At 67.3% G+C, this 54,690-nt stretch carries 57 protein-coding genes, 4 tRNA genes and 1 pseudogene (1 of these 62 only partly in view); 29 read left to right on the plus strand and 33 right to left on the minus strand.

All coding sequences use genetic code 11. The annotated features are described in order from the left end of the window. The 4 genes and pseudogenes from DXK32_RS33695 to DXK32_RS17280 all read right to left on the minus strand — a co-directional run. A pseudogene (locus DXK32_RS33695) lies at positions 1-116 on the minus strand (DUF2497 domain-containing protein); the annotation flags it as partial. A gap of 141 nt (positions 117-257) precedes the next feature. Next, positions 258-1,616 (minus strand): TolC family outer membrane protein, encoded by a 1,359-nt coding sequence (locus tag DXK32_RS17270; RefSeq protein WP_247877210.1) that lies wholly within the window; start codon positions 1,614-1,616, stop codon positions 258-260. Positions 1,617-1,651: 35 nt separating this feature from the next. After that, complete coding sequence (locus tag DXK32_RS17275; protein ID WP_114859657.1) at positions 1,652-1,978, minus strand: rhodanese-like domain-containing protein; 327 nt, start codon at positions 1,976-1,978, stop codon at positions 1,652-1,654. A 110-nt stretch (positions 1,979-2,088) separates the two neighbouring features. Beyond that, on the minus strand, positions 2,089-2,745 hold the full coding sequence (locus DXK32_RS17280; protein ID WP_114859658.1) for a protein-L-isoaspartate O-methyltransferase family protein: 657 nt from the start codon (positions 2,743-2,745) through the stop codon (positions 2,089-2,091). A 218-nt stretch (positions 2,746-2,963) separates the two neighbouring features. On the opposite strand from DXK32_RS17280, the gene DXK32_RS17285 reads away from it, so the two are divergent. The 4 genes from DXK32_RS17285 to DXK32_RS17295 all read left to right on the plus strand — a co-directional run bounded on the left by DXK32_RS17285 (position 2,964) and on the right by DXK32_RS17295 (position 4,829). Further along, positions 2,964-3,037 (plus strand) — tRNA-Cys (locus DXK32_RS17285). Between the two features lie 419 nt (positions 3,038-3,456). After that, a complete protein-coding gene (locus DXK32_RS32225) occupies positions 3,457-4,026 on the plus strand; it encodes a hypothetical protein (RefSeq protein ID WP_162801220.1) in 570 nt (189 codons plus the stop codon). 278 nt (positions 4,027-4,304) lie between these two features. Continuing rightward, positions 4,305-4,380 (plus strand) — tRNA-Asn (locus DXK32_RS17290). A 209-nt stretch (positions 4,381-4,589) separates the two neighbouring features. Continuing rightward, entirely contained in the window at positions 4,590-4,829 is a 240-nt protein-coding gene (locus DXK32_RS17295) for a hypothetical protein (protein ID WP_114859659.1), read from the plus strand. Positions 4,830-4,869: 40 nt separating this feature from the next. Here the strand turns inward: DXK32_RS17295 and DXK32_RS17300 are convergent, their stop codons facing one another. Continuing rightward, positions 4,870-5,109, minus strand: a complete 240-nt coding sequence (locus DXK32_RS17300) for a hypothetical protein (RefSeq protein ID WP_114859660.1) — start codon at positions 5,107-5,109, stop codon at positions 4,870-4,872. A 131-nt stretch (positions 5,110-5,240) separates the two neighbouring features. Then, positions 5,241-5,417, minus strand: coding sequence for a hypothetical protein (locus DXK32_RS32720; RefSeq protein WP_205215752.1), 177 nt, complete (start codon positions 5,415-5,417; stop codon positions 5,241-5,243). 190 nt (positions 5,418-5,607) lie between these two features. Between DXK32_RS32720 and DXK32_RS17305 the strand changes: the two genes are divergently transcribed. The 8 genes from DXK32_RS17305 (at position 5,608) to DXK32_RS17340 (ending at position 12,135) form a co-directional block, all read left to right on the plus strand. Then, on the plus strand, positions 5,608-6,630 hold the full coding sequence (locus DXK32_RS17305) for a S1C family serine protease (protein ID WP_114859661.1): 1,023 nt from the start codon (positions 5,608-5,610) through the stop codon (positions 6,628-6,630). An 86-nt stretch (positions 6,631-6,716) separates the two neighbouring features. Further along, on the plus strand, positions 6,717-7,325 hold the full coding sequence (locus tag DXK32_RS17310; protein WP_114859662.1) for an NUDIX domain-containing protein: 609 nt from the start codon (positions 6,717-6,719) through the stop codon (positions 7,323-7,325). Positions 7,326-7,436: 111 nt separating this feature from the next. Then, positions 7,437-8,441: a cysteine synthase A gene (locus tag DXK32_RS17315; protein WP_114859663.1), complete on the plus strand. Its 1,005-nt coding sequence runs from the start codon at positions 7,437-7,439 to the stop codon at positions 8,439-8,441. 16 nt (positions 8,442-8,457) lie between these two features. Next, the gene (locus tag DXK32_RS17320; RefSeq protein WP_114859664.1) at positions 8,458-9,165 is read left to right on the plus strand and encodes an alanyl-tRNA editing protein; all 708 of its coding nucleotides are present in this window, start codon (positions 8,458-8,460) and stop codon (positions 9,163-9,165) included. A 15-nt stretch (positions 9,166-9,180) separates the two neighbouring features. Beyond that, positions 9,181-10,068: a 3-mercaptopyruvate sulfurtransferase gene (gene sseA, locus DXK32_RS17325; protein WP_114859665.1), complete on the plus strand. Its 888-nt coding sequence runs from the start codon at positions 9,181-9,183 to the stop codon at positions 10,066-10,068. Then, the gene (locus DXK32_RS17330; RefSeq protein ID WP_114859666.1) at positions 10,065-10,499 is read left to right on the plus strand and encodes a GNAT family acetyltransferase; all 435 of its coding nucleotides are present in this window, start codon (positions 10,065-10,067) and stop codon (positions 10,497-10,499) included. The genes sseA and DXK32_RS17330 overlap by 4 nt, the downstream gene beginning before the upstream one ends. After that, positions 10,475-11,116 carry a GNAT family N-acetyltransferase gene (locus DXK32_RS17335; RefSeq protein ID WP_114859667.1) on the plus strand — a complete coding sequence of 214 codons (642 nt, stop codon included), beginning with the start codon at positions 10,475-10,477 and terminating at the stop codon, positions 11,114-11,116. The genes DXK32_RS17330 and DXK32_RS17335 overlap by 25 nt, the downstream gene beginning before the upstream one ends. A gap of 65 nt (positions 11,117-11,181) precedes the next feature. Further along, positions 11,182-12,135, plus strand: coding sequence for an EamA family transporter (locus DXK32_RS17340; protein ID WP_114859668.1), 954 nt, complete (start codon positions 11,182-11,184; stop codon positions 12,133-12,135). Here the strand turns inward: DXK32_RS17340 and DXK32_RS17345 are convergent. The 5 genes from DXK32_RS17345 to DXK32_RS17365 all read right to left on the minus strand — a co-directional run bounded on the left by DXK32_RS17345 (position 12,071) and on the right by DXK32_RS17365 (position 17,642). Continuing rightward, complete coding sequence (locus DXK32_RS17345) at positions 12,071-13,156, minus strand: pyridoxal phosphate-dependent aminotransferase (protein ID WP_114859711.1); 1,086 nt, start codon at positions 13,154-13,156, stop codon at positions 12,071-12,073. The two genes, DXK32_RS17340 and DXK32_RS17345, sit on opposite strands and share 65 nt — an antisense overlap. A 141-nt stretch (positions 13,157-13,297) precedes the next feature. After that, positions 13,298-14,074 carry an amino acid ABC transporter ATP-binding protein gene (locus DXK32_RS17350; protein ID WP_114859712.1) on the minus strand — a complete coding sequence of 259 codons (777 nt, stop codon included), beginning with the start codon at positions 14,072-14,074 and terminating at the stop codon, positions 13,298-13,300. A 22-nt stretch (positions 14,075-14,096) separates the two neighbouring features. Further along, complete coding sequence (locus DXK32_RS17355; protein WP_114859669.1) at positions 14,097-15,215, minus strand: amino acid ABC transporter permease; 1,119 nt, start codon at positions 15,213-15,215, stop codon at positions 14,097-14,099. A gap of 5 nt (positions 15,216-15,220) precedes the next feature. Next, positions 15,221-16,420: an amino acid ABC transporter permease gene (locus DXK32_RS17360; RefSeq protein ID WP_114859670.1), complete on the minus strand. Its 1,200-nt coding sequence runs from the start codon at positions 16,418-16,420 to the stop codon at positions 15,221-15,223. Positions 16,421-16,619: 199 nt separating this feature from the next. Next, positions 16,620-17,642, minus strand: a complete 1,023-nt coding sequence (locus tag DXK32_RS17365; RefSeq protein WP_114859671.1) for an amino acid ABC transporter substrate-binding protein — start codon at positions 17,640-17,642, stop codon at positions 16,620-16,622. A gap of 241 nt (positions 17,643-17,883) precedes the next feature. Here DXK32_RS17365 and metC point away from each other — a divergent pair, with 241 nt between their 5' ends. Together metC and hisI are read left to right on the plus strand one after the other, a co-directional pair. Further along, positions 17,884-19,062: a cystathionine beta-lyase gene (gene metC, locus DXK32_RS17370; protein ID WP_114859672.1), complete on the plus strand. Its 1,179-nt coding sequence runs from the start codon at positions 17,884-17,886 to the stop codon at positions 19,060-19,062. A 31-nt stretch (positions 19,063-19,093) separates the two neighbouring features. Continuing rightward, on the plus strand, positions 19,094-19,516 hold the full coding sequence (gene hisI / locus DXK32_RS17375; protein ID WP_114859673.1) for a phosphoribosyl-AMP cyclohydrolase: 423 nt from the start codon (positions 19,094-19,096) through the stop codon (positions 19,514-19,516). Between the two features lie 332 nt (positions 19,517-19,848). Here the strand turns inward: hisI and DXK32_RS17380 are convergent, their stop codons facing one another. The 4 genes from DXK32_RS17380 to DXK32_RS17395 all read right to left on the minus strand — a co-directional run bounded on the left by DXK32_RS17380 (position 19,849) and on the right by DXK32_RS17395 (position 21,047). Then, positions 19,849-20,091, minus strand: coding sequence for a DUF6460 domain-containing protein (locus DXK32_RS17380; RefSeq protein WP_247877211.1), 243 nt, complete (start codon positions 20,089-20,091; stop codon positions 19,849-19,851). 445 nt (positions 20,092-20,536) lie between these two features. After that, positions 20,537-20,613 (minus strand) — tRNA-Arg (locus DXK32_RS17385). A gap of 10 nt (positions 20,614-20,623) precedes the next feature. Continuing rightward, positions 20,624-20,920, minus strand: a complete 297-nt coding sequence (locus DXK32_RS17390) for an ETC complex I subunit (RefSeq protein ID WP_014240426.1) — start codon at positions 20,918-20,920, stop codon at positions 20,624-20,626. A gap of 49 nt (positions 20,921-20,969) precedes the next feature. Beyond that, a tRNA-Pro gene (locus tag DXK32_RS17395) sits at positions 20,970-21,047 on the minus strand. A 132-nt stretch (positions 21,048-21,179) separates the two neighbouring features. Between DXK32_RS17395 and DXK32_RS17400 the strand changes: the two genes are divergently transcribed. Beyond that, the gene (locus DXK32_RS17400; protein WP_114859675.1) at positions 21,180-21,668 is read left to right on the plus strand and encodes a hypothetical protein; all 489 of its coding nucleotides are present in this window, start codon (positions 21,180-21,182) and stop codon (positions 21,666-21,668) included. 13 nt (positions 21,669-21,681) lie between these two features. Here the strand turns inward: DXK32_RS17400 and DXK32_RS17405 are convergent, their stop codons facing one another. The 4 genes from DXK32_RS17405 to DXK32_RS17420 all read right to left on the minus strand — a co-directional run bounded on the left by DXK32_RS17405 (position 21,682) and on the right by DXK32_RS17420 (position 24,668). Beyond that, a complete protein-coding gene (locus DXK32_RS17405) occupies positions 21,682-22,164 on the minus strand; it encodes a DUF192 domain-containing protein (protein WP_114859676.1) in 483 nt (160 codons plus the stop codon). A gap of 84 nt (positions 22,165-22,248) precedes the next feature. Further along, positions 22,249-22,803, minus strand: a complete 555-nt coding sequence (locus DXK32_RS17410) for a hypothetical protein (RefSeq protein ID WP_114859677.1) — start codon at positions 22,801-22,803, stop codon at positions 22,249-22,251. Next, positions 22,800-23,357 carry a hypothetical protein gene (locus DXK32_RS17415; protein ID WP_114859678.1) on the minus strand — a complete coding sequence of 186 codons (558 nt, stop codon included), beginning with the start codon at positions 23,355-23,357 and terminating at the stop codon, positions 22,800-22,802. The genes DXK32_RS17410 and DXK32_RS17415 overlap by 4 nt, the downstream gene beginning before the upstream one ends. Before the next feature lie 159 nt (positions 23,358-23,516). Continuing rightward, positions 23,517-24,668: an acetoin utilization protein AcuC gene (locus tag DXK32_RS17420; RefSeq protein ID WP_205215753.1), complete on the minus strand. Its 1,152-nt coding sequence runs from the start codon at positions 24,666-24,668 to the stop codon at positions 23,517-23,519. A gap of 127 nt (positions 24,669-24,795) precedes the next feature. Here DXK32_RS17420 and DXK32_RS17425 point away from each other — a divergent pair, with 127 nt between their 5' ends. Together DXK32_RS17425 and DXK32_RS17430 are read left to right on the plus strand one after the other, a co-directional pair. Beyond that, positions 24,796-25,554 carry a DUF1194 domain-containing protein gene (locus DXK32_RS17425; RefSeq protein ID WP_114859680.1) on the plus strand — a complete coding sequence of 253 codons (759 nt, stop codon included), beginning with the start codon at positions 24,796-24,798 and terminating at the stop codon, positions 25,552-25,554. Between the two features lie 80 nt (positions 25,555-25,634). Then, entirely contained in the window at positions 25,635-26,459 is an 825-nt protein-coding gene (locus tag DXK32_RS17430) for a universal stress protein (protein ID WP_114859681.1), read from the plus strand. 54 nt (positions 26,460-26,513) lie between these two features. Here the strand turns inward: DXK32_RS17430 and DXK32_RS17435 are convergent, their stop codons facing one another. The 4 genes from DXK32_RS17435 to DXK32_RS17450 all read right to left on the minus strand — a co-directional run bounded on the left by DXK32_RS17435 (position 26,514) and on the right by DXK32_RS17450 (position 31,544). Then, positions 26,514-27,986, minus strand: a complete 1,473-nt coding sequence (locus DXK32_RS17435) for a sodium:proton antiporter (protein WP_114859682.1) — start codon at positions 27,984-27,986, stop codon at positions 26,514-26,516. A 114-nt stretch (positions 27,987-28,100) separates the two neighbouring features. Next, positions 28,101-28,481, minus strand: a complete 381-nt coding sequence (locus DXK32_RS17440) for a DUF1850 domain-containing protein (RefSeq protein ID WP_114859683.1) — start codon at positions 28,479-28,481, stop codon at positions 28,101-28,103. Beyond that, a complete protein-coding gene (locus tag DXK32_RS17445) occupies positions 28,478-30,574 on the minus strand; it encodes a TRAP transporter permease (protein ID WP_114859684.1) in 2,097 nt (698 codons plus the stop codon). Before DXK32_RS17445 ends, DXK32_RS17440 begins: the two co-directional genes overlap by 4 nt. A 31-nt stretch (positions 30,575-30,605) precedes the next feature. Beyond that, the gene (locus DXK32_RS17450) at positions 30,606-31,544 is read right to left on the minus strand and encodes a TAXI family TRAP transporter solute-binding subunit (protein ID WP_114859685.1); all 939 of its coding nucleotides are present in this window, start codon (positions 31,542-31,544) and stop codon (positions 30,606-30,608) included. 318 nt (positions 31,545-31,862) lie between these two features. On the opposite strand from DXK32_RS17450, the gene DXK32_RS17455 reads away from it, so the two are divergent. From DXK32_RS17455 to DXK32_RS17490, 8 genes are all read left to right on the plus strand, one after another. Then, entirely contained in the window at positions 31,863-32,360 is a 498-nt protein-coding gene (locus DXK32_RS17455; protein ID WP_114859686.1) for a (2Fe-2S)-binding protein, read from the plus strand. Positions 32,361-32,395: 35 nt separating this feature from the next. Beyond that, positions 32,396-34,786, plus strand: a complete 2,391-nt coding sequence (locus DXK32_RS17460) for a xanthine dehydrogenase family protein molybdopterin-binding subunit (RefSeq protein WP_114859687.1) — start codon at positions 32,396-32,398, stop codon at positions 34,784-34,786. Positions 34,787-34,801: 15 nt separating this feature from the next. Further along, complete coding sequence (locus DXK32_RS17465; protein WP_114859688.1) at positions 34,802-35,596, plus strand: FAD binding domain-containing protein; 795 nt, start codon at positions 34,802-34,804, stop codon at positions 35,594-35,596. Between the two features lie 167 nt (positions 35,597-35,763). After that, positions 35,764-36,687 (plus strand): AAA family ATPase, encoded by a 924-nt coding sequence (locus tag DXK32_RS17470; RefSeq protein ID WP_114859689.1) that lies wholly within the window; start codon positions 35,764-35,766, stop codon positions 36,685-36,687. 8 nt (positions 36,688-36,695) lie between these two features. Beyond that, positions 36,696-37,895 (plus strand): vWA domain-containing protein, encoded by a 1,200-nt coding sequence (locus DXK32_RS17475; protein WP_114859713.1) that lies wholly within the window; start codon positions 36,696-36,698, stop codon positions 37,893-37,895. Continuing rightward, on the plus strand, positions 37,892-38,206 hold the full coding sequence (locus DXK32_RS17480; protein WP_114859690.1) for an XdhC family protein: 315 nt from the start codon (positions 37,892-37,894) through the stop codon (positions 38,204-38,206). Before DXK32_RS17475 ends, DXK32_RS17480 begins: the two co-directional genes overlap by 4 nt. Beyond that, positions 38,203-38,919 (plus strand): XdhC family protein, encoded by a 717-nt coding sequence (locus DXK32_RS17485; protein ID WP_114859691.1) that lies wholly within the window; start codon positions 38,203-38,205, stop codon positions 38,917-38,919. The genes DXK32_RS17480 and DXK32_RS17485 overlap by 4 nt, the downstream gene beginning before the upstream one ends. Positions 38,920-38,934: 15 nt before the next feature. Beyond that, positions 38,935-40,545: an NTP transferase domain-containing protein gene (locus tag DXK32_RS17490; RefSeq protein ID WP_114859692.1), complete on the plus strand. Its 1,611-nt coding sequence runs from the start codon at positions 38,935-38,937 to the stop codon at positions 40,543-40,545. 3 nt (positions 40,546-40,548) lie between these two features. Here DXK32_RS17490 and DXK32_RS17495 read toward each other — a convergent pair whose 3' ends face one another. Next, positions 40,549-41,262 (minus strand): type 1 glutamine amidotransferase, encoded by a 714-nt coding sequence (locus DXK32_RS17495; RefSeq protein WP_114859693.1) that lies wholly within the window; start codon positions 41,260-41,262, stop codon positions 40,549-40,551. A 155-nt stretch (positions 41,263-41,417) separates the two neighbouring features. Here DXK32_RS17495 and DXK32_RS17500 point away from each other — a divergent pair, with 155 nt between their 5' ends. Then, positions 41,418-42,953, plus strand: a complete 1,536-nt coding sequence (locus DXK32_RS17500) for a bifunctional metallophosphatase/5'-nucleotidase (RefSeq protein ID WP_114859694.1) — start codon at positions 41,418-41,420, stop codon at positions 42,951-42,953. A gap of 79 nt (positions 42,954-43,032) precedes the next feature. Here the strand turns inward: DXK32_RS17500 and DXK32_RS17505 are convergent, their stop codons facing one another. Then, positions 43,033-43,611 (minus strand): phasin family protein, encoded by a 579-nt coding sequence (locus tag DXK32_RS17505; RefSeq protein WP_114859695.1) that lies wholly within the window; start codon positions 43,609-43,611, stop codon positions 43,033-43,035. Between the two features lie 366 nt (positions 43,612-43,977). Between DXK32_RS17505 and ald the strand changes: the two genes are divergently transcribed. Continuing rightward, positions 43,978-45,096, plus strand: a complete 1,119-nt coding sequence (gene ald, locus DXK32_RS17510; RefSeq protein WP_114859696.1) for an alanine dehydrogenase — start codon at positions 43,978-43,980, stop codon at positions 45,094-45,096. On the opposite strand, the gene DXK32_RS17515 is transcribed toward ald, so the two are convergent. The 8 genes from DXK32_RS17515 to DXK32_RS17550 form a co-directional block, all read right to left on the minus strand. Further along, positions 45,093-45,785: an L-2-amino-thiazoline-4-carboxylic acid hydrolase gene (locus DXK32_RS17515; RefSeq protein ID WP_162801222.1), complete on the minus strand. Its 693-nt coding sequence runs from the start codon at positions 45,783-45,785 to the stop codon at positions 45,093-45,095. The genes ald and DXK32_RS17515 overlap by 4 nt on opposite strands. 61 nt (positions 45,786-45,846) lie before the next feature. Then, positions 45,847-46,830 (minus strand): branched-chain amino acid ABC transporter permease, encoded by a 984-nt coding sequence (locus DXK32_RS17520; RefSeq protein WP_205215754.1) that lies wholly within the window; start codon positions 46,828-46,830, stop codon positions 45,847-45,849. A 3-nt stretch (positions 46,831-46,833) separates the two neighbouring features. Then, positions 46,834-47,721, minus strand: a complete 888-nt coding sequence (locus DXK32_RS17525; protein ID WP_038527753.1) for a branched-chain amino acid ABC transporter permease — start codon at positions 47,719-47,721, stop codon at positions 46,834-46,836. Between the two features lie 94 nt (positions 47,722-47,815). Then, the gene (locus DXK32_RS17530) at positions 47,816-49,030 is read right to left on the minus strand and encodes an ABC transporter substrate-binding protein (RefSeq protein WP_114859698.1); all 1,215 of its coding nucleotides are present in this window, start codon (positions 49,028-49,030) and stop codon (positions 47,816-47,818) included. A gap of 43 nt (positions 49,031-49,073) precedes the next feature. Next, positions 49,074-49,796 carry an ABC transporter ATP-binding protein gene (locus DXK32_RS17535; RefSeq protein ID WP_114859699.1) on the minus strand — a complete coding sequence of 241 codons (723 nt, stop codon included), beginning with the start codon at positions 49,794-49,796 and terminating at the stop codon, positions 49,074-49,076. Next, complete coding sequence (locus DXK32_RS17540) at positions 49,789-50,544, minus strand: ABC transporter ATP-binding protein (protein ID WP_114859700.1); 756 nt, start codon at positions 50,542-50,544, stop codon at positions 49,789-49,791. Before DXK32_RS17540 ends, DXK32_RS17535 begins: the two co-directional genes overlap by 8 nt. A 333-nt stretch (positions 50,545-50,877) precedes the next feature. Beyond that, entirely contained in the window at positions 50,878-51,351 is a 474-nt protein-coding gene (locus DXK32_RS17545; RefSeq protein WP_014240398.1) for a MarR family winged helix-turn-helix transcriptional regulator, read from the minus strand. 392 nt (positions 51,352-51,743) lie between these two features. Then, positions 51,744-52,835, minus strand: coding sequence for an enoyl-CoA hydratase/isomerase family protein (locus DXK32_RS17550; RefSeq protein WP_114859715.1), 1,092 nt, complete (start codon positions 52,833-52,835; stop codon positions 51,744-51,746). A gap of 167 nt (positions 52,836-53,002) precedes the next feature. Here DXK32_RS17550 and DXK32_RS17555 point away from each other — a divergent pair, with 167 nt between their 5' ends. Together DXK32_RS17555 and DXK32_RS17560 are read left to right on the plus strand one after the other, a co-directional pair. Beyond that, positions 53,003-53,971 carry a diacylglycerol/lipid kinase family protein gene (locus DXK32_RS17555; RefSeq protein WP_114859701.1) on the plus strand — a complete coding sequence of 323 codons (969 nt, stop codon included), beginning with the start codon at positions 53,003-53,005 and terminating at the stop codon, positions 53,969-53,971. A gap of 25 nt (positions 53,972-53,996) precedes the next feature. After that, a protein-coding gene (locus tag DXK32_RS17560; RefSeq protein ID WP_114859702.1) for a metallophosphoesterase family protein crosses the window boundary here: on the plus strand, positions 53,997-54,690 show its 5' portion. The gene runs 155 nt beyond the window's last position; 694 of the gene's 849 nt are visible here — the first part of the coding sequence; the start codon lies at positions 53,997-53,999; the stop codon falls past the right edge of the window.

Below are 54,690 nucleotides of genomic sequence, written 5' to 3' on the forward strand. Positions count from 1 at the left end.
GGCGGTGGAGGGGGCGCCGCTTCCGCCTTCGCGGGTTCGCCATCCTCCGAGATGATGCGGCGGATGGAGGCGAGGATCTCCTCCATCGACGGTTCTTGCTGGCCTTTATCGCTCATCGTGGCAAACCCGGAGACGTCATCCTGACGCGGACACTAGGGCAGGACTGGGTAAAAAGCCACCAGACAAAAACGGCCCGCCGAGGCGGGCCGTTTCGATCATCCGGGGACGATCACCCTGGAAGGGGCATTCAAGTGCGGTCACTCCGGCACGCCGGTTCCGATCCACTTGTTCCGCACCTGCTTGTAGTGCGTGTCGGCATCGTAATACTGGACCGGCAGGTTGAGCTGCCGCGCCGTCAACTGGCCGATGGCGCCGAGGACCGTGAAGGCCTGGACCATCTCCGTCCGCTGAGCGCGGACGAGGTTGACGCGGGCGTTCAGCAGCTCCTGCTCCTGGTTCAACACGTCGAGCACGGTGCGCGACCCGACCTGGGCCTCCTGGCGCACGCCTTCCAGCGCGATTTCAGCGGCCCGGATCTGGGAGTTGTAGGACTCGATGCTCGCCCGGGCGGCCTGCAGCCCCTGCCACGCGCTGATCGCCGCCTCGACCGCCTGACGGCGGGTGTCGTCGATCTGCAGGCGGGCCTGATTCGCCGTGTGCTTCGCCTCGCGGGTCAGCGCTTCCGGCAGGCCGGCCTGATAGAGCGGGATGGTGATCTGCGCGGTGAACTGCGCGCCGTCCTGCCGCTTGATGTCGATGCCCGACGAACGGCCGGCGTCGATGGTGCGGTTGGCCTGCGCCGACAGGTTGGCCGACGGGAGCAGACGGCCGAACTGCTGGTCCACCGCCTCGCGCTGCGCCGCCTCGGTGTAAGTGGCCGACAGCACCGAAGGGTTGTTGGAACGGGCCATTTCGACGACCTCGTCGAGCGTCCCCGGCAGCTTGAACTTCGGCTTCGGCGCCTTCAGCTTGCCCGGCATCGAGCCGACGACGCGCTCGTAAGTCGCGCGCGAGGCCTGGAGCGTGCCTTCGGCGGAGATGCGGGCGGCGATGGAGGCGGCCAGACGCGATTCGGACTGGCTGACGTCGGTGCGGGTGTACTCGCCGACGCGGAAGCGGTCGCGGGCAGCGTCGAGCTGGCGGCGCAGGACCTGCTCGTTGTTGGCCTGGAGTTCCAGCACCGCCTGGTTCTGCACGACATCCAGATAGGCGGCCGCGGCGTTCAGCAGGATCTGCTGCTCGTTGGCGAGCACGGTGGCGCGCTGCGCCTCGACGGTGCGCTCGGCGCGGCGGACGGCCGGACCTACGGTCGCGTCGTAGAGCGGTTGGGTGGCGGTGACGCCGACGCTCTTGGCGTTGTTCTCGGACCCGGTCTCGCCGCCCTGAAACTTGCTGTCGGAGGCGTTGCGGGTGATGCCCGCGGTCGCCCGCACCGTCGGACGGTAGCCGGACAGGGCCTGCGGAACGCTCTCGTCCACGGCGCGCTGGCGGGCGCGCTGGGCGGCGAGCGCCGGGTTGTTGGAATAGGCCTGCGCTAGCGCGTCTTCGAGGGATTGGGCCGACGCGGTGTCGATGCCCCCGACGAAGGCAACCCCCAGCGTGAGGGCGGTCGCCATCAAATGGCGCGCGAAACGGCTTCGCACAGTCATGTTCAATAGACCTTCATGTTCGGGTCGATTCGGCGCGCCCAGGCATCCACCCCGCCATTCAGGTTGGTGGCGCGGGAAAATCCCTGGGAACGCAACCACATGGTCACCTGCGCGCTGCGTCCGCCGTGATGGCAGACGACCACGATGTCGCGGTCCCGCGGCAACTCCCCGACGCGGGCGGGCAACGCCCCCATCGGAATGTGGAGGCTGTCGGGAAGGGCGCAGATGGCCACCTCCCCCGGTTCCCGTACATCGAGGACCAGCGGATCGTCACCCGATGTCCGGATGCGGTCCAGATCCTCGACTTCCATCTCAAACGGCGCCGGCATGCCTTGATTCTCCGCTGCGGGCCGCAAGACCGCGGCCGGTGAAAGGCAAGGTGACAGGCTGGGGGAAAGGTCGACGGGGGCCGAAGCCCCCGGGATCACTCATTCTACGATCAGAATACGAATTTCGGCTTGGCTTCGAAACCGGGCAGCGGGTGCGTGTGCGCTTCGAACAGCGTGCGGGCCGAGGTGACCCCGCCGCTGCGCTGATAAAGCTTCACCTCGCCCACCCCACGGTCGCCCATGACGGCGGTGACCAGGCGTCCGCCTTCGCCCAGCTGGGCCAGGATGCCGTCCGGCACCTCCGACACCAGGCCTTCGATCACGATAACATCGTACGGGGCCTGCTGCGGATAGCCCTCGGCCAGGGGCGCCGAGATGATGACGGCATTGTCGGCGCCAACGGCGGTCAGCGCCTCCGTGGCCTGCCCGGCCAGTTCAGCGTCGGACTCGATGCCGACGACGGTCGCGGCAAGGCGGGCCAGCACGGCGGTCGAATAGCCGGACCCGCTGCCGATGTCGAGCACGACGTCCGTCGCCTCGATGCCCACTTCCTGGAGCATGCGGGCGAAGACCATCGGCTCCATCAGATAGCGGCCTTTGCCGATCGCGAGGTCCTCGTCCACATAGGCGATGCCGCGCGCCGCCTTCGGTACGAACTGTTCGCGGGGAATGTCGAGCATGGCATCGACCAGACGCTGGTCGGTCACCTTGTTCGGTCGGATCTGCCCTTCGACCATGTTGAGGCGGGCGGCGGCGTATTCGGACATGGCGGTCGCTTACAATCTGGTGGACGGAGCGCGGCGCCAAGCCGTGATGCGCGGCCTCGCTGCCTCGTCGCGTATATATCTTCAAAGTCTCACGAACACAACGCCGCACCGGATCATCGAAAAAACGCCACGAAGGCGCTTGACCACCCCCATAAACAGCAGTATACGTCCGCTCCCACGCCGCGGCGCTCCCGCTAGGGGGTGTCGGACGCAAGGATGGCGCGGTGGCAGAGTGGTGATGCAGCGGACTGCAAATCCGTGTACGTGGGTTCGATTCCCGCCCGTGCCTCCATCCTTGATCGTTGGAAACCTTAGGGTTTTCAGCCTTTCGCCCTGAGGCCCGAAGGCCTGGGGCACACAGTTTACCCCCCCCCGATTGCTTCCAAGGGTCGTCCAGACTGCGGACAAGGTTCTCGCGGCCTCCGTCGTCCACGACACCGCCCTTTTTCCACAAATTGATTGCCCGCTTGCGCAGGCCCCCCTGATGCGGCGCCCGTTCGGCGCCGTTTGAAGGCGTTGCGCCGGTTTTTATCCGGCGACTCCGTTCTGGCGAAAGCCGCATCAGCTCTTACCAGAAGGACGCCTCTGCCAGAGCGGGCTTCGCGCGTCCAACTCCCGGAGCTTTGACCGGCGGGCGGCCTCACATCTTCCATGCCCTGGGCGTCGACTGCATGCGGATAATCCTTTCCGCGTTGCCAGGGAGTTCGGCAAATGGCTGAGGTTGAATTCATTCTCGGAGCACAAATTCAATTGGACGCAATGCTTCCCGCCAATCCAGGTAACCCAACAGCACTACCTGTGGGGATTCAAGGAAATACCGGCGACGGCGTGTATATAATAATAAATGTTTATCCAAACAACAACGCCATTCCCTTTAATCGATATATGGGCGTCACCACCAATTTCAACAATCGGTTCGCTAGCAGACAGGGCTCTTGCTTTGAACTCGGTTTGGAGCAGCATACTTTGAATGGAGTCGATGCCTACCTTGGTACAGCGCGATACCGGGACAATGGCGGACTCTGGCACAATCATAACAACTACACTCAAAACAACAATGGGCTGGATATTACGCTCGATGGTCAAGATTATGACCTTGAACATATTTTCATAAAAGGATGTCATTATATTTTTGGCGGAACAATCACCAACACCCTCAAAGTCGCCCCCCTTGTGAACAATGGGGCACACAATATCGTTATCAGAGTGTACTGGGATGACATCAACAACGTGCAACAGGTTCTGGACGTGACCATCCCCCCGGGCGGCCAGCTTGCATGAATGCGCCATAAGCGGCTTCGAGGAAGGCAAGCGTTTGCCGCGCCGCACGGGCGCGCGCATCCGTGCTCGGACGGTTGCCCCACAGTTCGCGCAGGAAGTCCGGGACGGTGGGCGTGCAGACCCCCCGCCGTGCAGAGGCGCATAATCCGCGAGGGACCTCCTTTCCCCCTGCCCGGTCCGGTGGATTTTTTGCCATCAAAAGGCTTGGCAAGCGTCGGATGGTCCGCTATATAGCCGCCCACGCCGGACGTTGCACCTCGCAAGGCCGGTCAGACTGATCCCGGTTAGCTCAGTCGGTAGAGCAGCGGACTGTTAATCCGCGTGTCGCTGGTTCGAGTCCAGCACCGGGAGCCACTTCGATGAAAAGGCCGAGTCCTTGCGGACTCGGCCTTTTCTCATGGCGGATGGTCTTAGCGTCCGGTCGTTGCCACCGCTTTCGGTATGATCCGAAGGAATGGGCGGTCCGACCGAAGGTCTGGTGCGTCTGCCGCGCTTCCGGCGCTACACTGTGATCGGAAACCCTTCGAGTCGGGATTTCGCCTGTTCAGCGGTGGAGGCGACCCATGACCATCTTCCCACTTCTCTCTCCTCGGCTCATCACCCCCCAAGACGACTCCCGGCGTCCCGATGGACCGCGTCAGGCGGAGGGATGGGTCGGCGCGGTGGCGGTGCTTGCTCTGTCCATGGCGCTGGCGGTTGTCCTGCTCGGCATCGACTGGCATCGGATGTTGGGGCCTGGGGAGGCGGCTCTCCCGGAGAACCAGCGCTCCCTGATCGTGACACCGATGCCGATGCCGCGGTGACACGACCCTCCGGGATCGCATGGACCGCCGGCGTGGCGGTCTATCGCGGTTGCGGGTCGTCGTAGATCAGGCGGTTGTCCGCCGCCTCGCCGGCGGGGTCGCCGATGTCGCGTCTCCATTCACCGCACCAGTCGGTGGACAGGGTGATCGGAAAGCGTCCTTCCGTGTCGCGCGGCGTCACCTGCGGCGGAAAGCGTCGGCACAGGCCCTTCGGTCCCCTCTGGCGGATGCCCTGCCCTTCCCAGAACAGGCAGGTGTAGCAGTTGTCGATTCGCTTCATCGCAGGGACGCGCTCCTTCCTTCAACGGCGGCGTCCCGGCCCGACGACCCGGTCCGGGAACGGCGGCAGTGTCGGTCAGCCGCCCCCTCCGCGTCGATGAAGAAATGCGCGCCGGTGTCGGCGGCGGCGCGTCACTCGTGCCGTGGCTTGCCCTTGCGCATGTCGTCGGAGTGCTGGGCGTAGAAGGCCTTGATATCCGCATCCAGTTCGAGCTTCCGGCGTTCGCCGGACGACCCGGCGGGCTCGTCGGCCAGACGCTGGAACTCCGCAACCGCCTGTTCGAGTTCGCGTTCGCTGTTGATCGGCATCGGTCCCGTCCTTCGTGGTGTCGCTGCCATGGGTAACGTTGCGCGGCGGACAGAGGTTTCATGGTCCGGACAGGTGTTTTCCCGTCGAATCAGGGAACCCCTTGATGGATGCGCCCTGGCGCTCATGTTTAATCCGGGGATCGAGCACTCCGGCGTCCCGCCCGACTCGACTCCGGCAAGGGAGGGAAGCATGACGGGTCGCTGGCGCCGCATCCCCTGGACGATGCCCCTCTCCATGGCCTGCCTTTCCGCCATCCTTTTGTTGACCCCTCCCCTCGCCACGGCGCGGGCGGAGCAGCTCGACGCGGCGAAGCTGGCGGGAGCCCTGGTCCGCATCTCCGCCACCATCCTGCCCGACAGCCAGAGCGCCCGCTCGCTCGGCACGGAGCGCGAGGGGACCGGCGTCGTCATCGACGGGTCCGGGCTGATCCTGACCATCGGCTACACGATCCTGGAGGCGTCGCAGCTCCAGGTGACCACCGGCGAGGGGCGCGGCTATCCCGCCGAGTTCGTGGCCTACGACCAGGCCAGCGGCTTCGGGCTGCTGCGCGCCGGCATGGGCTTCAGCGCCGCCCCCGTGCGCCTCGGCGATTCCGACGCGATCAAGGAGGGGGAGCGCGCCATGGTGCTCACCCGGCAGGGGTCCACCGGGGTGCAGCCGGTGCTGATCGTCGCGAAACGCGAGTTCGCCGGCTACTGGGAGTATCTGCTCGACGAGGCGATCTTCACGACGCCGCCGATCATGGGCTTCAACGGCGCCGCCCTGATCGACCGCAAGGGCGAATTGGTCGGGATCGGATCGCTGATCGTGCGCGACGCGGTGCCGGCCCATGGCGGCATTCCCGGCAACATGTTCGTTCCGGTCTCCGCGCTGAAGCCGATCCTGGCCGATCTGCTGGCCTTCGGGCGGCGGCAGGAGCCGGCGCGCCCCTGGCTGGGCGTTACCCTGCGCGAGGAGCAGGGCCGCCTGATGGTGGAGCGGGTCACCCCGCAGAGCCCCGCCGCGACCGTGGGAATCCAGCCGGGCGACATGATCGTCGGGGTCGCCGGCCAAAGGCCGAAGGGGCTGGCGGACTTCTACCGCAAGGTCTGGGGTCTCGGGCCGGCCGGAGTCACCGTGCCGCTGGAGTTGCTGCGCGGCCCCAAGCTGGAGCCGGTCGCCGTCCCCTCCGCCGACCGCTACAGCACGCTGAAGCTGAACCCGACCTTTTGAGAGTCCGTTTGGCCGCCTCGCCCAGGCCGGGCGGATGCGCTACATCCTTGGACCATGCCCGCACCGCAAGCCAAGGAGTGCCGCCCGTGGATCATCCGGACATCGAGGTCCAAGAGAAGAAGAGGGCCTACAACGGCTATCTCAAGGTCGACGTTTACCGCCTGCGCCACAAGAAGTTCGACGGGTCCTGGAGCGGCGTCCTGCCGCCGCGCGAGGTCTGTGTGCGCGGCGAGGCCGTGGGCGTCCTGCTCTACGATCCGGATCGCGACTGCGTCGTTCTGATCGAACAGTTCCGGGTCGGATCGGCCTCGGCGGGCGGGCGGGCGTGGCTGACGGAGATCGTCGCCGGCCTGCTGGACGAGGGTGAGACGCCCGAACAGGTGGCGCGACGCGAGGCCATGGAAGAGGCCGGCTGCGCCGTCCAGGAGATCGAGACGATCTGCGACTACTATCCCAGCCCCGGCGCCTACGACGAACATGTCACCGTCTTTTGCGGGCGGGTGGACAGCCGGGGTCTTGCCGCGACGGGCGGCTGCGCCGACGAACACGAGGACATCCGCATCATGGTCGTCCCGGCCGACGAGGCGATCCGGCTGCTCGACGAGAACCGGCTGAACAACTCCATCGCCATCATCGCGCTCGGCTGGTTCGCACGAAACCGCGACCGGCTGCGCGCCAAGTGGATTGGGAAATAAAAAGAACGATCGTGACTCGTTCAATGCTGCATTTCACAAGCCGACCTTGAATTCCCTGGTGCGCAATCCGATAGTGTTGCCCGGCTCATCATTCGATTCGGGAGACAGTTCGTGGACATCCGCACCGGCTTCATCGGCTCCATCGGCAACACGCCGCTGATTCGGCTGGAAGGGCCGTCGAAGGCCACGGGATGCGAGATCCTGGGCAAGGCGGAGTTCCTCAACCCCGGCGGCTCGGTGAAGGACCGCGCGGCCCTGGCCATCGTCCGCGACGCCGAGCGCCGGGGCCTGCTTCGCCCCGGCGGCACCATTGTGGAGGGCACGGCGGGCAACACCGGAATCGGGCTGGCGCTGGTTGGCAACGCGCTCGGCTACCGCACCGTCATCGTGATGCCGGAGACGCAGAGCCAGGAGAAGAAGGACATGCTGCGCCTGATCGGCGCCGACCTTCGTCTGGTGCCGGCGGTGCCCTACTCCAACCCCGACAACTACGTCCGTTATTCCGGCCGTCTGGCCGAGGAGCTGGCGAAGACCGAGCCGAACGGCGCCGTCTGGGCCAACCAGTTCGACAATGTGGCGAACCGCGAGGGCCACCGCCTGACCACCGGTCCGGAAATCTGGACCCAGACCGAGGGGCGGATCGACGCCTTCACCTGCGCGGTGGGCAGCGGCGGCACGCTGGCCGGCGTCGGTCTGGCGCTGAAGGAGCGCGATCCAGGGGTCCGCATCGTTCTGGCCGACCCGATGGGCGCCTCCCTCTACCACCACTACGCCCACGGGACGCTGAAGGCCGAGGGCAGCTCGATCACCGAAGGCATCGGCCAGGGCCGGATCACCGCTAACCTGGAGGGCGCCCCGGTCGATCAGGCCTTGCAGATCCCCGACGAGGAAGCCCTGCCGATCATCTTCGACCTGATCAAGTCGCAGGGCCTGGTGCTGGGCGGCTCGTCGGGCATCAACATCGCGGCGGCCATCCGCATCGCCAGGGAGATGGGTCCGGGCCACACCATCGTGACGATTCTCTGCGACGGAGGGCAGCGCTACCAATCGAAGCTCTTCAATCCGGCCTTCCTGCGTGAGAAGAATCTGCCTGTTCCCGATTGGCTGGATTCGTAAACGCACCCGAGGTTCCATGGAGCTGATTTTCCGCGAGGACGCCTACGCCACCTCCTGCACCGCCACCGTGATCGCCGCGGACGAGCGGGGCATCCGTTTGGACCGCACGGTCTTCTACCCCAACGGCGGCGGCCAGCCCGGCGACACCGGGCTGCTGCGCGTCGCCGGGGCCACGCTGCGCATCGTCGACACGGTGAAGGGCGACGGGCCGGACGACGTCATCCATGTGCCGGAGCCCGGCGCGGCCCTGCCCGCTCCCGGCACCCCGGTGGACGCCGAGATCGACTGGGACCGCCGGCACCGCCACATGCGGATGCACACGGCGCTGCACCTCGTCTGCGCCGTGCTGCCGGGCGCCTCGATCACCGGCGCCCAGGTCGGGGCGGAGCGCAGCCGCGTCGATTTCAACGTCCCGACCGAGGGGCTCGACAAGGAGGCCATCGCGGTGGCCCTGAACCGGCTGGTCGCCGCGGACACGCCGGTCGGCTCGCTGTGGATCACCGACGAAGAACTGGACGCCAACCCCGAGCTGATCCGCACCCTGACGGTCAAGCCGCCGCGTGGCCACGGCCGCGTCCGGCTGGTGGACATCGCCGGGGTCGACCGCCAGCCCTGCGGCGGTACCCATGTGAAGCGGCTGGGCGAGATCGGCGGGCTCGACGTCGTGAAGATCGAGAACAAGGGCAAGCAGAACCGGCGCGTGGTCGTCGCGCTGCGGGATTGAACGGGAGGACATGTCATGACCGATTCGCACACCACGCTCACCCTCCCCGGCCCGATCGTTCCGACGGGCTGGCTGGCCGACCGGCTGGGCCAGCCGGGCCTGCGCGTCCTCGACGCCTCCTGGTTCATGCCCGGCTCCGGCCGTGAGCCGGCTGCCGAGTTCCTGGAGCGGCACATCCCCGGGGCCGTGCGCATCGACATCGACGACGTGGCGCAGCCGGACACCCATCCCCTGCCGCACATGGTGCCGGACGAGGCGACCTTCGCGGCCAAGGTCGGGGCGCTTGGCGTCGGCGGCGGCGACACGGTGATCGTCTATGACAGCGCCGGCATGGCCACCGCCGCCGCCCGCGTCTGGTGGATGTTCCGCCTGTTCGGGCATGGCCGCGTCGCCGTGCTGGACGGCGGCCTGCCGAAATGGATCGCGGAGGGTCGCCCCCTGGAATCCGGTCCGGCCGACCCGGCCCCGGCGGCTTTCACGGCGGCGCTGCGCCCCGGCCTGCTGCGGCGGGCCGACGACCTGCTCGCCAACATCGACTCGCGGGTGGATCAGGTGGTGGATGCCCGGGCCGCCAACCGCTACGAGGGTGCCGTCACCGAGCCCTGGCCGGGTCGCCGCAGCGGGCGCATCCCCGGCAGCCTCAACCTGCCCTTCAACGAGCTGGTCGACGCGGAGAGCAAGACCCTGCTGCCGTCCGAAGCCATCGCGGAGCGGGCGAAGGGCGCCGGTCTCGATCTGGAGCGTCCCATCGTCGCCTCCTGCGGCAGCGGGGTGACCGCCTGCGTGCTGGCGCTCGGGCTGGCCGTGGCCGGCAAGGAGGATGTGGCCGTCTATGACGGGTCCTGGGCGGAATGGGGGCTGCGCGATGACCTCCCGCTGGAAACGGGACCGGTGGCGCGGTGAGCGGCGCCCTGAGCATCCGCCACTACGACGCGGCGGACCGCGACGACGTGGTGGCGTTGTGGACCGCCTGCAACCTCGTTGTGCCATGGAACGACCCGGTGGCCGACATCGCGCTCGCGGTGTCCAAGCCGAACGCCACGATCCTGATCGGCCGCGCGGGCGAGCGGACCTTGGCGTCGGTCATGGTCGGTCACGACGGGCACCGCGGCTGGTTCTACTATCTGGCGGTCGATCCCGCCTGCCGCGGGCACGGGCACGGCCGGGCGATGGTCGAGGCGGCGGAGGGCTGGCTGGTGGAAGCAGGCATGCCCAAGGCGCAGCTCATGGTGCGCGCGACGAACCACGCCGTGGTGGCGTTCTATGAGCGGCTGGGCTATGCCACCGGTCCCGTTACCGTGATGCAGAAATGGCTGAAGACCGATTCTCCCTGACGCCGCCCTCCCGGACGTCCCTGCCGCCCTCCCGGATCGCGGCGCCGGTGCCGCTTGGCTGCCTGTCCGTCATCGTCACCTATCTGGAGATGACGGCCCCGCCAGCCCACGCGCCCCTGCCCCGTCCGGCGGGTGACGTGGCGCTGGTGCGGGCCAACCCGCCCACCGCCTCCTATTACCGCTATCTCTACGACACGGTCGGCGAGCCCTGGCTGTGGCACGAGCGGCGGCGCATGCCGATGCCGGAACTGGGGCGCGTCGTCACCGACCCGCGGGTCGAGATCTGGGTCCTCTACGTGAACGGCACGCCCGCCGGCTACGCCGAGATCGACCGGCGGGAGGAGGACACCGATCTGGCCTATTTCGGGCTGATTCCCGATTTCATCGGCCTGAAGCTCGGCCCCTGGCTGCTCGACACGGCGATCCGGCTGGCCTGGCAGGGCGGGACGAAGCGGCTTCTCGTCAACACCTGCACCTTCGACCATCCAAAGGCGCTGCCGCTCTACCAGTCGATGGGCTTCGTGCCCTACCGGCATGTGACCCGCGAAATCCGCGATCCCCGCCTGCTCGGCTGGCTGCCGCGGACCTCGGCGCCGCACATTCCGATCAACGAGTGACAGGCTGACCGGCCCGCTCGCCCGAGTTCGCTCCACGCCGCTTCGAACGCCAGGGCACCGACGCCATGATGAAGGGCATTCTGTTCGCGTTCCTGGCCTTCGCCTTCTTCGCCTGGGGCGACGCGCTGGTGAAGGCGATCGGCCATGGGCTGGACCCGTTCGAGGTCACCTTCTTCGCCTATATCCTGCCGCTGCTGCTCTCCCCGGTCTTCATGACCAGGGGGGACCGCATCGGCGACCTGCTGCGCTGGAACCGCCCCTGGCTGATGGCGGTGCGGCTGGTCTTCGTCGCGGCCTCCACCCCGCTCAGCGTCATGTCGTTCCGCAGCCTTCCCTTCGCGGAAGCCTTCGCGATGATCTTCCTGATGCCCAGCCTGGTGACGCTGCTGGCGATCGTCGTGTTGAAGCAGCCGGTGCGCTGGCGTCGCCGGCTGGCCATCGGGGCGGCCTTCATCGGTGTGCTGATCGTCGCCCGCCCCGGCTTCCGCGAGCTGCTGCCCGGCCATTTCGCGGCGCTGGGCTGCGCCTTCAGCTCCGCCGTCGTGGTCATCACCGGGCGGATGATCGGGCATTCGGAGAAGCGCTTCACCCTGATCGGGACGGTCTTCCTGTCCACCGCCGTCGCGTCCGGCCTGCTGATGATCCCCGGCTTCGAGTGGCCGACGCAGGAGCAGTGGATTCTGACGGTGGGCTTCGCCACCACGACCTTCGCCGCCCAGGCCCTGTTCACCCTGGCCGCCGCCTTCGCCCCGGCCGACCGGGTGGGGGCAGCCCAGTACAGCCAGATCCTGTGGGCGCTGGCCATCGGGGCGATCTTCTTCGACGAGTGGCCGGACCTGCTGTCTCTGGTCGGCATCGTCATCGTCGTCGGCTCCGGGCTGTTCATCTTCGCCCGCGAGCACGCCCGGCATCCCGACCCTATACCCGAACCGGTTCCCGGCGTGGAGCCGGTGGTCAGCTCAGAATCTCACCCAGAGCAGCCACCAGAGCCCGGTTTTCGTCCTCCCGCCCGACCGTGATGCGCAGGCAGTCGGCCAGACCGTAATCCAGGGTGGGCTTCACCAGGATGCCGCGGCGCGCCAGATGGTCCAGCACCGCCTGGACGCCGAGCGACGGGTCGGTCGGGATGCGCGCCAGGATGAAGTTGCAGACGCTGGGATAGACGCGCACGCCGAGCTGCTCCAGCTCGTGGCTCAACCAGGGCAGCCACGCGCTGTTGTGGGCGAAGGTCGCCTCCTCATGCTCGGTGTCGCCGACGGCGGCCTCCGCCGCGGCCTGGGCGGCGATCCCGACGTTGAAGGGGCCGCGCGTCTGGTTGACCGCCTCGATCACCCCCGCCGGGCCGTAAGCCCAGCCGACGCGCAGCCCGGCCAGCCCATGGAGCTTGGAGAAGGTGCGCACCATCAGCACATTGTCGGAGTTCTCGACGATCTCCGTCCCGTCGCTGTAGTTGTCGCGGCGGCAATAGTCGGCGTAGGCCGAGTCCAGAACCAGCAGAGTGTGCGACGGCAGGCCGGCGCGCAGCCGCAGAACCAGCTCCGCCGGGATGTAGGTGCCGGTAGGGTTGTTCGGGTTGGCGAGGAAGCAGAGCTTCGTCTTCTCGTTCGCCCGGTCGATCATCGCCTCGACATCGACCACCAGATCGCGCTCCGCGGCGATGACCGGAGTCGCCCCGGCGGCGCGGATCGCCTTCATGAAGCCGCGGTAGCCGTGCTCGTGGCACAGCACCTCGTCCCCCGGCCCGGCGAAGGCCTGGGTGACGAGGTGGATCATCTCGTCGGAGCCGTTGGCGCAGGTGATGTGGCCGGCGTCCAGATCGTAGCGCCGGGCGATGGCGTGGCGCAGGCGGTCCTGCGACCAGTCGGGATAGCGGTGGATCTGCGCCGCCATGTGGCGGTAGGCGGTGAGCGCCTTCTTGCCGGGTCCCAGCGGATTGACCGTCAGAGACAGATCGACCCAGGCGGCGCCGTCCTCCGGTGGTCGGGCGGGACGGTAGGGCTTGATCTGGCCAATTCCGGGACGGGGACTCAGCAGCTCCATCAGGCAGGCTCCGTTGTGCATAGCGGCAGACAGCACGAACGGACTGCATTCAACCCGAAACCGCGGCAACCCGCCAGCGTTCCTTGCGGGTTGCGCTGGTTTACCGCGCCGGAACAAGCCGTTCCGGCGCGGTTGTGAGCATCAGTGGTTCAGGATCTGGCTGAGGAACAGCTTCGTCCGGTCCGACTGCGGGCTGTTGAAGAACTCGTTGGGCGTGTTCTGCTCGACGATCTCGCCACGGTCCATGAAGATGACCCGGTCGGCGACCGACTTGGCGAAGCCCATCTCGTGCGTCACGCAGAGCATGGTCATGCCGTCCTCGGCCAGACCGATCATGACGTCCAGCACTTCCTTGACCATCTCGGGGTCGAGAGCGGAGGTCGGCTCGTCGAACAGCATGACCTTCGGGCTCATGCACAGCGAGCGGGCGATCGCCACGCGCTGCTGCTGGCCGCCGGAAAGCTGGCCGGGATACTTGTGCGCCTGCTCGGCGATGCGCACCCGCTTCAGGTAGCGCATCGCCATCTCCTCCGCCTCGGCCTTCGGCTTCTTGCGGACCCAGATGGGGGCGAGCGTGCAGTTCTCCAGCACGGTCAGGTGCGGGAACAGGTTGAAATGCTGGAACACCATGCCGACTTCGCGGCGGACCAGTTCGATGTTCTTCAGGTTGCCGGTCAGCTCGATGCCGTCGACGATGATGGAGCCCTTCTGATGCTCCTCAAGCCGGTTCAGGCAGCGGATCATGGTCGACTTGCCGGAGCCCGAGGGGCCGCAGATCACGATCCGCTCCCCCTTGGCGACCGACAGGTCGATGTTCTTCAGGACGTGGAACTCGCCGTACCACTTGTGCACGCCCTGGCACTGGATGATCGGCTCCCCCTGGGGGAAGCTGCGCGCGGCGCCGGCGGTTTGGGTCATGGTCATCTCTTTTCCCTCTCCCTCAGCGACGGTGACCGCGACGCAGGTCGCGTTCGAGTTTTTGGCTGTATTTGGACATCGAGAAGCAGAACACCCAGTAGATCACGCCGATGAACAGGTAGGCCTCGCGGTAGAAGCCACGCCAGGCCGGGTCGGAGAGCGCCGCCTTGGCGGTTCCCAGCAGGTCGTAGAGGCCGATGATGATGACCAGCGACGTGTCCTTGAAGAAGCTGATGAAGGTGTTCACCAGCGGCGGGATGGAGATGGCGAGCGCCTGCGGCAGGATGATCTTGCCCATCGCCTGCCAGTAGTTCAGGCCGAGCGCGTCCGCCGCCTCGTACTGGCCCTTCGGAATGGCCTGGAGACCGCCGCGGATGGCTTCCGCCATGTAGGCGGCGGCGAACATGATGAAGGCGATCTGGGCGCGCAGCAGCTTGTCGAAGTTCACGCCGGTCGGCAGGAACAGCGGGAACATCACCGAGGCCATGAACAGCAGGCTGATCAGCGGCACGCCGCGGATCAGCTCGATGTAGGTCACCGAGATCACGCGGATGGCCGGAAGCTGCGACCGCCGGCCGAGCGCCAGAAGGACCGACGCCGGGAAGGCCACGGAGAGGCCGACCACCGACAGCATCAGGGTCAGCGGCAGGCCGCCCCACAGCGTGTTTTCGACATAGGTCAGGCCGAGCACGCCGCCCCACATCAGCACGCCCACCGCGGTCAGGCCGGCGATCCAGACGAGGGCCAGCCAGGGCTTCCAGAAGCGGCGGTCGCAGCTCGCCAGCACCAGCGCGATGATGATCACGATGGTGATCAGCGGCCGCCACTGCTCGTCGTACGGGAAGGTGCCGAACATGACGAAGCGCAGCTTCTCGCTGACGAAGGTCCAGCAGGCGCCACCCTCCTGCCGGCACACCTGGGGCGGTGTGCCGAAGCTGTTGGCGCTGAAGATCAGCCAGTCGAGAAGCGGCGGGATCGCCTTGAACAGAAGCCAGGCGATCAGGATCGTCAGGAGCGCGTTGTACCAGGTGTTGAACAGGTTGTTGCGCAGCCACGCCACGGGGCCGACGGTGTTGGACGGCGGACGCTCGTCGGGGATGTTGCCGGAATGGACGTTGCCGGTATGAACGTTGTTTGCCATGGCCGTCAGCGCTCCACCAGCGCGATGCGCTTGTTGTACCAGTTCATGAAGATCGAGATGCCCAGGCTGATGACCAGATAGGTGCCCATGATCATCGCCACGCCCTCGATCGCCTGACCGGTCTGGTTCAGCGTCGTGTTGGCGATCGACACCAGATCCGGGTAGCCGATGGCGAGCGCCAGGGAGCTGTTCTTGGTCAGGTTCAGATACTGGCTGGTCAGCGGCGGCACGATCACCCGCAGCGCCTGCGGCAGCACGACGAGCCGCAGCGTCTTGCCGCTGTCGATGCCGAGCGCCCTCGCGGCTTCCGTCTGGCCCCAGTTGACCGCCAGGATGCCGCTGCGCACCACCTCGGCGATGAAGGCCGCGGTGTAGACGACCAGACCGACCAGGATCGCGAAGAATTCCGGGGTGATGACCACGCCGCCGACGAAGTTGAAGCCCTGCAGCTTCGGCACGTCCAGCGCCGTCGGCGCGCCGCCGGCGATGTAGGCGATCAGCGGCAGGCCGATCAGCAGCCCGAGGCTCGCCGAGCCGACCGGGAAGGGCTGGCCCGTCCGCTCCTGCCGGGCCTTGGCCCAGCGCCGCAGGAAGATCACGGCGATCACCGCGATGGCGAGCGCGAAGCCCATCGTTCCCCACACCGGGTCGGCGGAGGGCACCGGCACGAACAGGCCGCGCTGCGACAGGAACACGCCGGGAATCGGGTTCAGCGCCTGCCGCACCGGCGGCATGCTTTCCGAGACCAGCGCGTACCAGAAGAAGAGCTGGAGCAGCGGCGGGATGTTGCGGACGATCTCCACATAGGTGGAGGCCAGCTTGGCGATCAGCCAGTTGCTCGACAGGCGGGCGACGCCGATCAGCGTGCCCAGCACGGTCGCCAGGACGACGCCGATGATCGACACCTTCAGCGTGTTCAGCACGCCGACCAGGAAGGCCCGGCCGTAGCTGTCCCGCGGATGATAGTCGATGAGGCTCTCACCGATGCCGAAGGAGGCCTCGCGATCCAGGAAACCGAATCCCGTCGCGATGGACCGCTTCGACAGGTTGTCGAGCGTGTTGTGGATAAGGAACCAGCCGACCGCGATGACGATGCCGACCACCAGAACCTGGTAGAACACGGCACGCACCGTCGGGTCGCTGAGGGAAAATGAAACACCGCCAGGCGCGCTTGGGCGCGCGGTGTCCCGGGTCTCGCTGGCCACGGTTCTCTCCCCTCACCAGCATGGCATAAGGGCGTCGGCCGCCTCCCGAACGTCCGCCGCAACTTGCGCCACGTATATCGTCTCCCAAACGGGCCTGCGGCACGGGCCTTGATTCTTGTCGCCCTGCAACCGCCCCGCCCGTCGTCAAAAAAGGAAGGACCGCGGGCCTCCCTGTGGTCCGCGGTCCCCCTTTCCGTCCTTAGCGGATCGGCATCGCGTACTGCAGACCGCCGTTGGTCCACAGCGCGTTCAGACCGCGCTCCAGCTTCAGCGGGGTCTTCGTGCCGACGTTGCGCTCGAAGATCTCACCATAGTTGCCCATGGTCTTGATGATGTTGTAGGCCCACTTCTCGTCAAGGCCCAGCGCCTTGCCCATGCCCGGCGAGGTGCCGAGGATGCGCTGGATCTCCGGGTTCTTGCTGTTCACGAACTCGTCGACGTTCTTGGAGGTGATGCCCATCTCTTCGGCCTGGATGGTGGCGTAGACGGTCCACTTCACCACATCGAACCACTGATCGTCACCGTGACGGACGGCGGGGGCCAGCGGCTCTTTGGAGATGATCTCCGGGAGGATGAGGTGGTCGTCCGGAACCGGGGCCACGCCGGCGCGGGTGCCGGCCAGACCGGAGGCGTCGGTCGTCAGCACGTCGCAGCGGCCGGCGAAGTAGGCGGCGTTCACCTCGTCGTTCGACTCGATGACGACCGGGTTGTAGGACATGTTGTTGGTGCGGAAATAGTCCGCCAGGTTCAGTTCGGTCGTGGTGCCGGCCTGGACGCAGACGGTGGCGCCGTTCAGCTCCTTGGCGCTCTTCACGCCGAGCTTCTTGTTCACCATGAAGCCCTGGCCGTCATAATAGGTGACCGGGGCGAAGTTCAGGCCGACCGAGGTGTCGCGGGTCAGCGTGACGGTGGTGTTGCGCGACAGCAGATCGACCTCGCCCGACTGGATGGCGGGGAAACGCTGCTGGGCCGACAGCGGGGTGAACTTGACCTTGTTCGGGTCGTTGAACAGCGCAACCGCGACCGCGCGGCAGTAATCGACATCGAGACCGGTCCAGTTGCCCGAGCTGTCGGGGTTGCCGAAGCCCGGAAGGCCGGCGTTCACGCCGCACTGGACGAAGCCGCGGCCCTTGACGGCGTCCAGCGTCGGACCGGCCTGGGCACCGGTGACGGCGCCGAACACCACGGCCGCGGCAGCAGCGGCGAGGATTCCCGATTTCATATTAAGCTCCACCCTGTTCTTGCGTTTTTACGCTTAGGTTCGTGCATTGCGCGCCCCGCATGGCGGACACGCGCGTGTGACAAGAGTGCACCAACAGCAACCGGCTTGTCGAATCATCCTTAAGCCGTGCATTTGGCTTGGTTATCCCTTACAGAGGCTTGGGGAAAAGAAATCTTTGGCGGCCGGGTCCATCCTGGAAAGTCGGGATACGACCACCGTCACTGTTGTTGCGGGAAGACCCATGAAAGACGCACGAAAAGATACGGTCCTCGGACACGCCGGCCGCAGCCCGCGTGAGAATCACGGAATTGTGAATCCGCCGGTCTACCATTGTTCGACCGTGCTCTTCCCGACGCTGGAGGATTTGGAGGCGGGCGACCAGGCTCCTTTCGACCGCATCAACTACGGGCGCATCGGGACTCCGACCACGCTGGCCTTCGAGCAGGCGGTGGCCGAGCTTGAGGGCGCCTATCGCGCGGTCAACACGGGATCGGGCCTGAACGCCATCGCCACGGCGCTGATCGCCTTCACCAAGGCCGGCGACCATGTGCTGATCACCGACAGCGCCTACGGTCCGACCCGCCGATTCGCCAACGACACTCTGGTGCCTTACGGCGTCGAGGTCGAGTATTTCGACCCCACCATCGGCGCCGGAATCACCGCGTTGCTGAAGCCGAACACCAGCGTGGTATTCCTCGAATCGCCGGGCTCCCTGACCTTCGAGGTGCAGGACGTCCCGGCCATCGCCGCGGCGGCCAAGACCGTGGGCGCCACGGTGATGATCGACAACACCTGGGCCACCCCCCTCTTTTTCCAGCCGCTGCGGCACGGGGTGGACGTGTCGATCCACTCGGCCACCAAATACATCGTCGGTCACGCCGACGCGATGCTGGGCGTGATCTCCTGCGCCACCGAGGCGCATTGGCTGGCGGTGAAGAAGGCCGCCACGCGGACGGGCACCTGCGCCGGACCGGACGACATCTATTTGGGGCTGCGCGGCCTGCGCACCCTGTCCGTCCGCCTGAAGCAGCATGAGGAAAGCGCGCTCGCGCTCGCCGGTTGGCTGTCGAAGCAGCCCGAAGTCACGCGCATCCTGCATCCGGCCTTCCCCGATTGCCCGGGCCACGCGCTGTGGAAGCGTGACATCGGGCGCTCCTCCGGCCTGTTCTCCATGGTCATGAACGCGGTGCCGAAGCCGGCCCTGGCGGCCATGCTGAACTCCCTGGAGCTGTTCGGGCTGGGCTACAGCTGGGGCGGGTTCGAGAGCCTGATCCTGCCGACGCGCCCCGCCGCCGTCCGTACGGCGACGCGCTGGACCGATCCCGGCACCGTTCTGCGCCTGCACGCCGGCCTGGAGGACGTGGACGATCTCATCCGGGATCTGGATGGCGCCTTCACCCGCCTGAGGGCCGCCCGGTAACACTCGGGCACCAACACGAGGACTGGACACCATGACGGACGCCATTGCGCCCGAGCCGGCGTACGACGACGTGATCGCCGCCATCGCCTTCAACGCCGACGGGCTGGTCCCCGCCATCGCCCAGGCCGAAGGGACCGGCGAGATTCTGATGATGGCCTGGATGAACCGAGAGGCCGTTCTGGAAACGCTGCGCACCGGCCGCGTCTGCTACTGGTCGCGGTCCCGCAAGGGGTTGTGGCGAAAGGGCGAGACCTCCGGCCAGATGCAGCGGCTGAAGGATTTCCGCATCGACTGCGACGGCGACACCCTGCTGGTGATCGTGGAGCAGGACGGCGTGGCCTGCCACACCGGCCGGCGCAGTTGTTTCTACCGCGCGCTGCGCGACGGCAAGCTCGAGATCATTCAGGACGTTGAGACCGATCCTTCGGTTCTCTACGGACACACGCATAAGTAAGACGCTAAACCTTCGCTGCAATGCGAAAAGTGTTTGATCTATGTCAACGTAGCCCGGAGCGGGAAGAGGTAGAACGCTCTTGTCTCTAACCCTCCCTGTATTCGCCTATGCCGGGGGTTCCAATGGAACCCTCGGCTATTTTTTTGTCCAAAGTCAAAACCGGTCCGGTTGCAGCGGAACGATAAAATTATCGCCGATTGATGCAGATCAACGAAGCGTGTCGTCCGAACAGTTAAACAGTCCTTGTCTCTAACCCTCCCTGTATTCACTTAACCGGAGATCCACTGGATCTCCGGTTTTTTCTTGTTCGGGCGGTGGAGACTGGGATTGCGTCACGGGCGGTGGCGCGTGCGGGTCCAGCGCATGACCGCCCCGATCACGGACAGCGGGACGACGATCACCGCTCCGATCAGGATGTAGGGCAGCGCCCAATGGAACATGTCCGCGGCGAGCCGGGCGATGTCCTGAATCGTCGCCCAACTGTTGGTCAGGATGCTTGCCGGATTGATGTCGAGGAAGGACATCACCAGCCCGACCACGAAGCACAACAGAAGCGTTCTGACGACCCAACCCACCAAGACATCACCTCGTACTGACGCCGAACGGCGTGGGATTGACCATGCGGCCCGTGAAACGGCACCGGAACGGAGTCCGTTCCTCGCGGTAGATGGTTATGGCGGCGGCGCATGGGAACGCCTTGGTCCAGCCTCCCGCCAACGCGTACGGGTTATCCCCATTTTCTGTGGATAACTTTGTGGATGAGTCCCGAAGCCCGTTGGAGTGACGACCGCTTGCCGTCATGCCCCCAAATTGGGCATGGTCATCGCGACGCGAAACCATTGGATACACTGCAAATCGTCAGTGCTGTACCGCAACCGACGACCCACCGATTCCTTTGCCTACGACAAAAGGAATATGGGGATAACTGTGTTGACCGTTTGGGAATCGGCTTGCGCTCCGCCGGTGGACACCGGTGGAACGCGCGGCTCCATCTTGATCGGACGGACGTGAGGGGGAAGGTGGCGACCCCAGCAGGATTCGAACCTGCGACCTATCGCTTAGAAGGCGATTGCTCTATCCAACTGAGCTATGGGGCCCCGGTCCGGCTCAGAAGCGCGGACGGTCCATGCGGAAGTTGTCCGCGTAGTTGCGCGGGCGGACGCGGCGCACCGGCGCATCCTGGACCGTGTAGTCCCAGCCCTTGCGCTGGGCGAAGGCGACCGCCTCCTCCGAGGTTTCGAAACCGATGCGCACCTGGTTCAGCGTGTCGCCGGAGCTGATCCAGCCCATCAGCGGCTCCGGACGGCGCGGGGTTTCGATCTCGTACTCGAGCAACCAACGATGCGTCTTGGCACGCCCGGACTGAGTGGCCGCTTTGCTCGGCTGGTAGATCCGGACCTTCATGACGCGGCATCTCCTCTGATACGTGCGTGGTGCATCGTTCGAATTTCGTTGGTCGGGGCGCCCGGATTCGAACCGGGGGCCTCCAGTACCCAAAACTGGCGCGCTGACCAGACTGCGCTACGCCCCGACGTCGCGCAGTGGAATACACGAACCCCGCGCGGACGGCAAGACGCAGCCGCATCTATCCCGCAGGGTGGACCTTCCGTATGATGCCGCCCCGTCCCGACCGCGCCGAACATTCCCCGTGAACAGCCCGTCCATGCCCCCTCCCCGTCTTGCCCTTTTCGTGTCCGGGCTGGACGACACGCCCGCCGGCCAGGCGGCCGTAGCCCTGGCCGAAGCCTTGCGGCAGCGCGGCTTCGGACTCGATGTGGTCGCGCCGATGGGGGGCGGGACGTTGCGGGCGACGCTGCACCCTGGCATCGGCCAGATCGACCTCGCCAAGCGCCACACCGCCGGTTCGGTCCTCGCCCTCGCGCGGATCGTCGCCGAGCGGCGGCCGGTCGGGCTGATCGGGGTGGGATCGGATGCCGGGCTTGTCGCCCTTGGCGCCGTCCGGCTGGCGCGGCAAGGCACGCCTACGGCGGTGCTGGAGGAGCCTTCCGCGGCGTCCGGCGGGGTGTTGCGGCGCGCCCTGCGTGGGTGGCTGCACCCGCGCGCCGCCGCGGTGTTGCACGGCGCCGCGGACCCCGGGGCGGCGGCCGGGCGCCTCCTGGCCGCCTTCGGGTGTCCCGGGGAGATCCGCTAGCGGCGCGGCGCCGTCACTTCGCGGTGCCGAAGGCCGAATGCGCCACGCGGTCGCCCGGACGGATTCCCAGGCGCGCGCTCATGCCGCCGTTGATCTCCAGGATGCCCTTCACCGGACCGGCCGAATTCACCGCGTCCAGCGACTGCGGCACGGCGTTGGCGTGGATGTTCACGATGCGGCCGTCCGCCCCGATAAAGATCATGTCGAGCGGAAGCAGCGTGTTCTTCATCCAGAAGCTGGCCGGCTGCGGGCGGTCGTAGATGAACAGCATGCCGGCGTCGGCGGCCATTCTCTCGCGGAACATCAGCCCCTGCGCCTGCTGCGCCGGGGTTTCCGCCAGTTCGATGTCGAAACGGTACTTGCCGCCGCCCGCCGTCTCGACGGTCAGGGTGGAGCGCGCGAAGCTCTCCAGCGCCGCCGCCGGCAAGACCGACAGCAGAATCGCGGCCCCCATCAGAAGCCCGCCCAAAAGGCCACGCACAGCCCGTCCGATCATCGCGACCAACCCATCCTTGACGTTCGAGAGCTTGGACGATGCCGCCGCGCCGCGCGCCTGTCCAGCGGCGTCTCCGTGGCGGCGTTACGCCGCCGTCCGGTCGGTGGCGGTGGTGTAGATGTCCTTGGTCAGCGGCTTGACCTGCTTGATCTGGTAGCCGGGGCGGGCGCTGAAGCGGCGGATGGCCCGCTCGCCGGCTTCCCGGTCGCTTTCGGCCCAGACGAGATAGTCGCGTCCGCGCGCCCATTCGACGGCCAGCGGGTGCAGCGCGTCGATCTCGCCGACCTGGGTGTTGACGACGGTCACCAGCCATTCCCTGTCGTTCGGATTGCGCCGGTCTGTCAGAATCAGGAGCTGCGGCCGCTGCTTGGTCTGCGCCTCGGACAGGCGCCGCTGGATCTCCGACTGCTTGCGGCGCGCCTCGACCGTGTCGGCCATGCACTCGTCGATCTCCTTGACGAGGTTCTCCTCCTCGCGCTGGAGCCTGCGGATCGTCGCCTCCAGCTTGCCGATGGTGTCCTTGGTGGCGCGCATCCGGCTGCGGCTCTGCGCCATCTGGGCATCGACCGCCAGCAGAACGTTGCCCAGCCACGCGCCGATGGCGATGATCCCCAGGATGATGAGGAAATTGATCATCATGATGCGGGCGCCTTGATCCGGCCGGGGTTGGGGCGGCCCTGCGTCTTCTGGAACGTCTTGGTGAAGCCCATCTTGAAGGGGAACGCCACTTCCACGAGTTGCCTGGCTTCCTCCGCGTTGGACGCCCAGACCTCCGCCACGTTGGCGCAGCGCCAGATCGGGTTGACCTGGGACTTGTCGCCGCCGGACGAGGCCTTCTCCTGGGAGACGTTCACCAGGAACTTCGACAGGCCGGCCTTGGGATCGCCCACCTCGTGCACAAACACCGGCGGCTGGAGGGCGATTTCCGCGATCGCACGCTCCATCTTGCGGTTCTCGGTTTCCGCTCGGTGCTTCTCGGCGGACACTTGGTTGCGCCGCTGCACCTTGCCGTTCACCCGGTCCTGAAGCTCGTGGATTTCCGAATGAAGGACGTAGATGCGGTTCTCGAGCTGGCCGATCCCCGCGGAGCGATGAAGGAATTCGGGGAGGAAACGCTTCAGCATCATGGCGACCGGGACGGCGGCCAGCATCATCGCGGCGATGGTCAACAGGAGCAAGGTGGTGTTGGACATCGGCGGCCGGCCCCCCTCCTTCTCTCCAACGTCCGGTTTCCAGCGTGACGGGGCTGCTCGGATCGGCCTGCGGACAGCGCGAGTCGCGCGAATCAGGCTGGCCGATTCGTCCCAATACGTCAACTGCGTGACATACGTGAATGAAAAACTTTCCAAAGATTATCCAGAGCGGACCATCTTCGCAATTGCCGCAGCGGCAACGCGACGCACCTCCTCGCGCAGCGGCCCGGGACGCGGCGCATCGGCGAGGGTGGTGAACCAATGCTCCGGCGGGTTGCGCCCGGCGGCGCGCGACCAGGAGAGCGACCGCAGCACGCCCTCCGCCTCCGGCGTCGGCGGCACCGCCGGGTCGATGCCGTTCAGCACCGCCCAGATCCCCGCCCAGCAGCGACCGACGGACCAGGGATTGTAGCCACCGCCGCCAACCACCATCAGGCGCGGCGCAAGCTCCATCAGCGCCCTCACCGCCCGCCACAGCGCGCCGTTCGACAGCTCCAGCCGGCTCAGCGGATCTTCGGCCAGCGCGTCGGCCCCGGTCTGGATGACCAGCGCCTGGGGGCGGAACCCCCGCCCCAGCGGCAGGATCGCCGTCTCCAGAAGATGATCCATCTCCGTGTCGTTGAACCCCGGCGGGACCGGCAGATTGAAGGCCAGGGCGCCGGGCCGGTCCTCCGCCTTGCCGGTGAAGGGCCAGCGCCCGTCCTCGTGCACTGACAAGGTCAGCACCCGGTCGTCGTCGGCGAAGGCGTCCTCCACCCCGTCGCCATGGTGGGCGTCGAGATCCACGTACAGCACCCGATCGATTCCGGAGTCGAGCAAAGCCAGGATGCCCAGCACCGGGGCGTTGAGGTAGCAGAAGCCGCTGGCCCGCCCCGGACGGGCGTGGTGGGTGCCGCTCGCCGGGCTGTAGACGATGCCGGCGCCCCCCCCCGCCAGCAGGCGCCCGGCCAGGATGGCGGCGCCCGTGCTGATGGCGGGACGGCGATACATCTCGGGAAAGACCGGATTCTCCAACCGGCCGAGGTTGTAGCGCTCCCCGGTTTCCGCATCCACGCGCTGGTCGGCCTCGGCGCGGTGAAGGGCGGCGATGTAGTCCGGGCTGTGGAAGCGGCGCAGTTCCTCCGGCGTCGCCAGCGGGCTGTCGCGATAGATCGCGTCGGGCAGCCAGCCCATGGCGCGGCTGAGGTCGATGGCGGTGGACACCCGCGGGATGGCCAGCGGGTGCTTCGCACCGTAGCTGGAGCCCCGGTAGATCTCGCTGCCCAGGAACAGGGGGCGGGCGGGAAACTCGTTCGGAAAATCGGTCGGCATGGGGTGGAGAGGTGGCGCGGCGGCGCCCATCCGTCAACGCCCCGTTCACGAAGCCCCTTGTCGCGGCGGCGTGACGAACTCTTTTCTTGAGGGGTACGGGCGAAAACATCCGCGGGGGAGACACGGCATGGACGGTGCGTGGCGTCTGGCGGGGGTGGCCGTCGCGATTCTCGTGGCCGGCGGAGCGGGAGCGCCGGCTCGGGCCGACACGCCGGTCGATCTGGAACTGGTGCTGGCGGTGGACGTGTCGGGCAGCGTCGACGCGGAGGAAGGCCGTCTCCAGCGCGAGGGCTACGTCGCCGCCCTCACCGACCCGAAGATCCAGGCGGCGATCCGCGGCGGTCCCTATGGCCGCATCGCCGTCACCTACGTCGAATGGGCCGGCGACAGCTTCCAGCGCATCACCGTGCCCTGGACCTTGCTGAACGACCAGGGCAGCGCCGAGGCCTTCGCCTCTTCCATCGCCGAATCGCCTACCCTCAGCGCGCAGTGGACGTCGATCAGCGCGGCCATCGACTTCAGCGCCCGCCTGTTCAACGACAACGGATTCGAAGGGACGCGGCGGGTCATCGACGTGTCGGGCGACGGGGTCAACAACCGCGGCCGTCCCGTGCAATGGGCGCGCGACGAGGCGGTGGCCGCCGGGATCACCATCAACGGCCTGCCGATCCTGAACGATCGGCCCAATCCCTGGGGCGGGGCGGCGCCGACGAACCTCGACGGTTATTACGAGGAGCATGTGATTGGCGGACCCGGCGCCTTCCTGGTCCCCGCCGTCAGCTTCGAGGCCTTCGCCGACGCCATCCTGAGCAAGCTGCTTCTGGAAATCTCCGGCCTCACCCCCGACCAAGGCGCGGACGGGCGCACCGGCCTCGCCAGCCGTTAGCCGGATCGTTGCCAGATTGGTTCAACAAACATTACCTATGGAGTGCCGGTCATCCGGTTCGAAACCTGCGAGCGAGACCCATGCCGATCAAGACGATCCTGCTGCACATGTCGAACGACGACCGCCACGCCCAGCGGCTTGAGGTCGCGGTCGGTCTTGCCAAGCGCTTCTCCGCCTTTGTCGAGGTGCTGTTCGTGGCGACGCCGGTGTCGATGCCCCCAGCGGTGACCGGACGCGCCGCCTCCTACGCCTACATCGCCGAGGCCACGGCCATCGCCCACGAGAAGGCCGGACAGATCGAACAGGAGGTCCGGTCGGCGCTGAAGGACTGCTCCTATTCCTGGACGGTTGACGAAGGGGACCATGTGGAGCTGCTGGCCGCCCGCGCCGCCTATGCCGACCTCGCCATCGTGAGCCAGAGCCACGGCGACGATCTCAGTGATCGGGTGATGCTCCAGGTGCCGGACCGCCTTCCGCTGACCAGTTCCTGCCCGACCCTGGTGCTTCCCCACAACTTCCCGCCCCGGACCGAGATTGGCCGTCACGTGGTGGTGGCCTGGAAGAACACGCGGGAAGCCGGGCGCGCCGTGCGCAACGCCATGCCCTTCCTCGCGGCCGCGGGGCGGGTCACGGTGGTTACCATCGACCCGCCGGGCAATGCGTTGGATGGCGGCCGTGACCTGATGATCTGGCTGGAGCGCCATGGCGTTCGCAGCCAGCATCAGGCCAGCATCTTCCAGGGCGGCGATGTCGGGGAGATCATTCTGGACAGCCACCGCAGCCTGGGCGGCGATCTGCTGGTGATGGGTGCCTACGGCCATTCCCGTCTGCGCGAGATGGTGCTGGGCGGGGCGACGCGCACGGTGTTGTCGAACCTCACCACCCCGGTCCTGATGGCCCATTGAGGTTTGGCAGGCGGGAGGTGCTTCGGCACGGCCCGCCTGCTTATGGAGGGGGACCTAGAGGAAGAACACCCAGGTCACCAGGACGAATAGCGGCACCAGGATGCCGAAGGACCACAGCATGTAGCCGAAGAAGCTCGGCATCGCCACGCCGCGCTCCTCCGCGATGGCCTTGACCATGAAGTTTGGTGCGTTGCCGATGTAGGTGTTGGCGCCCATGAACACCGCGCCCGCCGAAATGGCCGCCAGGGTCACGGCGAGGTCGGTCATCAGCACCTGCGCGTCGCCGCCGGCGGTGTTGAAGAAGATCAGGTAGGTCGGCGCGTTGTCGAGGAAGCTGGACAGCAGGCCAGCCGCCCAGAAATAGGCCGCCGGAACCGGCTGGCCGTCCTGGTTCACCGCCGCAATGATGGCGCCCAGCGCCCCGTCCGTGCCCGCCCGCAGGATGGCGATGGCCGGGATGATGGTCAGGAAGATCGCGGCGAAAAGCTTCGCCACCTCCAGAATCGGGCCCCAGGTGAAGGCGTTCAGGCGCCGGCTGCGCGCGCTGGTCAGCTTCAGCGACAGGCCGGTGATGCCGAGAAGCAGCAGGTTGCTGACGATCGTCTCCAGCGGAACATGGATGTGGTAGATCTCCACCCCCACCCCTGGATGCCAGACGCCGCTGAGCAGCACCGCGCCGACCACGGCGACGAGCAGGAGCAGGTTTACCGCCCCTTCGAGCCGCACCGGCTCGCGCTCATGCACGCCCTCGATCAGCGGGTGTTTTCCGGGGTCCTTGGTGTGCAGGTAGAGGTCGACCAGGAAGTAGATCGCCAACAGGCAGCCAGCCACCAGCATCATCGGCCAGAACAGGTGCACAGTCGGCCAGAAGAAGCCGACCCCCTTCAGGAAGCCCAGGAACAGCGGCGGATCGCCCAGCGGAGTCAGGGAACCGCCGACGTTCGACACCAGGAAGATGAAGAAGACGATGGTGTGCACCTTGTGCCGCCGGTGCTCGTTGGCGCGGATCAGCGGGCGGATTAGCAGCATCGAGGCGCCGGTCGTCCCCATCAGGCTCGCCAGCAGCGTGCCCAGCCCGAGCCCCAGCGTGTTCGCCAGTGGCGTGCCCACCAGCGTTCCACAGATCCGCACGCCTCCGGCCACCGTGAACAGGGCGGTCAGCAGAACGATGAAGGGGATGTATTCGAGCAGCAGGGTGTGCAGCAGCTCGTAGGTGGCGAGGCTGGCCCCGAAGGTCAGCGCGAAGGGCAACAGGAAGGCGGCGGCCCAGCCGGCGGCGACCTTGCCGAAATGATGGTGCCAGAAGGATGGCGCCAGCAGCGGCATGAGCGCGATGGACAGCAGAATCCCGGCGAAGGGAATCACCCAGAAGACATTCAGGTCGCGCCCGTCGAGATGCGGAGCCCCAGCCGCTTCCGCCGCCAGGGCCACCCCTGGCAGTCCAGCGGCAACGAGGCCTGCCAGAGCGGCCAGGGGCACGGACAGTGATCGGGTGAGGCGGTGTCGGGTGGGTTGGGCGTCGGTCATAACACGCATTCATCTGTAATATCAGTTGCCGAAGTATGCGTCTCCGAAAGGGCTAAGCCAAGCCGGATCGCCCCCACGGAATCACCCTACCCGCCGTGCGTGAAAAACGTGTCTTCAGCCGCAGGGCTTCAGTTCGAGGGGACTTGGGACCGGCCCGCCGATCCAGCCGTGAAGCGGGCGGCATGTTCCGCCCGCGCACAGTGTGTGGTCCGGTGTGAAGGAGGAAGCGGCCAGGACCACCCGTTCCAGCGGCGGCACCGCCGGCACCCATATCCACCAGCCATCGGCGAGGCGGGCACCCTGCGGCGGCTCCATCCCGGCGCCGCTGCCCTTTACCCGGGCTTCGGTCAGGACAAGGCGCCCATCCTCGATGCGCCACTCCTCCCGCCATTCGGTCTTCTCGACCGAATGGGTCCAGGAGAGGGTGAAGGCCGGACCCGGCAGGGCGGCCAGAACCGCCCCACCGAGCGCCGACAGGCACAAGGCCACACTCATGCCGGGGCGCTGCTCCGTCCCAGACGGCGCAGGCGATGGCGCTGCCACAGCAGGAAGGCCGCCGTCATCGCGAAGCCGATCTCGTCCGTCACCGGAAGCGCGACGACGAACAGGAAGGCCCCGGCCGCCGCGAACACCCGCTCCGCCAGCTTCAGCGGTGTCCAGAAGAAGCCGATGGTCGCCGCCCCCCACAGGCCGATGGCGATCAGCGCCTTGAACAGGACGTAGGCCACGGCCAGCGGATCGGTGGTCTGGAGCATCAGCGCGGGGGAATAGACCGCCATGAAGGGCACGACATAGCCGGCCATGGCGATCCGCGTGGCGATGAAGCCGACCTGCATGTGCCCGGCCCGACAGATGGACGAGGCGGCCAGCGCCGCCAGCGCCACCGGCGGTGTCAGGTCGGCCATGATGCCGAAGTAGAAGACGAACATGTGGGAGACGATCAGCGGAACGCCCATCTGCAGCAGGGCCGGCGCCGCGATGGCCGCGGTGACGATGTAGTTGGCCGTCGTCGGCAGTCCGGTGCCCAGCAGGATGCAGGCCAGCATGGTGAGAATCAGCGCGACCAGAAGGTTGCCGCCGGACAGCTGGACGATGGTTCCGGCAAAGCTGGAGGCCAGCCCGGTCAGCGTCAGGATGCCGATCAGCACACCCACCAGCGCGCAGGCCACGCCGACGCCCACGGCGTTCTTGGCGCCGTCGGCGAGGCTGTTCACCAGCATCGCCAGAGTCTCCCGCCCACCTTTTACGATCAGGCAGGGAATGACCAGAAGCCCGACGATGGCGAAGGCCTGATGCTCCGTCCGCCAGCCCATCCGCCACAGCGCCGCGGCAACGAGGCCCAGCACGACCCAGAAGGCGACGCGCAGGGCCATCGGCCCGATGGAACCCACGATTGTCGTGCCGAGGATCAACGCGATGGTCGACGCGATGCCGATCACCCCGGCGAACAGCGGCGTGAAGCCGGAGAACAGCAGGTAGACCAGCGCCGCCAGCGGCAGGATCAGGTACCAGCCCTCGATCAGCGCGCGGGACACGCTGGGGCATTGGTCCTTCGGCAAGCCGACGAGGTTGCGCTTCCCCGCCTCCAGATGGACCATCCAGAAGGCGCTGCCGAAATAGAGAATGGCCGGGATCGCCGCGGCGATGGCGATGTCGCTGAAGGGAACGCCGATGGTCTCGGCCATGATGAAGGCGGCGGCCCCCATGACCGGCGGCATCAGCTGCCCGCCCATGCTGGCCGTCGCCTCGACCGCCCCGGCGAAGGCCGGGCGGTAGCCGAAACGCATCATCAGGGGAATGGTGAACTGGCCGGTGGTCAACACGTTCGCCACGCCCGAGCCGTTGATCGTCCCCATGAAGCCGGAGGAGATGACCGCCACCTTCGCCGGCCCCCCCTTGGCCGACCCGACGAGGCCCAGCGACACGTCGTTGAACAGCTTGATCATGCCGGCGCGCTCCAGGAAGGCGCCGAACAGGATGAACAGGAAGATGAAGGTCGCGGAGACGAAGGTGGGCGTGCCGTAGATGCCCTCGGTCGACAGGTACAGGTTGTCGATGACCTGATCGATGTCGTAGCCGCGGTGGGCCAGCCCGAAGGGCAGATGCCGCCCGAACAGCGCGTAGGGGATGAAGACGCCGCAGATGATCGGCAGCGCCCAACCCATGATGCGCCGGGCGCCCTCGAACACCAGCGCGATGGTGATCGCGCCGACGATCAGGTCCGTCATGTTCGGATCGCCGGCCCGCTGGATCAGATCGACCTCGAACACATAGTGATACAAGCCCAGCGCGAAAGCGCCGAGGCCGAGCAGCCAGTCGTACCAGGGCACGCTGCGCCTCTCCCCGTGCGAGCGGAAGCCGAACAGGGTGAAGGTCATCAGCAGGAGGAAGCCGACATGGACCGAGCGGACGACCATGCTGGACAGCGGGTTGAACGCCGCCGTCCAGATCTGGAACAGCGAAAAGGCGACGGCGATGGCGAAGACGGCCTTTCCGGCGACGCCTTCGAAGGCCACGACCGTCGAGGGATTCTCGCGGTCGATGGCCTGGCGGATCTTGTTGTCCGCGTCTTGGGAGGATGCGCTCATCGCACGGGGGGTCCGGGACGACGGGGCGCGCTTACATCAGGCCCTTTTCCTTGTAGAACTTCTCCGCCCCCGGATGCAGCGGCACCGGCGACTGGATGGTGGCCGCGTCCAGCTTGATCTGCTTGGCGGCGGCATGGGCGGCGGCCATGGCGTCGAGATTCTCGAACATCGCCTTGGTCATCGCATAGACCGCGTCGTCCGACACGCCGGCGTGGGTGACCAGCAGGTTGCGCACCGCCGCCGTCGGCACCGGCTCGCTCTGGCCGCTGTAGCTGTTGGCCGGGATGGTCTCGGCGATGTAGGCGGAGTCGCCCACCTTCTGCACGACATCGGCCGGGATCGACACGATGGTGATGTCCTGCGAGGTCGCCAGATCCTTGATCGCCGCCACGCCGAGGCCCGCGGAGATCAGGGTCGCGTCGAGCTGCCGGTTCTTGATCAGGTCCACCGATTCGGCGAAGGGCAGATACTCGGTCTTGGCGAAGTCCTTGTAGCCCAGCCCGGCGGCGGCGAAGATCGCGCGGGCGTTCAGCTCCGTTCCCGACTTCGGCGCACCGACCGAGACGCGCTTGCCCTTCAGGTCGGCCAGCGTCTTCACGCCGGAATCCTTGCTGGCGACGATCTGGATGTAGTTGGGATAGATGGCGGCGACGGTGCGCAGCTTGGTCAGCTTGCTCTTGAAGCCGGCCTCCTCGTCGCCCTTCCAGGCGCCGCTCAGCGAGTCGCCGAGCGAGAAGGCGATCTCGCCGCGCTCCGACTGGAGGAGGTTCAGGTTCTCCACCGACGCCTTGGTCGCCTGGACCGTGACCTTCGCCCCCGGGATGGCCTTGCCGTAGATGCCCGACAGCGCCACGCCCAGCGGGTAGTAGACGCCGCTGGTGCCGCCGGTCAGGACGGTGACGAACTGCTCGGCCTGGGCCGGCAGCGCGGTGAGCATGCAAACGCCGACCGCGGCCAGAAAACGCTTCATTCTGCTTCCCTCCCAAAAGGCTGTCCGTCTCGGATCGTTCATGAGACGCTTTGGTTTGCGTCGGATTGTTGGCTATCCTAACTTGTGGGCGGTGGGTCCGCCAGTCCGTAGGATCCGAAAGAAACGCGGCGGTTCGGCACAAGCATTCTCCCTTCGGAGGAGGCCGAACGGCGTCTTGACCGGATGGGACGGCGCCCCCCTATCCTTGTTCCGGTTGGTCCTGCACCACACTTTATCCCGCAGATTTGGAAGAGCCGTCGAAGGAAGCGTCGCGAAGGTCGGGGCAACAGAACGTCACCAACAATGGGAGGACAGCGGATGCCGTGTACCGTTTCCATGACCGTCAACGGAAAGACGGTCTCGCGCGAGGTGGAGGAGCGGACCCTGCTGGTCACCTTCCTCCGTGACCAGCTCGGCCTGACCGGCACCCATGTCGGCTGCGACACCAGCCAGTGCGGCGCCTGCGTCGTCCACATCGACGGGCGGTCGGTGAAGTCCTGCACCATGCTGGCGGCCCAGGCCGACGGCGCCGCGGTCACCACCATCGAAGGGCTGGCAGCGGCGGACGGTACGCTGCACCCGATGCAGGCGGCCTTCCGCGAGCATCACGGCCTGCAATGCGGCTTCTGCACGCCGGGCATGGTGATGAGCGCCGTCGATCTGGTGACCGCCAACCCCTCCCCCAGCGAGCATGAGGTCCGCGAAGGGCTGGAGGGCAACATCTGTCGCTGCACCGGTTACCACAACATCGTCAAGGCGGTGATGGCCGGGGCCGAGGCGATGCAGGGCGGCACGATGAAGGCCGCCGCCGAATAACAACGGGCAAAGGCTCTCATGGGAGGAACACGAAGATGGCGAACCCCACCGGCATCGGCGCTTCCGTGCGCCGGCGCGAGGACGCGCGCTTCCTGACCGGGCGCGGCACCTACACCGACGACATCAACCGGCCCGGCCAGACCCACGCGGTCTTCGTCCGGTCCCCCTACGCCCACGCCCGCATCACCGGGATCGACGCGGCCGAGGCCATGCAGGCCCCCGGCGTGATCGCCGTGCTGACCGGCGCCGATATGGAGGCCGACAAGGTCGGCAGCCTGCCCTGTGGCTGGCAGATCCACTCCAAGGACGGCTCCCCGATGAAGGAGCCGCCGCACTTCCCGATCGCCCGCGACCGGGCGCGCTACGTCGGCGACGCCGTCGCGGTGGTGATCGCCGAAACGCGCGAGCAGGCCAAGGACGCCGCCGAACTGGTGATGGTCGATTACGAGGAGCTGCCAGCGGCGGTGACCTCGCTGAAGGCGCTGGAGGGCGGCGCCCCCCTGGTCCATGACGACGTGGGCGGCAACCTGTGCTTCGACTGGCATCTCGGCGACGCGGCGGCGGTGGACGCGGCCTTCGCGCAGGCGGCGCATGTCGCCAAGCTCGATCTGGTCAACCAGCGCCTCGTCCCCAACGCCATGGAGCCACGGGCGGCGCTCGGCGAGTACGACCGGGCGACCGGCGAGCACACGCTGACCACCACCAGCCAGAATCCGCACGTCATCCGCCTGCTGATGGGCGCCTTCGTGCTGGGCATCCCGGAGCACAAGCTGCGCGTCGTCGCCCCCGACGTCGGCGGGGGCTTCGGCTCCAAGATCTTCCATTACGGAGAGGAGGCCGTCGTCACCTGGGCGGCGAAGAAGGTCGGGCGCCCGGTGAAATGGACCGCCGAGCGTTCCGAGAGCTTCCTGACCGACGCCCACGGCCGCGACCATGTCAGTCACGCCGAGCTGGCGATGGACAAGGACGGCAATTTCCTGGCGCTGCGCGTCGCGACCATCGCCAACATGGGCGCCTATCTGTCGACTTTCGCGCCGTCGATCCCGACCTACCTCTACGCCACGCTGCTGGCCGGCCAGTACAAGACCCCGGCGATCTACGCCGAGGTGAAGGCGGTCTTCACCAACACGGTGCCGGTGGACGCCTACCGGGGCGCCGGGCGTCCGGAGGCCTGCTACCTGATCGAGCGGCTGGTCGAGGTCGCCGCCGCCGAGACGGGAATCGACAAGGCGGAGCTGCGCCGCCGCAACTTCGTGCCGGCCAGCGCCATGCCCTACCAGACCCCGGTGGCGCTCCAGTACGACACCGGCGACTTCGCCAAGAATCTCGACATCGCCCTGCCGCTGGTCGATTACGACGGCTTCGCGGCGCGCAAGGCAGAATCCGCCCGGCGCGGCAAGCTGCGCGGCATTGGTTTCGCCACCTACATCGAAGCCTGCGGCATCGCGCCGAGCAACGTCGCGGGCGCGCTGGGCGCGCGGGCCGGATTGTACGAATCGGCGGAGGTGCGCTTCCACCCCACCGGTTCGGTGACGGTCTTCACCGGCTCCCACAGCCATGGGCAGGGGCACGAGACGACCTTCGCGCAGCTCGTCTCCGAGCGCTTCGGCGTGCCCATCGAGAATGTGGAGATCGTCCACGGCGACACCAGCAAGATCCCCTTCGGCATGGGCACCTACGGCTCCCGCTCGCTGGCGGTCGGCGGGTCGGCCATCGTCAAGGCGATGGACAAGGTGGAGCGCAAGGCCAAGAAGATCGCCGCCCACATGCTGGAAGCCGCCGAGGCCGACATCGAGGTGAAGGACGGGCGCTTCGTCGTGGCCGGCACCGACAAGGCGCTGACCATCGGCGACATCGCCCTGCAGGCCTACGTCCCGCACAACTTCCCGCTCGACGAGCTGGAACCGGGGCTGGACGAGCAGGCCTTCTACGACCCGAAGAACTTCACCTACCCCAACGGCTGCCACGTCTGCGAGGTGGAGATCGACCCCGACACCGGTGTGGTCCAGGTGGTCAGCTTCGCCGCCGTGGACGATTTCGGGCGCGTCATCAACCCGCTGATCGTCGAGGGGCAGGTCCATGGCGGGCTGGTCCAGGGCATCGGGCAGGCGCTCTACGAGAACTGCGTCTACGACGAGGAGTCGGGGCAGCTCATCACCGGCTCCTACATGGATTACTGCATGCCGCGGGCGGACGACGTGCCGTCCTTCACGGTGCGCTACCATGAGGACCAGCCCTGCACGCACAACCCGCTGGGCGTGAAGGGATGCGGCGAGGCCGGGACCATCGGCGCCTCGGCCGCCGTGATGAACGCGGTGGTGCACGCCCTGTCCGAGTACGGCGTCACGCATCTCGACATGCCGGCGACCCCGGAACGGGTCTGGCAGGCGATCCGGCGCCACACCCCCGCCCAGGCGGCCGAGTAAGAGGGAGGAGACATCATGTACGCCTTCACCTATCACCGCCCCAAGAGCGTCGCCGACGCCGTCGCCCTGCTCGGCCAGTTCGAAGACCCGAAGCTGCTGGGCGGCGGGCAGACGCTCCTGCCGACGCTCAAGCAGCGTCTCGCCCGGCCGAGCGACCTGATCGACCTCGGCCAGATCCCGGAGCTTCAGGGCATCCGGGAGGAGGCCGGCGGCCTGACCGTCGGCGCCTTCACCCGCCACGCCCAGGTCGCCCATTCCGAGACGGTGCAACGCGTCATCCCGGCGCTGGCCAGCCTTGCCGAGGGCATCGGCGACCGGCAGGTGCGCAACATGGGCACGCTCGGCGGGTCGATCTGCAACGCCGACCCCTCCGCCGACTACCCGGCCGCGGTCGTCGCGCTGAAGGCCACGGTGCGCACCGACCGGCGGGAGATATCCTGCGACGACTTCTTCACCGGCATGTTCGAGACGGCGCTGGAGCCCGGCGAGATCGTCACCGCCGTGCATTTCCAGAAGCCCGACAAGGCCGCCTACGCCAAGTTCCGCAACCCGGCCAGCCGTTACGCCATCGTCGGCGTTTTCGTGGCCGTGTTCGGCAGCGAGGTCCGCGTGGCGGTGACCGGCGCCGGCCCGTCGGTCTTCCGGGCGGACGACATGGAGGCGGCGCTGGCCCAGGACTTCCGCGCGGATGCCCTGAACGGCGCGTCGGTGCCGGCGGCCGGGCTGAACGCCGACATCCACGCCAGCGCCGACTACCGCGCCCATCTGGTGCGGGTGATGGCGCGGCGCGCGGTGGAAGCGTGTGGTTAAAGCCCTTAACCTCTAAAGTCCCCTCTCCCCTCCGGGGAGAGGGTTAGGGTGAGGGGGTTGCGCTTTTGCCGGACTTCTCATAAGCGCAACCCCCTCCGCCCGCTTCGCGGGCACCCTCTCCCCAGAGGGGAGAGGGTTACATTCCTCCGTAAGGCATTCCGCCCACCATGCCCAACACCCTCCCCGCTTCCGTCGATGACACGCTGGACCTGCTGCGGCGGGGAAACTACGTCGCCGACCGCTCTCTGGCGACGGCGCTGTACCTCGCGCTGAAGCTGCGGCGTCCGCTGTTCCTGGAGGGCGAGGCCGGGGTCGGCAAGACCGAGATCGCCAAGGTGCTGTCCGCCACGCTGGGCCGGCGCCTGCTGCGGCTGCAATGCTACGAGGGGCTCGACGTCGCCGCGGCGGTCTACGAGTGGAACTACGCCCGGCAGATGATGGAAATCCGGCTGGCCGAGGCGTCGGGCGACCGCGACCGGGACGCGCTCGCCGCCGATCTCTTCTCCGAACGCTTCCTCATCAAACGCCCGCTGCTGCAAGCGCTGGAGCCCGATCCGGCCGGCGCACCCGTCCTGCTGATCGACGAGCTGGACCGCACCGACGAGCCGTTCGAAGCCTATCTCCTGGAAATCCTCTCCGACTTCCAGGTCTCGATCCCGGAGTTCGGCACCGTCGCGGCGCCGGAGCCGCCCATCGTCATCCTGACCTCCAACCGCACCCGCGAGATTCACGACGCGCTCAAGCGGCGCTGTTTCTACCACTGGGTCGACTATCCCAACGCCGAGCGCGAGCGCGCGATCCTGGCGGTGAAGGCGCCGGAGGCCGACGCGCGGCTGGCCGCCCAGGTGGTCGGCGTCGTGCAGAGCCTGCGCGGGATGGACCTCTACAAGGCGCCGGGCGTCGCCGAGACGCTGGACTGGGCGCAGGCGCTGGTCGAGCTGAACCAGTTGGAGCTTGAGCCCTCGGTCATCAACGACACGCTGGGCACGCTGCTGAAGTACCAGGACGACATCGCCCGCATCCAGGGCAGCGAGGCCGCGCGCATCCTGGCCCAGGTCAAGACGGAACTCGCCGCCTCCACGGCGCGGTGAACAAGGCCATGCAGGGCGGCCTCGCCATCAACCTGATGCATTTCGCCCGCGCGCTGCGGGCGGCGGGGCTGCCGGTCGGGCCGGGCAAGCTGCTCCAGGCCGTGGAAGCCGTCGAGGCGGTGGGGATCGGCAACCGGGCGGACTTCTACTGGGCGCTGCACGCCGTCTTCGTGAATCGGCGCGACCAGCGCGAGGTCTTCGACCAGGCCTTCCACGTCTTCTGGCGCAACCCGGACATCCTGAAGCGGATGATGGGGCTGATGCTGCCGACCATCCGCACGGAGTCGCCGGACACCCAGGACCCAATGTCCCGCCGCGTCGCCGACGCGCTGCGCGGCACCGCGCCGGAGGCCGAGGGGCCGGAAAAGTCTGAAATCGAGGTGGACGCCGCCTTCACCGTTTCGGCCCAGGAACGGTTGCAGCAGAAGGATTTCGAGAAGATGTCGGCGGCGGAGATGGCCGAGGCCAAGCGCATGCTTGCCCGCATCGCCCTGCCGGTGGCCGAGGTGACGACTCGCCGCCACCGCCCCGACCCGCGGGGGTCGCGCGTGGACCCGCGGGCGACGCTGCGGCGGATGCTGCGCTCCGGCGGCGATCTGGCCGATCTGGCGCGGCGCAGCCGCCGCACCCGCCCGCCACCGCTGGTCGTGCTGTGCGACATCTCCGGCTCCATGACGCGCTATTCGCGGATGCTGCTGCATTTCATGCACGCGGTCAGCAACGACCGCGACCGGGTGCACAGCTTCGTCTTCGGCACCCGCCTGACCAACATCACCCGCCATCTGCGGCACAAGGACGTGGACGTGGCGCTGGACGCCGTGTCGGCGGCGGTGGCGGACTGGTCGGGTGGGACGCGCATCGGCACGGCGCTGCACGCCTTCAACCGGACCTGGGCGCGGCGGGTCCTCGGCCAGGGGGCGGTGGTCCTGCTCATCACCGACGGGCTGGACCGGGATGCCGGCGAGGGGCTTGCAGTGGAGGCCGAACGGCTGCACAAGAGCTGCCGCCGTCTGGTCTGGCTGAACCCGCTCTTGCGGTGGGAGGGGTTCGCACCAAAATCCAGCGGTATCCGGGCCTTGTTGCCGCATGTGGACGACTTTCGCCCGGTCCACAATCTGAACAGTCTGGCCGGGCTCGCCGACGCGTTGAACCGCGACGGGCCGCGACGGGCCGAAAGCCTGCGCAAGTGGCTGAAGGAGGCCGCATGAGGGACGATATTCTGGAGCAGGCCGCGGGCTGGCGCGCGGAGGGCCGCAAGGTGGCCCTGGCGACGGTGGTCGCCACCTGGGGGTCCTCCCCCCGCCCGGTGGGCAGCCAGATGGCCGTGGACGATGCCGGTTCGATGATCGGCTCGGTCTCCGGCGGCTGCATCGAGGGGGCCGTGGTGCACGAGGCGCGCAAGACCATGGAGGATGGCGAGCCCCGGATGATCTCGTTCGGAGTCAGCAACGAAATGGCCTGGGAGGTCGGGCTGGCCTGCGGCGGCCGGGTGCAGGTCTATGTCGAGGCCGTGGAATGAAGCGCGACATCACCGAACGGCTGTTGGCCGCCCGCAAGGCCGGGCGCCCCGTGGCCCTGGTCACCGACCTCGGCACCGGTCTGCAAACGCTGGTCTACGAGGACGCCATCCATGGCGGCTTCGGGCTGGAGGACGACCTGCTGGAGGAGGTGCGGGAGAGGCTGCGCCAGGATCGTTCCGGCCTCGTCAGCGATTTGGAGGAGGATGAGGACGGCGTCCAGCTGTTCGTCCAGACCCACAACCCGCCGCTGCGGCTGCTGGTGGTCGGCGCCGTGCACATCGCCCAGGCGCTGGCCCCGCTCGCCGCGCTGACCGGCTACGCCGTCACGGTGATCGACCCGCGCGGCTCCTTCGCCACGGAATCGCGCTTCCCCGGCGTCGCCCTGCACGAGTCCTGGCCGGACGAGGCGCTGTCCGCCCTGACCATCGACAACCGCACCGCCGTGGTGACCCTGACCCACGACCCCAAGCTGGACGACCCGGCGCTGCTGGTGGCGCTGCGCTCCCCGGCCTTCTACGTCGGGTCCCTCGGCAGCAAGCGCACCCACGCCAAGCGGCTGGAGCGGCTGAAGGAGCAAGGCGTGACCGACGCGGAGCTGGCGCGCATCCACGCCCCGGTCGGGCTGGACATCGGCGCCGTGACCCCGGCGGAAATCGCCCTGTCGGTCATGGCCCAGATCACCGCCGTTCGGCGCAAGGCCGGCGCGGCCTGACAGGAGTTCATCACCATGTTTTTCGGCCCGCTGCCCCTGCGGGAGCTGGAGGGCGCCATCCTGGCGCATTCGGTCCGCCGCGGCTCCGTCAGCTTCAAGAAGGGCCGCGTCCTCAGCGCCGAGGACGTGACGGCGCTGCGCGATGCCGGCCTCACCACCGTGACCGTCGCCAAGCCCGGCCCTGACGACGTGGGCGAGGACGCCGCCGCCGCCCGCATCGCCGCCGCCCTGAAGGGGCAGGAGATCACCGTCGGCGCCGCCTTCACCGGCCGCGTCAACCTGTTCGCGGAGTCGCGCGGCCTGTTCGTTCCGGATGTCGAACGGATCAACGCGCTGAACCTCATCGACGAAAGCGTAACGGTCGCCACCCTGCCCGCCTTCGCGCCGGTCGAGCCCGGCCAGATGGTCGCCACGGTCAAGATCATCCCCTTCGCCGCCCCCCGCGGCGCCGTGGAGGGGGCGGAGGTCGAGGCGTCCGCCGGGATGCCGGCGCTGCGCGTCGCCCCCTTCCGCCCGTTGACCGCGGCGCTGATCCAGACCCGCCTGCCCGGTGTAAAGGACAGCGTCCTCGACAAGACCGTGTCTGTGACGCGGCAACGTTTGGAGGCGATGGGTGGGCGGCTGGTCCGCGATTCGCGCTGCTACCACGGCGAGGCGGCTCTGGCCGACGCCATCGCGGCGGCGGGGCGCGTCGACCTGCTGCTCATCGCCGGGGCCTCGGCCATCACCGACCGGCGTGACGTGCTGCCGGCGGGCATCGAGCGGGCGGGCGGGGTGATCGAGCATTTCGGCATGCCGGTCGACCCTGGCAATCTGCTGCTGCTCGCCCGCATCGGCGAGACGCCGGTGCTCGGCCTGCCCGGCTGCGCGCGGTCGCCCAAGCTGAACGGCTTCGACTGGGTGCTCCAGCGCATCGCCGCGGGGATTCCGGTGACGCGGGCCGACGTGATGCGCATGGGCGTTGGCGGCCTGCTGGCCGAGATTCCCAGCCGGCCCCTGCCCCGCGCCGGCACCGTCGCGGTGGAGCCGCCGCGCGCGCCGCGCATCGCCGCGCTGGTTCTGGCCGCCGGGCGGTCGAGCCGGATGGGCGGCAGCAACAAGCTGCTCGCCGATGTCGGCGGGGAGCCGCTGGTCGTCCGCACGGTTGAAGCGGTGCTGGCCTCGCAGGCCAAGCCGGTGGTGGTGGTCACCGGCCACATGGCGGAGGCGGTGTCCGCGCCGCTCGCCGGGCGGCCGCTGACCATCGTCCACAACCCGTCCTTCGCCGACGGGCTCAGCGCCTCGCTGCGCGCCGGGCTGGCCGCCCTGCCGGCGGACATCGACGGTGTGGTGGTGTGCCTCGGCGACATGCCGCGCGTCACGCCGCAGGCCATCGACCGGCTGATCGCCGCCTACAACCCGCTGGAGGGCCGGACCGTCTGCGTCCCGACCGTCCATGGCAAGCGCGGCAACCCCGTCCTGTGGGACCGCGGCTTCTTCGCGGAGATGGCGAAGCTCTCCGGTGACGCCGGGGCCAAGACCCTGCTGGCCACCCACGCCGATCAGGTGGTCGAGGTGCCGGTGGAGGACGGCGGCATCCTCTACGACGTGGACACGCCGGAGCTTCTGGCGGAACTGCGCGGCTAACGTTCAGGCGGCCCGTTCGATCACCAGATCCAGCCAGCGGCGGGAGATCGTCCGGGCGACCGCCCCGGCGGCGGGCAGGTGCCGCTCCAGCGCCGCGTCCAGCCCGTCGAGGACCGACCGGTTGCGCTCCCGCGAGTCGACGCCGAATTTTTCCGCCCAGCCGCGGACGATGGCGGCGTCGGCCTCCGGGTGGAACTGGAAGGCGTAGAGGTTGCGGCCCAGCCGGAAGGCTTGGCGCATGCAGGCGTCGCTCCAAGCCAGAGGCACGGCACCCTCGGGAAATTCGAAGGTGTCGTAGTGCCACTGCACCATGTGCAGCTCCGGCGCCAGCCCGCCGAGCAGCGGATCGTCCGAAGCGGCGTTGAACAGCCGGACCGCGCCCACGCCGATCTCCGCTACCGAATGGCGGTAGACACGGGCGCCGAAAGCGCGGGCGGCCAACTGCGCGCCCAGGCAGATGCCCATCACCGGGCGCTCCTCCGCCGCGAAGGCGCGGATCAGCGTCATAACCTGTGGGAAATGCGGGCCTTGCGCGTCGTTCCAGGCGTCCTGCGGGCCGCCGAGAACCAGCAGCCCGTGATAGCCCTCCGGCGTGGTGGGCAGCGCCTCCCCCTCGTCCGCGGCGACGGTGACCAGCGTCGCCCCGAACTCGGCCAGCGCGTCCCCGACGAGTCCGGCGGGAGCGTTTCGGTTGTTCTGAACAACGAGGATGCGCATGGAGGGGCCATGTCGGTGAAAGCGGATGCCCCGTTCATGAGCGGCCTCGGTGGCGAAATCAAGCGCTGCAAGGCGGCTATGCGCCGCGCCGCGGGACGGCGTACAGTGCGGGGACGCGAAGGAAGCCAATCAACTTCCCCAGGGAGACGAGATCGATGCTGACCCGGATTCGCACGCTGGCGGGGGCCGCCGTCCTTGCCGGCGCCCTGCTGTTCCCCGCGACCCTGTTGTTTCCGACCGCCGCCACCGCGCAGAACGGCACGGTGACCTTCCTGCACTTCAATGACATCTACGAGATTTCCCCGGTGAAGGGCCGTGGCGGCTTCGCCCCCGTGATGACGGTGCTGAAGGCGGAGCGGCAGCGCAGCGCCGGAGCGCTGACGACGGTCGGCGGCGATTTCCTGTCCCCCTCCCTGCTCTCCGGGACGACGCGGGGCGCGCAAATGCCCGACCTGTTCAACGCCATGGGCGTGGACGTCGTCGGCTTCGGGAATCACGAGTTCGACTTCGGTACGGAGGTGCTGAAAGCCCGCATCGCCGAATCGAAATTCCCCTGGGTCGGCACCAACATCGCCGGGCCGGACGGCCAGACGTTTCCCGGCTCGGTCGCCACCTGGACGAAGATGGTCGGCGACGTCAAGGTCGGCTTCCTCGGCCTCCTGACCCCCGAGACCGCGCATCTGTCCAGCGGCGGGGCGGAGGCCACCTTCACCAACGTGCAGGCCGCCGCGGCCCTGGCGGTGAAGGCGCTGCGCGACGGGGGGGCAAACGTCGTCGTCGCGCTGACTCACCAGACCATCGCGGAGGACCGTGATCTGGCCGTGAAGGTCAAGGGCATCGACCTCGTGCTGGGCGGCCACGACCACGACCCGATCAGCTTCTACGAGGGTTCGACCCTGATCCTGAAGGCCGGGGCGGACGGCCACTATCTTGGCGTCATCGATCTGGCGGTCAGCACCAAGGCCACGGACAAGGGACCAGCCACGAGCGTGGCGCCCGCCGGCTGGCGGTTCGTCACCACCGCCGGGGTGGCCCCGGACGCGGGGATCGGTGCGCTGGTCAAGCGCTACACCGACCAGCTCGACGCAACGCTGGCCGGGGTGATCGGACGGACGGAAACCGATCTGGACAGCCGCAAGGACGTCGTCCGCTCGCAGGAGACGACGATGGGCAACCTGATCGCCGACGCGTTGCGCGACGGGCTGAAGGCCGACGTCGCCATCACCAACGGCGGCGGCATCCGCGCCGACACGCTGCACCCGGCGGGCAGTTCCCTGACCCGCAAGGATATCTTCGCGGAGATGCCCTTCGGCAACGTCGCCGTGCTGACGCAACTGTCCGGCGCCGACCTGCTGGCCGCGCTGGAGCATGGCGTGTCGAAGGTGGAGGACAAGGCCGGCCGCTTCCCGCAGGTGTCGGGCCTGAGCTTCACCTATGACCCGAAGCTGCCGTCGGGCACCCGCGTGACCGGCGTGACGGTGGGTGGCCAGCCGCTCGACCCCGCCCGGACCTACCGCGTGGCGACCAACGACTACATGCTGAAGGGCGGGGACGGCTACGCGGCGCTGTCCCGCGGCCGGACGGTGGTGGACGCCTCCGGCGCCGTGCTGATGGCGACGATGGTCATGGACTATGTGGAGGCGAAGAAGACGGTCGCCCCGAAGGTGGAAGGCCGCATCGTCGCGAAGTGACCGGAGCGCGCGCAAAAAAGAACGCCCCTGGACCGGCTGGTCCGGGGGCGCAAGGCCAGGATGGATCGTTGGTGAAGCGTCAGGCGCTGCGACGGGCGTGGCGCGCAGCCCCTTCGGCCCGCGCGTTCAGCCGCCGCACCGCGTCGTTCGCGGTTTTCGCCGACAGTTCCGAAATCTTGACGCTGCGGTTCAGCAGAAGTTCCATCTCGTCTTTGACCATGCTGCTCTGCGCGGCGTAGAGGTCCTGGACCGACCGGCTGCGCATCATCGCATTCATGCCTTCGGCGTTGCGGGCCATGGCCTCCTGGGCAAAGCCCATCCATTCGCGCATGATGGACTGCATACCGTCCATCAGCACGGACCCGCACTGCGTCATGACGTCCATGTTCTCGCGGGCCTGCTGGGCAACCTCGCCCTGCGCTTCCGCGGACAGACCCATCATGCGCTTGAGCTGATCGGAGGTCTGACCGGCGACTTGGCCGGCGACTTGGCCGGCGACCTGACTCGCCTTCCCCATCACATCGCTGGCCGTGTCGGCGCCGCGCTGGGTCGTCTCCGCGGCGGTTTCCGCCATGCGGCGAGTGGTGTCCTCGGCAACATTCCGGCCCTTGGCGGCGGTGTCGCGCGCGATGGTCTGCGCGTCCTTCTCTGAAGCCATCTGCCTTGCTCCTGGTTTCGTTCCGTCCGATTCGGACGCTTCCCCCAATTTTTCTTGGATGCCGCGAATTTTGTGCAGTGCGACACAATCATCCATATACCATGGTGGCGAAGAATTGTTCCACAACTCTAAGAAATAGCCCTTTCACCTTTTTTGCGGATATGGACAAGTCTCCCCCAGGATTTACTCCGGTGATTTTTTTATCAAATTCTATGCAATGATTTGCTTGATCCGAAGAAATCCACCCGATGGCGTCATAAGAGAGGTGCGGATGGCCCGCGCGCTCCCCAATTCTCAGGTAAGCAAACCTGAACCGGTGCACCGCCTCGTCCTGGTCCGGCGCCGGCCCACCCGCGGAGGATGCCCATGCTCATCGGCGTGCCGACGGAAATCAAAAACCATGAATACCGCGTCGGCCTGACCCCGGCCTCGGTCCGTGAACTGACGCATCACGGGCATGGCGTGCTGGTGCAGAGCGGAGCCGGTGCGGCCATCGGATTGGAGGACGATCAGTACGAGGCTGCCGGGGCGGAAATCGCGCCGGACGCCGCAACCGTCTTCGCCCGAGCGGAGATGGTGGTGAAGGTGAAGGAGCCCCAGCCGCAGGAATGCGCGATGCTGCGCCGGGGGCAGGTCCTGTTCACCTATCTGCACCTCGCCCCCGATCCGGAGCAGACCAAACTTCTGCTGGATTCCGGCGCGGTCGCCATCGCCTACGAGACGGTGACGGACTCCCGCGGCGGCCTGCCGCTCCTGGCGCCGATGAGCGAGGTGGCGGGCCGCATGTCGGTGCAGGCCGGAGCCCATTGCCTGGAGAAGGCGCAGGGCGGGCGCGGCGTCCTGCTCGGCGGCGTGCCCGGCGTTCCCGCGGCCAAGGTGGTGGTGCTGGGCGGCGGCGTGGTCGGCACCAACGCCGCCCGCATGGCCATGGGGCTGGAGGCGAAGGTGGTCGTCATCGACAAGTCCCTGCCCCGCCTGAAGGAGCTGGACCTGCAATTCGGCGCCAAGCTGCAGACGCTCTATTCGACGGTCGACACGATCGAGGAGCACGTGCTCGACGCCGACCTCGTCATCGGTGCGGTCCTTGTGCCGGGGGCCGAGGCGCCGAAGCTGGTGACCAAGGCGATGGTGGAGCGGATGCGGCGGGGCGCCGTGGTGGTGGACGTCGCCATCGACCAGGGAGGATGCTTCGAGACCTCGCACCCCACCACCCACGCCGATCCGACCTATCTGGTGGATGGGGTGGTCCATTACTGCGTCGCCAACATGCCGGGGGCGGTCGCCCGCACCTCGACCTTCGCGTTGAACAACGCCACCCTGCCCTTCACGCTGGCGCTCGCCGATCAGGGCTATCGCGCGGCTCTGGCGCGCGACCCGCACCTGCGGGCCGGGCTGAACATCCACGCCGGCGCCGTCACCTGCAAGGCGGTGGCCGACGCCCAGGGGCTGGCCCATCAGCCGACAGAGGAGGCGCTGCGGCTTTAGGGGCCGTTTCCGCCCCCTGGCGGGAGCCGCGAAAATCGGAAATCGCAGTGGGTGGCGCCACCCGCCAGGGTTTGTGTCCTTTCCAGATGGACGCCGCGTGTCGCGTAGGCGTCGAAATCGAGACCGCAGATGTTCGGCAGGATGTCCTTGTCGCCGTGACGGGCCGCGAACTTGCAGAACCCGCAGGCTTTGTAGTTGATGCCGAACGCGAAATGGTCCCCTGGACCCGGCTCGACGAAGTCGTAGACGAAATCCTCGGGGAACTGCTCCTGACGGCTTTTCTCCGCCTGCTCACGCAAAAACGCCTGATTCTCCGGCGACAGGAATTGGCGCCCTGCGGCAAGACGTTCCACTTCGGGCACGGTGAGCAGTTGGGCCTTGTAGGCTTCCCGCTCGACATCGCCGATCACCGACAACGGCACGCCGTGCCGCCGGAGCACCCGGCTGATGGCCATGAAGCCGAGGAGCCGCATGAAGAAGTCGCTCATGCGGCTGTCTGCGCCCCCGACATAGGGCATCTGGGTGAGCACGATGCCAAACTCGTCCATCACCGCCCGCTTGATACCATCGATGTCGGATGGGTGGACATGCTCGCCCAACATCCCTTCGGCAAGGTCGAGGCGCTGGCGCATGGATGCCTCCATGGCCTCGCGGTGTGCTTCGTAGAAAGGGTGGATGGCCTCGGCCATTGGCGTCTCCCAGGATGAACCGAAATCGGTCGGCGCCGTCGCCCCGCTCACGTCACCCCGCTCACGGGCGCTTGCCGACGAACCGGGCGGCGATCTCGCCGACAATGCCGCGGCGGAACAGCAGCACGCAGGCGACGAAGATCACGCCGATCACCACCGGCACCGGCAGGTTGCTCGCCGCCAGATAATTCTCCAGCGTCACCACCAGCGCCGCCCCGACCACCGGCCCGAACAGCGTCCCGATGCCGCCGAGCAGGGTCATCAGAACCACCGCGCCGGACATCTGCCACTGCACATCGGTCAGGGTGGCGAGCTGGAAGACGATGGCCTTGGTGCCGCCGGCCAGCCCCGCCAGGGCGGCGGACAGGACGAAGGCCATCAGCTTGTAATGGTCGGTGCGGTAGCCGAGTGAGATGGCGCGCGGCTCGTTCTCGCGGATCGCCTTCAGGACCTGCCCGAAGGGCGAATGGACGGTGCGCCAGATCACCAGGAATCCAAACAGGAAGACCGCCAGCACCGTGTAGTACATCGCCATCGGCTGGCTGAGATCGATCATGCCGAACAGATGGCCGCGCGGCACCGCCTGGATGCCATCCTCGCCGCCGGTGAACTTGAGCTGCAGGGCCATGAAGAAGACCATCTGCGACAGCGCCAGGGTGATCATGGCGAAGTAGATGCCCTGCCGGCGGATCGCCAGCGCCCCGAAGGCCAGCCCGAGCGTCGCGGAAAAGGCGGTGCCCAGCAGGATGCCGAGTTCCGGGGGCAGCCCCCAGACCTTCACCGTGTGGGCGGTGATGTAGGCCGCCCCGCCGAAGAAGGCGGCGTGGCCGAAGCTGAGCAGACCGGCGAAACCGATCAGCAGGTTGAAGGCGCAGGCGAACAGCGCGAAGCACAGCACCTTCATCACGAAGACGGGGTACAGCACGTAGGGCGCGGCGATCAGAACCAGCAGCAGCACGGCCAGAGCCACGAGGCCCGGCATGGATGGCCTGCCCGTGGTGGGGGCCGCGGTTTCGCGGCGGACGGCGTGGATTTCGGTCGCCATGGGTCACCTCTCCCGCCCGAACAGGCCGGCGGGCTTGATCAGCAGCACCACGGCCATGATGACGAAGACGACGATGTTGGACGCCTCCGGATAGAACACCTTCGTCAGACCTTCCAGCAGCCCTAGCCCGTAGCCGGTCAGCACCGCCCCCAGAATCGAGCCCATGCCACCGATCACCACCACGGCGAAGACGACGATGATCAGGTTGGAGCCCATCAGAGGCGACACCTGATAGATCGGCGCGGCGAGAACGCCGGCCAGCCCGGCCAGCGCGACGCCGAAGCCGTAGGTCGCCGTGATCATCAGCGGCACATTGATGCCGAAGGCCTGGACCAGCACCGGATTCTCGGTGGCGGCGCGCAGGTAGGCGCCGAGCTTCGTCCGCTCGATGGCGTACCAGGTGGCGAGGCAGACGACCAGCGAGGCGACAACGACCCAGCCGCGGTAGTTGGGCAGGAACATGAAGCCGAGATTCTGCCCGCCGCGCAGCAGGTCGGGAATCGGGTAGGGCTGGCCCGACACGCCGTAGAAATGGCGGAACGCCCCCTCCACGATCAGCGCGAGGCCGAAGGTCAGCAACAGCCCGTAGAGATGGTCCAGCTTGTAGAGGCGGCTGAGCAGCGTCTTTTCCAGCACCACGCCGAAGGCGCCGACGACCAGCGGCGCCAGCAGCAGCGCCCACCAGTAGCCGATCCCCGCCGTGGTCAGCAGCAGCCACGCCACGAAGGCCCCCAGCATGTAAAGGGCGCCGTGGGCGAAGTTGATGACGTTCAGCATGCCGAAGATGACCGCCAGCCCGAGGCTGAGCAGCGCGTAGAAGGACCCGTTGATCAGCCCCAGCAGAAGCTGCCCGAACAGCGCCTGGGGCGGGATGCCGAAGATTGTGGACATGTCGCTCGCTTCCGGCCGTTCTGCGCGGCGGGTGATCGCCCCGGCGTTCCATCCCCACGCGCGGCGGCGGACGGAACGCCGGGGCGGGCGGGGATCAGCCCGGCAGCTTGCAGCCGCTTTCCGCCAGGGTGGCGAAGGCCTCGTCGCCGGGGATGGTTCGGATGATCTCGTAATAATCCCACGGCCCCTTGGACTCGCTGGGCTTCTTCACGCGGGCCAGATACATGTCGTGGACCATGCGCCCGTTCGGCAGGATCTTGCCGTTCTTGGCGAACATGTCGTTGACCGGCATCTCCTTCATCTTGGCGGCGACGGTCGGCCCGTCGTCGGTCCCCGCCGCCTCGACAGCCTTCAGGTAGTGCTTGACCGAGGAGTAGCTGCCGGCTTGCACCATGGTCGGCATCTTGCCGGTCTTCGCCTTGTACTTTTCCGACCAGGCGCGTTTCTCGTCGTCCATGTCCCAGTAGAAGCCGGTGGTGAGGACGAGGTCCTGGGCGACCTGGAGCCCCAACGCGTGCACGTCCGACAGGAAGATCAGCAGCCCGGCCAGCTTCTGCTGCCCGCTCTGCGTCAGGCCGAACTCGGACGCCTGCTTGATCGAGGTGATGGTGTCGCCGCCGGCGTTGGCGAGGCCGATGACCTGCGCGCCCGACGACTGCGCCTGCAGCAGGAAGGAGGAGAAGTCCGCCGTGTTCAGCGGCGCGCGCACCGCACCGACGACCGAGCCGCCGGCCTTCTTGACCTGTGCGGCCGTGTCGGTTTCGAGCTGGTGGCCGAAGGCGTAGTCGGCGGTCAGGAAGAACCAGCTCTTGCCGCCCTCCTTCACGATGGCCTGCCCGGTGCCGACGGCCAGCGCGCGGGTGTCGTAGGCCCAGTGGAAGCCGGTGGGCGAGCAGGCGTCGCCGGTCAGGCGCGAGGTCGCCGGCCCCTGCATGAGGAAGATGGTCTTCTTCTCGCGAGTCACCTCCTGAACCGCCAGGGCGACGCCGGAGTTCGGGACGTCGACGATGACGTCCACCCCGTCGCGGTCGATCCATTCGCGGGACAGGTTGGAGCCGATGTCCGGCTTGTTCTGGTGGTCGGCCGAAACGACCTCGATGGGCTTGCCGAGAATCTTGCCGCCCACCTCCTCGACCGCCATGCGGACGGCGACCGCCGAGCCCTCGCCGCCGAGGTCGGCATAGAGGCCGGAACGGTCGTTGAGGACGCCGATCTTCACGACGTCGCCGGAGATTTTGCCCTGCTGGGCCTGCGCGGAACCGACGGCCAGCGCGGCAAGCGCCGCCCCGGCAAGCAGACGTGCAATCATTCCATTCCTCCCGGTTCGAATTCGAGCGTTTCTGCTTGTTGATTCAGACACCCAGATACGTGTGCAACTTCTCCATGTTGGCGGCGAGCTGGTTGTTCGGGATCATGTCCATCACGCGGCCTTCCTCCATCATGTAATGGCGGTCGGCGATGGTGGCGGCGAAGCGGAAGTTCTGCTCCACCAGAAGGACGGTGAAGCCGCGCTGCTTCAGCTTGCGGACGGCCACCCCGATCTGCTCGATGATCACCGGTGCCAGCCCTTCCGTCGGCTCGTCGAGAAGGATCATGGTGGCGCCGGTGCGCAGGATGCGCGCGATGGCCAGCATCTGCTGCTCGCCGCCCGACAGGCGGGTGCCCTGGGTCGAGCCCCGACCCTGGAGGTTGGGGAACAGCTCGTGGATCTGCTGGACCGTCATGCCGCCGTCCTTCACGACCGGCGGCAGCGTCAGGTTCTCCTCGACGTTGAGCGAGGCGAAGATCCCGCGCTCCTCCGGCACATAGCCGATGCCCAGGCGTGGAATCCTGTGCGGCGCCATGCTGATCAACTCCTGACCCTGGAATCGGACGGAGCCGTTGCGCTTGCCGACGATGCCCATGATCGAGCGCATGGTGGTCGTCTTGCCGGCGCCGTTGCGGCCCAGCAGGGTCACCACCTCGCCCTGGCGGACCTCCAGGTTGACCCCGTGCAGGACGTGGCTCTCGCCATAGAAGGCGTGGAGATCGGAAACCTCCAGCATCGCCGTCCTCACCGTTGCGCCGTCAGGCATGACCGCTCCCCATATAGGCTTCCCGGACCTTCGGGTGGCGCGACACCTCGGCGTAGGGCCCCTCGGCCAGCACCTCGCCGCGGGCCAGCACGGTGATCCAGTCCGACAGGTTGGACACCACGGACAGGTTGTGCTCCACCATCAGGATCGTGCGGTTGGCTGAGACCCGCTTGATCAGCGCGGCGATGCGGTCGATGTCCTCGTGCCCCATGCCGGCCATCGGCTCGTCCAGCAGCAGCATCTCCGGCTCCAGGGCCAGCGTCGTGGCGATCTCCAGCGCCCGCTTGCGGCCGTAGGGTAGCTCCGCCGCCGGCCGGTGGGCGTAGCCGGCCAGCCCGACATCCTCCAGCAGCTCCATCGCCCGCCCGTTCAGCCGGTCGAGCACCGATTCCGATGTCCAGAAGTGGAAGGAGTTGCCGAGCGGCCGTTGCAGCCCGACGCGCACATTCTCCAGAACCGACAGATGCGGGAACACCGCCGAAATCTGAAAGGAGCGGATGATGCCCAGCCGTGCCACGTCCGCCGGCTTGACCGCGGTGATGTCGCGCCCGTTGAACAGGATGTTCCCGGAGCTGGGTTGAAGAAACTTGGTGAGCAGATTGAAAACGGTCGTTTTTCCGGCCCCGTTGGGACCGATCAGCGCATGGATGGACCCCCGTTTCACCCGCAGGCTGACGTCGCGGACGGCGACGAAGCCCCGGAATTCCTTGGTCAGTCCGCGCGTCTCCAGAATGACGTCACTTGCCATATCCTCCCCATTCCCTGTTTTTCAGCGGCCTTCCGCGAGACCGCCTGTTGTTTGGTTCAGGTTAGCAGCAATCTGTCACACGTACAGCTTACGGAAAGAACTTAATCCCGTCCATCCGGAAGCACTTATGGCGCGACAATGCGTTGCCGGACGGCGAGTCCGGAGGGGGAAAGGACCTTGTGGGTGGCCAAAACGCGGGCATGAAAAAAGCGGCCACGCAGGGCCGCACACCGACTCGCGGCACGCCCCCGGACCCGAGGCCGGAGGCGTGCCTTTCTCTTTCGACGCAGGAGCCGGAAACCGCGGTGCCGATACGACTCAGGCGGCCCCGGCTCAGGCCGCCGAGGTCAGCGGAAAGCCGCTGTAGTCGAGCGAGGCGGACCAGAAGCGTTCGAGCTTGCGCAGGGTCTCGTTCGCCTTGACCAGCTCCTCGTCGCTGAAGCCGGCCTTCTCCAGCGCCGTCAGGTGGCGCTCGAACATGCGGCTGATCTTCTCGCGGAGATCGAGGCCCTTCTCCGACAGGCGGACGCGCACCGACCGGCGGTCGTGCGGCGAACGCTCCTGCCCGAGATAGCCGTTCTCGACCATCTTCTTGACGTTGTAGGACACGTTGGAGCCGAGATAGTAGCCGCGCGCCGTCAGCTCGCCGACGGTCATCTCGTCCTCGCCGATGTTGTACAGGATCAGGCTCTGGACGTTGTTGATGTCCTGGATACCGAGCCGGTCAAGCTCGGTCTTCAGCACCTCGAGAAAGTGGCGGTGAAGCCGTTCGATCAAGAGGATGCTTTCGTAATAGGGTTTGCGCACCGCGGTCTCCTTTGGCTCGTACCGGACATGGGCCGACCTGTGGCCTTTCCGGGGTCCTTAAGGGGAGATTAACCGATCATTGTCCGGCAATCACCTCAATAATGCCCCAAAAGCACGGCCCGGGTTGTAGAACAGCCTGGCCCTGCGGAATACCCCCGTCCTGCCGTGCCAAGCCCCGTCGCGTGCCGGAATGTGCCCGGAATCCGGGCATCCCGGCGGCATTCCCGCCCGGCGAACCGGGCGGCAAGCCGACCCGTCCCACCCGACCTTTCATAACAACCGTCAGGTTTGAGACAAGTCCCGCAAGGATTTCCCTGATACTAACGCAGAAACACGCGGAATGTGCCCGCATCCTTGCACGTCCTGAGTGCAATAAAGGAGAGCGGGCCTCTTCATTCGGTAAAGCGCAAATCCCCGCCAACGGGTTCGGCGAAGTAACCGGCGACCTCTTCAGCCGTCACGTCGGCCAGAGAGGCCGGCGACCAGCGCGGGTTCCGGTCCTTGTCGACCAGCGCCGCGCGGATGCCTTCGTAGAAATCATGGCGGGCGAGGAAGGCGAGGCTGAGGCGAAGCTCCTGGATCATGCAGCCGTCGAAGTCCAGCGCTGCGCCGCGGCGCAGCGCCTCCAGCGTCACCTTCAGGCTGGTCGGCGACACCCGCTTCAGCGTGGCGAGCTGGCCGGCGGCCCACTCCGTGCCTTCGGCCTCCAAAGCGGCGACGATGGCCTCCACGCCGTCATGGGCGTAGCAGCGGTCGATGGCCGCGCGGTTGGCGGCGACCGGCGGTTCGCCGGCTTCCTCACGATGGCGGGCGACCGCCTCGTCGGCCGGCACGCCGTCGGCCAGCTCGGCGATCAGGGACTCCAGCTTGGCGCTGGGCACGAAGGCGTCGGCGGCGCCGACCTCGATCATGTCGGCCGCCTTCAGACGGTCGCCGGTCAGGCCCAGCCAGATGCCGACCTGTCCGGGCAGGCGCGGCAGGAAATAGGTGCCGCCGACGTCCGGATAGAGCCCGATGCCCGTCTCCGGCATGGCGAACATCGTCCGTTCGGTCACGATGCGATGTGACCCGTGCACCGACAGGCCGACGCCGCCGCCCATGCTGATGCCATCGATCAGCGCGACATAGGGCTTCGGGCAGGTATGGATCAGGCGGTTGAGGACATATTCCTCGCTGAAGAAGGCGCGGATGGACGCGCCGTCGTCCTGCCCCGCCTTGGCAGCCTTGCCCGTCTCGTACAGGTTCACCACGTCGCCGCCGGCGCAGAAGGCCTTCTCCCCCGCACCCTGCACGACGATGGCCTTGACCTCGGGATCGGCGATCCAGGCGCGCAACTGCGGATCGAACAGGCGGATCATGCCCAGCGTCAGGGCGTTCAGCGCCTTTGGGCGGTTCAGCGTCACCAGCCCGATGGAGCCGCGGCGTTCGAACAGGATCTCGGCGTTCTGGGTTTCGGCGTTCTGGGTCTGGGCGGGGTCGCTCATGGTTCCGGTCGTTTCCATTTGTTCGTTTGTGGGGCGAATTGATCGGTTTCGGGCGATGATACGGGCGGCGGGCGGCGTGTCAAACCGCGGTTTCGCAGCGCAGCGTCGCGGAACACCGCCCCGGCCTCAGCCGTTGCCGCACCCACAGTCATGAGCGGGACAGTTCCATGATGGCAGCCTCAGCAGCGCAAGCGTCACGTCAGGAGGGAGCTGGCCGCAAGACGGCCATCATCCTCAACCGGTCCGCGGGAACGCTGGCCGGACAGCCGATCGACGACACGGTGGCGGCGATCCGCAGCGCCTTCGAACGGCACGGGGCGGAGGTGTCGCTGACCGCGGTGGAGCCGGCCGACTGCGCGTCGGAAATCCGCAAGGCGATCGACTCCGACGCGGAGCTGGTCATCGTCGGCGGCGGCGACGGGACCATCCACACCGCGGTCAACATGATCCTGCCCACCGGCAAGATCCTGGGCATCCTGCCGCTCGGCACCATGAACCTGCTGGCGCGCGACCTGAAGACGCCGCTGGACCTCGACGAGGCGTACGAGGCCCTGGCCGCCGGGGAGGTGAGCAGCATCGACGTGGCGGAGGTGAACGGCGAGGTCTACCTGAACAGCTCCGTCCTCGGCTTCTACCCGCAAGTGGTCCAGGAGCGCGAGGAGAAGCGCAAGCGGCACCGCCTGCTGAAATGGCCGGCGATGGCGCTCGCCATGGTCCGCACCTTCCGCCGCCTGCCCCTGCTCGACGTGCGGATCGACTGGGGCGACGGGCCCCGCCGCGTGCGCACACCGATTCTCGTGGTGTCCAACAACCCCTTCGACGGCGAGGCGGGCAGCATGCTCCTGCGCCGCAACACGCTCGATTCCGGCAAGCTCGGCGTCTATGTGGCGCGGCAGCGCGACCCCTGGGGGCTGCTGCGGCTGATGGGCCGCACCATGCTCGGAACTTGGCAGCATGATGAGGAGTTGGAAACGCTGACGGCCACGCAACTGACGGTGCACAGCCGCCGGCGGCGGCTGAAGATGGTCAACGACGGCGAAATCCTGCAGATGGAGCCCCCACTGAACTACCGCATCCGTCCCAAGGCGCTGAAGGTCCTGCTGCCCAAGGCGCCGCCTGAAGGCGACGGCGCGTGACGGGAATGATTGCCGGGGAGGTGTCGTGAAGAAGCTCGCCCACATCTCGGACCTGCATTTCGGGCGGATCGACCCGCTGGTGGTCGACGGCCTGCTGGCCGACCTGACGGCGGCGCGGCCCGACCTGATCGTCATCTCCGGCGATCTGGTCCAGCGCGCCAAGGCCCGCCATTTCCTGGAGGCGCGGGCCTTTCTGGAAAAGCTGCCCTTCCCCTATCTGGTCGTGCCGGGCAACCACGACATCCCGGTCTACAACGTGGTGCGCCGTTTCCTCGACCCGTTCGGCAACTACAAGCGCTACATCACCACCGACCTCAGCCCCTTCCACATCGATTCGGAAATCGCCGTTCTGGGGATCAACACGGCGCGCTCGGTCATCGCGGATTTTTCCGAAGGGCGCATGAACAAGGCGCAGATCAAGCGCGTGCGCGAGGTGTTCTGCGAGGTGCCGGACACCGTCTTCAAGGTGCTGTTCACCCACCACCCCTTCCTGCCGCCCCCCGACGCGCCGAAGACGAAGCTGGTCGGGCGGCACAAGCTGGCTCTGCCGGCGCTGGAAAGCTGCGGGGTCGATCTGCTGCTGGCCGGGCATCTGCACCGCGCCTATTCCGGCGACATCATGACCCACCACACCCAGGTGGCCCGCTCCATCCTGGTCGCCCAGGCCTCCACCGCGACCTCCACGCGGCTGCGCAACGAGGCCAACGCCTACAACCTCA

The organism is Azospirillum brasilense (assembly GCF_003349955.1).
Taxonomy (GTDB): Bacteria; Pseudomonadota; Alphaproteobacteria; order Azospirillales; family Azospirillaceae; genus Azospirillum; species Azospirillum brasilense_B.

Bases quoted from the DNA above. Each gene is read 5' to 3' on its own strand.
- DXK32_RS17295 (WP_114859659.1), top strand. From the start codon at position 4,590: ATGACCATCTTCCCACTTCTCTCTCCTCGGCTCATCACCCCCCAAGAC.
- DXK32_RS17460 (WP_114859687.1), top strand. From the start codon at position 32,396: ATGGCGAACCCCACCGGCATCGGCGCTTCCGTGCGCCGGCGCGAGGAC.
- hisI (WP_114859673.1), top strand. From the start codon at position 19,094: ATGACGGACGCCATTGCGCCCGAGCCGGCGTACGACGACGTGATCGCC.
- DXK32_RS17525 (WP_038527753.1), bottom strand. From the start codon at position 47,721: ATGTCCACAATCTTCGGCATCCCGCCCCAGGCGCTGTTCGGGCAGCTT.
- DXK32_RS17280 (WP_114859658.1), bottom strand. From the start codon at position 2,745: ATGTCCGAATACGCCGCCGCCCGCCTCAACATGGTCGAAGGGCAGATC.
- DXK32_RS17490 (WP_114859692.1), top strand. From the start codon at position 38,935: ATGTTTTTCGGCCCGCTGCCCCTGCGGGAGCTGGAGGGCGCCATCCTG.
- DXK32_RS17355 (WP_114859669.1), bottom strand. From the start codon at position 15,215: ATGGCAAACAACGTTCATACCGGCAACGTCCATTCCGGCAACATCCCC.
- DXK32_RS17335 (WP_114859667.1), top strand. From the start codon at position 10,475: ATGGCTGAAGACCGATTCTCCCTGACGCCGCCCTCCCGGACGTCCCTG.
- DXK32_RS17480 (WP_114859690.1), top strand. From the start codon at position 37,892: ATGAGGGACGATATTCTGGAGCAGGCCGCGGGCTGGCGCGCGGAGGGC.
- DXK32_RS17350 (WP_114859712.1), bottom strand. From the start codon at position 14,074: ATGACCCAAACCGCCGGCGCCGCGCGCAGCTTCCCCCAGGGGGAGCCG.
- DXK32_RS32720 (WP_205215752.1), bottom strand. From the start codon at position 5,417: ATGCCGATCAACAGCGAACGCGAACTCGAACAGGCGGTTGCGGAGTTC.
- DXK32_RS17300 (WP_114859660.1), bottom strand. From the start codon at position 5,109: ATGAAGCGAATCGACAACTGCTACACCTGCCTGTTCTGGGAAGGGCAG.
- DXK32_RS17505 (WP_114859695.1), bottom strand. From the start codon at position 43,611: ATGGCTTCAGAGAAGGACGCGCAGACCATCGCGCGCGACACCGCCGCC.
- DXK32_RS17275 (WP_114859657.1), bottom strand. From the start codon at position 1,978: ATGCCGGCGCCGTTTGAGATGGAAGTCGAGGATCTGGACCGCATCCGG.
- DXK32_RS17495 (WP_114859693.1), bottom strand. From the start codon at position 41,262: ATGCGCATCCTCGTTGTTCAGAACAACCGAAACGCTCCCGCCGGACTC.
- DXK32_RS17540 (WP_114859700.1), bottom strand. From the start codon at position 50,544: ATGGCAAGTGACGTCATTCTGGAGACGCGCGGACTGACCAAGGAATTC.
- DXK32_RS32225 (WP_162801220.1), top strand. From the start codon at position 3,457: ATGGCTGAGGTTGAATTCATTCTCGGAGCACAAATTCAATTGGACGCA.
- DXK32_RS17400 (WP_114859675.1), top strand. From the start codon at position 21,180: ATGCCCCCTCCCCGTCTTGCCCTTTTCGTGTCCGGGCTGGACGACACG.
- DXK32_RS17520 (WP_205215754.1), bottom strand. From the start codon at position 46,830: ATGGCGACCGAAATCCACGCCGTCCGCCGCGAAACCGCGGCCCCCACC.
- DXK32_RS17455 (WP_114859686.1), top strand. From the start codon at position 31,863: ATGCCGTGTACCGTTTCCATGACCGTCAACGGAAAGACGGTCTCGCGC.
- DXK32_RS17515 (WP_162801222.1), bottom strand. From the start codon at position 45,785: ATGGCCGAGGCCATCCACCCTTTCTACGAAGCACACCGCGAGGCCATG.
- DXK32_RS17365 (WP_114859671.1), bottom strand. From the start codon at position 17,642: ATGAAATCGGGAATCCTCGCCGCTGCTGCCGCGGCCGTGGTGTTCGGC.
- DXK32_RS17465 (WP_114859688.1), top strand. From the start codon at position 34,802: ATGTACGCCTTCACCTATCACCGCCCCAAGAGCGTCGCCGACGCCGTC.
- DXK32_RS17435 (WP_114859682.1), bottom strand. From the start codon at position 27,986: ATGACCGACGCCCAACCCACCCGACACCGCCTCACCCGATCACTGTCC.
- DXK32_RS17445 (WP_114859684.1), bottom strand. From the start codon at position 30,574: ATGAGCGCATCCTCCCAAGACGCGGACAACAAGATCCGCCAGGCCATC.
- DXK32_RS17340 (WP_114859668.1), top strand. From the start codon at position 11,182: ATGATGAAGGGCATTCTGTTCGCGTTCCTGGCCTTCGCCTTCTTCGCC.
- DXK32_RS17485 (WP_114859691.1), top strand. From the start codon at position 38,203: ATGAAGCGCGACATCACCGAACGGCTGTTGGCCGCCCGCAAGGCCGGG.
- DXK32_RS17440 (WP_114859683.1), bottom strand. From the start codon at position 28,481: ATGAGTGTGGCCTTGTGCCTGTCGGCGCTCGGTGGGGCGGTTCTGGCC.
- DXK32_RS17450 (WP_114859685.1), bottom strand. From the start codon at position 31,544: ATGAAGCGTTTTCTGGCCGCGGTCGGCGTTTGCATGCTCACCGCGCTG.
- DXK32_RS17345 (WP_114859711.1), bottom strand. From the start codon at position 13,156: ATGGAGCTGCTGAGTCCCCGTCCCGGAATTGGCCAGATCAAGCCCTAC.
- DXK32_RS17470 (WP_114859689.1), top strand. From the start codon at position 35,764: ATGCCCAACACCCTCCCCGCTTCCGTCGATGACACGCTGGACCTGCTG.
- ald (WP_114859696.1), top strand. From the start codon at position 43,978: ATGCTCATCGGCGTGCCGACGGAAATCAAAAACCATGAATACCGCGTC.
- DXK32_RS17555 (WP_114859701.1), top strand. From the start codon at position 53,003: ATGATGGCAGCCTCAGCAGCGCAAGCGTCACGTCAGGAGGGAGCTGGC.
- DXK32_RS17410 (WP_114859677.1), bottom strand. From the start codon at position 22,803: ATGATGATCAATTTCCTCATCATCCTGGGGATCATCGCCATCGGCGCG.
- DXK32_RS17305 (WP_114859661.1), top strand. From the start codon at position 5,608: ATGACGGGTCGCTGGCGCCGCATCCCCTGGACGATGCCCCTCTCCATG.
- DXK32_RS17500 (WP_114859694.1), top strand. From the start codon at position 41,418: ATGCTGACCCGGATTCGCACGCTGGCGGGGGCCGCCGTCCTTGCCGGC.
- DXK32_RS17430 (WP_114859681.1), top strand. From the start codon at position 25,635: ATGCCGATCAAGACGATCCTGCTGCACATGTCGAACGACGACCGCCAC.
- sseA (WP_114859665.1), top strand. From the start codon at position 9,181: ATGACCGATTCGCACACCACGCTCACCCTCCCCGGCCCGATCGTTCCG.
- DXK32_RS17425 (WP_114859680.1), top strand. From the start codon at position 24,796: ATGGACGGTGCGTGGCGTCTGGCGGGGGTGGCCGTCGCGATTCTCGTG.
- DXK32_RS17320 (WP_114859664.1), top strand. From the start codon at position 8,458: ATGGAGCTGATTTTCCGCGAGGACGCCTACGCCACCTCCTGCACCGCC.
- metC (WP_114859672.1), top strand. From the start codon at position 17,884: ATGAAAGACGCACGAAAAGATACGGTCCTCGGACACGCCGGCCGCAGC.
- DXK32_RS17535 (WP_114859699.1), bottom strand. From the start codon at position 49,796: ATGCCTGACGGCGCAACGGTGAGGACGGCGATGCTGGAGGTTTCCGAT.
- DXK32_RS17475 (WP_114859713.1), top strand. From the start codon at position 36,696: ATGCAGGGCGGCCTCGCCATCAACCTGATGCATTTCGCCCGCGCGCTG.
- DXK32_RS17530 (WP_114859698.1), bottom strand. From the start codon at position 49,030: ATGATTGCACGTCTGCTTGCCGGGGCGGCGCTTGCCGCGCTGGCCGTC.
- DXK32_RS17270 (WP_247877210.1), bottom strand. From the start codon at position 1,616: ATGGCGACCGCCCTCACGCTGGGGGTTGCCTTCGTCGGGGGCATCGAC.
- DXK32_RS17390 (WP_014240426.1), bottom strand. From the start codon at position 20,920: ATGAAGGTCCGGATCTACCAGCCGAGCAAAGCGGCCACTCAGTCCGGG.
- DXK32_RS17405 (WP_114859676.1), bottom strand. From the start codon at position 22,164: ATGATCGGACGGGCTGTGCGTGGCCTTTTGGGCGGGCTTCTGATGGGG.
- DXK32_RS17415 (WP_114859678.1), bottom strand. From the start codon at position 23,357: ATGTCCAACACCACCTTGCTCCTGTTGACCATCGCCGCGATGATGCTG.
- DXK32_RS17550 (WP_114859715.1), bottom strand. From the start codon at position 52,835: ATGAGCGACCCCGCCCAGACCCAGAACGCCGAAACCCAGAACGCCGAG.
- DXK32_RS17420 (WP_205215753.1), bottom strand. From the start codon at position 24,668: ATGCCGACCGATTTTCCGAACGAGTTTCCCGCCCGCCCCCTGTTCCTG.